The organism is Pseudomonas tremae (assembly GCF_001401155.1).
Lineage (GTDB): Bacteria > Pseudomonadota > Gammaproteobacteria > Pseudomonadales > Pseudomonadaceae > Aquipseudomonas > Aquipseudomonas tremae.
Genome location: NZ_LJRO01000058.1, coordinates 1 through 56,707, shown reverse-complemented (window position 1 = coordinate 56,707; position 56,707 = coordinate 1). Strand labels below are relative to the sequence as shown.

General features: G+C 57.7%; 52 protein-coding genes, 2 tRNA genes and 2 pseudogenes (1 of these 56 cut by a window edge). 27 read left to right on the top strand and 29 right to left on the bottom strand.

From position 1 onward, the window contains the following. Positions 1–587, top strand: the 3' portion of a protein-coding gene (locus ALO43_RS04135; RefSeq protein WP_024670576.1) for a xanthine dehydrogenase family protein molybdopterin-binding subunit. 1,630 nt of this gene lie to the left of the window's left edge; 587 of the gene's 2,217 nt are visible here — the last part of the coding sequence; its start codon lies off the left edge, out of view; it ends in the stop codon at positions 585–587. Positions 588–589: 2 nt separating this feature from the next. Beyond that, a complete protein-coding gene (locus ALO43_RS04130) occupies positions 590–1,558 on the top strand; it encodes an XdhC family protein (protein ID WP_024670577.1) in 969 nt (322 codons plus the stop codon). Here the strand turns inward: ALO43_RS04130 and ALO43_RS04125 are convergent. Next, entirely contained in the window at positions 1,539–2,162 is a 624-nt protein-coding gene (locus ALO43_RS04125) for a nucleotidyltransferase family protein (protein WP_024670578.1), read from the bottom strand. The genes ALO43_RS04130 and ALO43_RS04125 overlap by 20 nt on opposite strands. Before the next feature lie 120 nt (positions 2,163–2,282). On the opposite strand from ALO43_RS04125, the gene ALO43_RS04120 reads away from it, so the two are divergent. Further along, entirely contained in the window at positions 2,283–2,867 is a 585-nt protein-coding gene (locus tag ALO43_RS04120) for a flavin reductase family protein (RefSeq protein WP_024670579.1), read from the top strand. Positions 2,868–3,007: 140 nt separating this feature from the next. Here ALO43_RS04120 and ALO43_RS04115 read toward each other — a convergent pair whose 3' ends face one another. After that, positions 3,008–4,399 (bottom strand): aldehyde dehydrogenase family protein, encoded by a 1,392-nt coding sequence (locus ALO43_RS04115; RefSeq protein WP_024670580.1) that lies wholly within the window; start codon positions 4,397–4,399, stop codon positions 3,008–3,010. A 103-nt stretch (positions 4,400–4,502) separates the two neighbouring features. Between ALO43_RS04115 and ptrR the strand changes: the two genes are divergently transcribed. Continuing rightward, the gene (gene ptrR / locus ALO43_RS04110) at positions 4,503–5,390 is read left to right on the top strand and encodes a putrescine utilization regulator PtrR (RefSeq protein WP_054997150.1); all 888 of its coding nucleotides are present in this window, start codon (positions 4,503–4,505) and stop codon (positions 5,388–5,390) included. Here the strand turns inward: ptrR and ALO43_RS04105 are convergent. Continuing rightward, complete coding sequence (locus ALO43_RS04105) at positions 5,387–6,481, bottom strand: tartrate dehydrogenase (RefSeq protein ID WP_024670582.1); 1,095 nt, start codon at positions 6,479–6,481, stop codon at positions 5,387–5,389. The two genes, ptrR and ALO43_RS04105, sit on opposite strands and share 4 nt — an antisense overlap. 118 nt (positions 6,482–6,599) lie before the next feature. On the opposite strand from ALO43_RS04105, the gene ALO43_RS04100 reads away from it, so the two are divergent. Continuing rightward, the gene (locus tag ALO43_RS04100; protein ID WP_054997149.1) at positions 6,600–7,511 is read left to right on the top strand and encodes a LysR substrate-binding domain-containing protein; all 912 of its coding nucleotides are present in this window, start codon (positions 6,600–6,602) and stop codon (positions 7,509–7,511) included. A gap of 68 nt (positions 7,512–7,579) precedes the next feature. Here the strand turns inward: ALO43_RS04100 and ALO43_RS04095 are convergent, their stop codons facing one another. Both ALO43_RS04095 and ALO43_RS31295 read right to left on the bottom strand, forming a co-directional pair. Further along, a complete protein-coding gene (locus ALO43_RS04095) occupies positions 7,580–8,065 on the bottom strand; it encodes a flavin reductase family protein (RefSeq protein WP_053479991.1) in 486 nt (161 codons plus the stop codon). A 13-nt stretch (positions 8,066–8,078) separates the two neighbouring features. Further along, positions 8,079–8,374 (bottom strand): annotated as a pseudogene (locus ALO43_RS31295) (aldehyde dehydrogenase family protein); the annotation flags it as partial. A 223-nt stretch (positions 8,375–8,597) separates the two neighbouring features. Here ALO43_RS31295 and ALO43_RS04090 point away from each other — a divergent pair. The 3 genes from ALO43_RS04090 to ALO43_RS04080 all read left to right on the top strand — a co-directional run bounded on the left by ALO43_RS04090 (position 8,598) and on the right by ALO43_RS04080 (position 12,300). Then, the gene (locus ALO43_RS04090) at positions 8,598–9,737 is read left to right on the top strand and encodes a glutathione-independent formaldehyde dehydrogenase (RefSeq protein WP_054997148.1); all 1,140 of its coding nucleotides are present in this window, start codon (positions 8,598–8,600) and stop codon (positions 9,735–9,737) included. A gap of 83 nt (positions 9,738–9,820) precedes the next feature. Then, positions 9,821–10,681, top strand: coding sequence for an SDR family oxidoreductase (locus ALO43_RS04085; RefSeq protein ID WP_024670586.1), 861 nt, complete (start codon positions 9,821–9,823; stop codon positions 10,679–10,681). Between the two features lie 188 nt (positions 10,682–10,869). Further along, entirely contained in the window at positions 10,870–12,300 is a 1,431-nt protein-coding gene (locus tag ALO43_RS04080; RefSeq protein ID WP_054997147.1) for an NAD-dependent succinate-semialdehyde dehydrogenase, read from the top strand. 79 nt (positions 12,301–12,379) lie between these two features. Here the strand turns inward: ALO43_RS04080 and pbpG are convergent, their stop codons facing one another. After that, positions 12,380–13,315, bottom strand: a complete 936-nt coding sequence (pbpG, locus tag ALO43_RS04075; protein WP_162010092.1) for a D-alanyl-D-alanine endopeptidase — start codon at positions 13,313–13,315, stop codon at positions 12,380–12,382. Positions 13,316–13,583: 268 nt separating this feature from the next. Between pbpG and ALO43_RS04070 the strand changes: the two genes are divergently transcribed. After that, positions 13,584–14,144, top strand: coding sequence for a hypothetical protein (locus ALO43_RS04070; RefSeq protein WP_053932546.1), 561 nt, complete (start codon positions 13,584–13,586; stop codon positions 14,142–14,144). Between the two features lie 103 nt (positions 14,145–14,247). Here ALO43_RS04070 and ALO43_RS04065 read toward each other — a convergent pair whose 3' ends face one another. Together ALO43_RS04065 and ALO43_RS04060 are read right to left on the bottom strand one after the other, a co-directional pair. Continuing rightward, entirely contained in the window at positions 14,248–14,430 is a 183-nt protein-coding gene (locus ALO43_RS04065) for a hypothetical protein (RefSeq protein ID WP_005893008.1), read from the bottom strand. Positions 14,431–14,602: 172 nt separating this feature from the next. Next, entirely contained in the window at positions 14,603–14,968 is a 366-nt protein-coding gene (locus ALO43_RS04060) for a hypothetical protein (protein WP_005893007.1), read from the bottom strand. Between the two features lie 200 nt (positions 14,969–15,168). Here ALO43_RS04060 and ALO43_RS04055 point away from each other — a divergent pair, with 200 nt between their 5' ends. Beyond that, on the top strand, positions 15,169–15,984 hold the full coding sequence (locus ALO43_RS04055; protein WP_005893006.1) for a shikimate 5-dehydrogenase: 816 nt from the start codon (positions 15,169–15,171) through the stop codon (positions 15,982–15,984). A gap of 33 nt (positions 15,985–16,017) precedes the next feature. On the opposite strand, the gene ALO43_RS04050 is transcribed toward ALO43_RS04055, so the two are convergent. Further along, positions 16,018–16,680, bottom strand: a complete 663-nt coding sequence (locus tag ALO43_RS04050) for a YceH family protein (RefSeq protein ID WP_024690007.1) — start codon at positions 16,678–16,680, stop codon at positions 16,018–16,020. 153 nt (positions 16,681–16,833) lie between these two features. On the opposite strand from ALO43_RS04050, the gene ALO43_RS04045 reads away from it, so the two are divergent. Together ALO43_RS04045 and ALO43_RS04040 are read left to right on the top strand one after the other, a co-directional pair. After that, positions 16,834–17,343, top strand: a complete 510-nt coding sequence (locus ALO43_RS04045; RefSeq protein ID WP_054997146.1) for a DUF1993 domain-containing protein — start codon at positions 16,834–16,836, stop codon at positions 17,341–17,343. A 259-nt stretch (positions 17,344–17,602) separates the two neighbouring features. Continuing rightward, entirely contained in the window at positions 17,603–18,757 is a 1,155-nt protein-coding gene (locus ALO43_RS04040) for an MFS transporter (RefSeq protein ID WP_024670591.1), read from the top strand. Here ALO43_RS04040 and nhaR read toward each other — a convergent pair. Next, positions 18,754–19,656 (bottom strand): transcriptional activator NhaR, encoded by a 903-nt coding sequence (gene nhaR, locus ALO43_RS04035; protein ID WP_054997145.1) that lies wholly within the window; start codon positions 19,654–19,656, stop codon positions 18,754–18,756. The two genes, ALO43_RS04040 and nhaR, sit on opposite strands and share 4 nt — an antisense overlap. Positions 19,657–19,788: 132 nt before the next feature. Here nhaR and ALO43_RS04030 point away from each other — a divergent pair, with 132 nt between their 5' ends. Together ALO43_RS04030 and ALO43_RS04025 are read left to right on the top strand one after the other, a co-directional pair. After that, complete coding sequence (locus ALO43_RS04030; RefSeq protein WP_024670593.1) at positions 19,789–20,031, top strand: hypothetical protein; 243 nt, start codon at positions 19,789–19,791, stop codon at positions 20,029–20,031. 34 nt (positions 20,032–20,065) lie between these two features. Continuing rightward, positions 20,066–20,821 carry a TerC family protein gene (locus tag ALO43_RS04025; protein ID WP_005893000.1) on the top strand — a complete coding sequence of 252 codons (756 nt, stop codon included), beginning with the start codon at positions 20,066–20,068 and terminating at the stop codon, positions 20,819–20,821. A gap of 100 nt (positions 20,822–20,921) precedes the next feature. Here the strand turns inward: ALO43_RS04025 and ALO43_RS04020 are convergent, their stop codons facing one another. Then, complete coding sequence (locus tag ALO43_RS04020) at positions 20,922–21,101, bottom strand: hypothetical protein (protein ID WP_005892999.1); 180 nt, start codon at positions 21,099–21,101, stop codon at positions 20,922–20,924. A 219-nt stretch (positions 21,102–21,320) separates the two neighbouring features. Between ALO43_RS04020 and ALO43_RS04015 the strand changes: the two genes are divergently transcribed. Next, a complete protein-coding gene (locus ALO43_RS04015; protein WP_054997144.1) occupies positions 21,321–22,016 on the top strand; it encodes a hypothetical protein in 696 nt (231 codons plus the stop codon). 50 nt (positions 22,017–22,066) lie between these two features. Here ALO43_RS04015 and ALO43_RS04010 read toward each other — a convergent pair whose 3' ends face one another. Beyond that, on the bottom strand, positions 22,067–23,350 hold the full coding sequence (locus tag ALO43_RS04010) for an NAD(P)/FAD-dependent oxidoreductase (RefSeq protein WP_005892997.1): 1,284 nt from the start codon (positions 23,348–23,350) through the stop codon (positions 22,067–22,069). A gap of 182 nt (positions 23,351–23,532) precedes the next feature. On the opposite strand from ALO43_RS04010, the gene ALO43_RS04005 reads away from it, so the two are divergent. Together ALO43_RS04005 and ALO43_RS04000 are read left to right on the top strand one after the other, a co-directional pair. Further along, positions 23,533–23,609, top strand: a tRNA-Val gene (locus tag ALO43_RS04005). Between the two features lie 167 nt (positions 23,610–23,776). After that, positions 23,777–23,853, top strand: a tRNA-Val gene (locus tag ALO43_RS04000). Positions 23,854–23,996: 143 nt separating this feature from the next. Here the strand turns inward: ALO43_RS04000 and ALO43_RS03995 are convergent. From ALO43_RS03995 to ALO43_RS03985, 3 genes are all read right to left on the bottom strand, one after another. Then, a complete protein-coding gene (locus ALO43_RS03995; RefSeq protein WP_005892996.1) occupies positions 23,997–25,058 on the bottom strand; it encodes an SDR family oxidoreductase in 1,062 nt (353 codons plus the stop codon). Between the two features lie 124 nt (positions 25,059–25,182). Next, positions 25,183–25,545, bottom strand: coding sequence for an NUDIX hydrolase (locus tag ALO43_RS03990; RefSeq protein ID WP_005892995.1), 363 nt, complete (start codon positions 25,543–25,545; stop codon positions 25,183–25,185). Positions 25,546–25,859: 314 nt separating this feature from the next. Beyond that, the gene (locus tag ALO43_RS03985) at positions 25,860–26,924 is read right to left on the bottom strand and encodes an NAD(P)-dependent alcohol dehydrogenase (protein ID WP_005892993.1); all 1,065 of its coding nucleotides are present in this window, start codon (positions 26,922–26,924) and stop codon (positions 25,860–25,862) included. A 269-nt stretch (positions 26,925–27,193) separates the two neighbouring features. Between ALO43_RS03985 and ALO43_RS03980 the strand changes: the two genes are divergently transcribed. Beyond that, on the top strand, positions 27,194–30,073 hold the full coding sequence (locus ALO43_RS03980; RefSeq protein ID WP_054997143.1) for a bifunctional diguanylate cyclase/phosphodiesterase: 2,880 nt from the start codon (positions 27,194–27,196) through the stop codon (positions 30,071–30,073). A gap of 179 nt (positions 30,074–30,252) precedes the next feature. Beyond that, entirely contained in the window at positions 30,253–30,807 is a 555-nt protein-coding gene (locus tag ALO43_RS03975) for a hypothetical protein (protein ID WP_005892989.1), read from the top strand. Between the two features lie 214 nt (positions 30,808–31,021). On the opposite strand, the gene ALO43_RS03970 is transcribed toward ALO43_RS03975, so the two are convergent. The 8 genes from ALO43_RS03970 to ALO43_RS03935 form a co-directional block, all read right to left on the bottom strand. Further along, positions 31,022–31,960 (bottom strand): carbohydrate kinase family protein, encoded by a 939-nt coding sequence (locus tag ALO43_RS03970; RefSeq protein WP_024690011.1) that lies wholly within the window; start codon positions 31,958–31,960, stop codon positions 31,022–31,024. Positions 31,961–31,986: 26 nt separating this feature from the next. Next, positions 31,987–33,468, bottom strand: a complete 1,482-nt coding sequence (gene xylB, locus ALO43_RS03965) for a xylulokinase (RefSeq protein WP_054997142.1) — start codon at positions 33,466–33,468, stop codon at positions 31,987–31,989. A gap of 10 nt (positions 33,469–33,478) precedes the next feature. After that, complete coding sequence (locus tag ALO43_RS03960) at positions 33,479–34,960, bottom strand: mannitol dehydrogenase family protein (protein WP_005892985.1); 1,482 nt, start codon at positions 34,958–34,960, stop codon at positions 33,479–33,481. A gap of 17 nt (positions 34,961–34,977) precedes the next feature. After that, positions 34,978–36,084 (bottom strand): ABC transporter ATP-binding protein, encoded by a 1,107-nt coding sequence (locus tag ALO43_RS03955; protein WP_054997141.1) that lies wholly within the window; start codon positions 36,082–36,084, stop codon positions 34,978–34,980. A 31-nt stretch (positions 36,085–36,115) separates the two neighbouring features. Next, on the bottom strand, positions 36,116–36,949 hold the full coding sequence (locus ALO43_RS03950) for a carbohydrate ABC transporter permease (protein ID WP_024671461.1): 834 nt from the start codon (positions 36,947–36,949) through the stop codon (positions 36,116–36,118). 10 nt (positions 36,950–36,959) lie between these two features. Then, complete coding sequence (locus tag ALO43_RS03945) at positions 36,960–37,892, bottom strand: carbohydrate ABC transporter permease (protein ID WP_024671462.1); 933 nt, start codon at positions 37,890–37,892, stop codon at positions 36,960–36,962. Positions 37,893–37,979: 87 nt separating this feature from the next. Continuing rightward, the gene (locus ALO43_RS03940; protein WP_412778911.1) at positions 37,980–39,188 is read right to left on the bottom strand and encodes an ABC transporter substrate-binding protein; all 1,209 of its coding nucleotides are present in this window, start codon (positions 39,186–39,188) and stop codon (positions 37,980–37,982) included. Between the two features lie 354 nt (positions 39,189–39,542). Beyond that, complete coding sequence (locus ALO43_RS03935) at positions 39,543–40,448, bottom strand: AraC family transcriptional regulator (RefSeq protein ID WP_024671464.1); 906 nt, start codon at positions 40,446–40,448, stop codon at positions 39,543–39,545. A 129-nt stretch (positions 40,449–40,577) separates the two neighbouring features. Between ALO43_RS03935 and cobF the strand changes: the two genes are divergently transcribed. Continuing rightward, a complete protein-coding gene (gene cobF, locus ALO43_RS03930) occupies positions 40,578–41,336 on the top strand; it encodes a precorrin-6A synthase (deacetylating) (RefSeq protein ID WP_054997139.1) in 759 nt (252 codons plus the stop codon). A gap of 102 nt (positions 41,337–41,438) precedes the next feature. Here the strand turns inward: cobF and ALO43_RS03925 are convergent, their stop codons facing one another. Continuing rightward, positions 41,439–42,800: a glycosyltransferase gene (locus ALO43_RS03925; protein ID WP_054997138.1), complete on the bottom strand. Its 1,362-nt coding sequence runs from the start codon at positions 42,798–42,800 to the stop codon at positions 41,439–41,441. Further along, complete coding sequence (locus tag ALO43_RS03920) at positions 42,793–43,152, bottom strand: response regulator (protein ID WP_024690016.1); 360 nt, start codon at positions 43,150–43,152, stop codon at positions 42,793–42,795. Before ALO43_RS03920 ends, ALO43_RS03925 begins: the two co-directional genes overlap by 8 nt. Positions 43,153–43,487: 335 nt before the next feature. Here ALO43_RS03920 and ALO43_RS03915 point away from each other — a divergent pair, with 335 nt between their 5' ends. From ALO43_RS03915 to ALO43_RS03895, 5 genes are all read left to right on the top strand, one after another. Continuing rightward, positions 43,488–46,994, top strand: a complete 3,507-nt coding sequence (locus tag ALO43_RS03915; RefSeq protein ID WP_024671467.1) for a response regulator — start codon at positions 43,488–43,490, stop codon at positions 46,992–46,994. A gap of 49 nt (positions 46,995–47,043) precedes the next feature. Continuing rightward, positions 47,044–47,865 carry a CheR family methyltransferase gene (locus ALO43_RS03910; protein WP_005892974.1) on the top strand — a complete coding sequence of 274 codons (822 nt, stop codon included), beginning with the start codon at positions 47,044–47,046 and terminating at the stop codon, positions 47,863–47,865. Next, complete coding sequence (locus tag ALO43_RS03905; RefSeq protein ID WP_024671468.1) at positions 47,862–48,476, top strand: chemotaxis protein CheB; 615 nt, start codon at positions 47,862–47,864, stop codon at positions 48,474–48,476. The genes ALO43_RS03910 and ALO43_RS03905 overlap by 4 nt, the downstream gene beginning before the upstream one ends. Then, positions 48,470–49,651, top strand: a complete 1,182-nt coding sequence (locus ALO43_RS03900) for a hybrid sensor histidine kinase/response regulator (RefSeq protein WP_024671469.1) — start codon at positions 48,470–48,472, stop codon at positions 49,649–49,651. Before ALO43_RS03905 ends, ALO43_RS03900 begins: the two co-directional genes overlap by 7 nt. Before the next feature lie 113 nt (positions 49,652–49,764). Continuing rightward, positions 49,765–50,142 carry a response regulator gene (locus ALO43_RS03895; protein ID WP_054997156.1) on the top strand — a complete coding sequence of 126 codons (378 nt, stop codon included), beginning with the start codon at positions 49,765–49,767 and terminating at the stop codon, positions 50,140–50,142. Positions 50,143–50,173: 31 nt separating this feature from the next. On the opposite strand, the gene ALO43_RS03890 is transcribed toward ALO43_RS03895, so the two are convergent. Beyond that, on the bottom strand, positions 50,174–52,222 hold the full coding sequence (locus ALO43_RS03890; RefSeq protein WP_054997137.1) for a hybrid sensor histidine kinase/response regulator: 2,049 nt from the start codon (positions 52,220–52,222) through the stop codon (positions 50,174–50,176). Next, on the bottom strand, positions 52,219–53,703 hold the full coding sequence (locus ALO43_RS03885; RefSeq protein ID WP_005892963.1) for an ATPase domain-containing protein: 1,485 nt from the start codon (positions 53,701–53,703) through the stop codon (positions 52,219–52,221). The genes ALO43_RS03890 and ALO43_RS03885 overlap by 4 nt, the downstream gene beginning before the upstream one ends. Before the next feature lie 211 nt (positions 53,704–53,914). On the opposite strand from ALO43_RS03885, the gene ALO43_RS03880 reads away from it, so the two are divergent. Both ALO43_RS03880 and nudC read left to right on the top strand, forming a co-directional pair. Then, positions 53,915–54,727 (top strand): crotonase/enoyl-CoA hydratase family protein, encoded by an 813-nt coding sequence (locus tag ALO43_RS03880; protein WP_005892962.1) that lies wholly within the window; start codon positions 53,915–53,917, stop codon positions 54,725–54,727. A gap of 38 nt (positions 54,728–54,765) precedes the next feature. Beyond that, entirely contained in the window at positions 54,766–55,602 is an 837-nt protein-coding gene (gene nudC / locus ALO43_RS03875; RefSeq protein WP_054989217.1) for an NAD(+) diphosphatase, read from the top strand. On the opposite strand, the gene ALO43_RS03870 is transcribed toward nudC, so the two are convergent. Together ALO43_RS03870 and ALO43_RS03865 are read right to left on the bottom strand one after the other, a co-directional pair. Further along, positions 55,570–56,349, bottom strand: a complete 780-nt coding sequence (locus ALO43_RS03870; RefSeq protein WP_054997136.1) for a sulfite exporter TauE/SafE family protein — start codon at positions 56,347–56,349, stop codon at positions 55,570–55,572. The two genes, nudC and ALO43_RS03870, sit on opposite strands and share 33 nt — an antisense overlap. Positions 56,350–56,441: 92 nt before the next feature. Further along, positions 56,442–56,707: pseudogene (locus tag ALO43_RS03865) on the bottom strand (gfo/Idh/MocA family oxidoreductase); the annotation flags it as partial.

Here is a 56,707-nt window from a genome sequence, read left to right as displayed (position 1 = left end):
AGGACGCTGAGTCGATCAAGGTCGAAAACGCTCAGTTGGTGCTGGGCGAACAGCGCACGAGCTTTGTCGACGTGCTGAAAGGGCAGCGTCTGTCACGCGCCGAAGGCAACTTTCACAGCGGTATGCCCGAGGCGGGCAAGCATTCTTTTCGGTCATTCGGTGTGCATTTTGTCGAAGTGCGCTGGGACCCGGGCATTTCCAGCCTGCGGGTGTCTAGGGTGGTCAGCGCAATCGACGTTGGCAAGGTAGTCAACCCGCTGGCAGCACGCAATCAGGTCGAGGGCGCGATTGTCATGGGCATCGGTATGGCGCTGTTCGAGGCTGCTGAGTACGACCCGCGCAGTGGCATGCCGGTCAACAACAACTACGCCGAATACGTGGTGCCGGTGCATGCGGATCAGCCAGACATTGATGTGCTTTTGCTCGACTACCCGGATTACAACCTGGGCGAATTTGGCGCACGCGGCATTGGCGAGATCGGTGTAACCGGTCTGGCCGCCGCAGTGGCCAATGCGGTCTATCACGCTACTGGTAAACGGGTGCGCAGTCTGCCCATCACCAAGGAAAAACTGATGGCAGGGTTGTAACGATGAAGCAGCTCGATTTGCAGGTTGTGCAACAAGCACGTGACTGGCTGGCAGGCGGCAAACCTGTCTGGTTGTGCACGGTGCTCTCGACCTTTGGCTCGGCGCCGCGCGGCCCGGGGGCAATGCTGGTGGCGCTGAATAGTGGCGAGCACCGCGGCTCGTTGTCCGGCGGCTGTGTGGAAGAGGATTTTCTCGAACGCGTCGCCGCCGGGCAGTTTCAGCCAGTCAATCAGGTGGTTCGTTATGGCGACGGTGGGTACGCACCCACGCGCGCCTTGCCGTGTGGCGGTGTGCTGGATGTATTGATTGAATGCATTACGCCAAGTCCCGAAGCCGACGCGCATCTGGCGGCCCTCGAACAAGCCTTGGCCGGACGTGAGCTGGTGAGCAGAGAGGTGCAACTGGGCGGCGCGCAGAGAAACGTCGGGCCCGCCGTTCTGGGCGAGGCGCGGGTGCAGGTAGACGGTGAGCGCATCAGCATCCGGATGGGGGCGGTTTATCGCGTGCTGCTTGCCGGGTTGTCACCGGTGGCCGAGTTCTGCGCCAGTTTTGCTGTCGCGATGGGCTACGAAGTGATCGTCTGTGACCCGCGTACCGAAGTCACTGCCGGATTCTCGATGCCAGGCGTCGAGGTGCGCGGCGTGTTACCCGCCGTTTTCATTGCCGAAGGTGGCTGTCACAGCTCGACTGCGGTGCTGGCATTGACTCATGACCCGAAGCTGGACGACCTGAGCATGCTGGAGGCAGTGCGCACCGAAGCGTTTTACATCGGTGCGATGGGCTCGATGCGTACCAGCAGCAAGCGCATCGAGCGTCTGGCGCGAATCGGTGGGCTGGAGGCCGATGCGCTGGAGCGCATCCATGCTCCCATCGGCCTTAATCTGGGCAGCAAGACACCTGCGGAAATTGCGATCGCGGTAATGGCCGATATTCTGCGGGTTGCCAACGGTGTCAGTCGCGGTGATCTGTAAGGGCTTGCCGGCAGGCCATTGCCAGGGCTGATGGGGTGTCTGCATCACGCAGTACGCCGGAGTCGTTACAATCCATTACATCGCACAACTCGGGGTTGCTGATGATCAGGGCCTTGGCGCCCTGATCGCCCTCAAGTGTCGCCAGCGTCGTCCAGAACTGTCGCCCGATGATCACCGGATGGCCTCGCTTGCCTTCATGCATCGGCAGGGCAATGCGTGAAGGGTCTGCCAGCCTGACCAGATCGCGCAGTGTCTGCGGCTTTATCCAGGGCATGTCCGCGAGCAGTACCGCTACGGCATCGGCTTGCGAGTTCGATACCGCTGCAACTGCGCTGGCCAGGCTGTGGCCCATACCCATATCAGCGTGTTCGCTGCGAATGATCGTTACGCCTGCCGGAACACCCATTGCCCGGGCGTCATCGTCTGCGCGAAGCACCACCACCACATTGCTGAATACTTCGCAGGCGTTTTCGACACTCGCCGTGAACAGCGTTCGTCCGCAAGGCAGCAGCGCCTGCCGCTTGTCGCTGCCAAAGCGTCTGCTGCGGCCTGCTGCGAGAATCAGGGCGAACACTTCAGGGTTCTGGCTGTCTATGCTGCTCAATCCGATGCCTTATGAGTAGGTGTGAAAGAAGGGGATCGCGGTGCGTTTCAATCGCACGCAGGATGCCTTATTTCGCTGCTCTGCCGGTAGCGGTACGAATCATGTTTGCGAGGGTTTCAAGTGGACAATCACATTCGTCCTGTCGAGCTGGAAAAAGCCTACCGCCTGCTCAATCACGGGCCGACCGTGCTGGTCTCGTCCAGCCACGAAGGCGTTCATAACGTCATGGCTGCGGCCTGGGCCTGTGCGCTGGATTTTTCGCCGCCCAAGGTGACGCTGGTGATCGACAAGATGACCAAGACACGCGGTCTGGTTGAGAAAAGCGGATATTTTGCCTTGCAGGTGCCCAATCTGGATCAGTTGCAGATGACCTTCGATGTTGGCACCCAGAGCAAAGTCTTCATCCCGGACAAACTGGACAAGGCTAACGTGGACCTGTTTCGTATCGAGGATCACAACACCCCGCTGGTGGCCGGATGCTCTGCCTGGCTGATTTGCAAGGTCATTCCGGAGCCCCATAACCAGCAGACCTACGACTTGTTCATTGGCGAAGTAACAGGTGCCTGGGCCGACACCCGTGTGTTCAACGACGGGCACTGGGAATTTGAGAAAGCCGACCCGAAATGGCGCAGCCTGCACTACGTCGCAGGCGGACACTTCTACACGATTGGCGAGCCTGCGATTGTGGCAGTGGGCGACAAATAATCGCCCCTGACTTGCGCAACAACGGGCGCAGAGCGTCGCACGACAGTCGGTCCTCACGCTCTAGCGCGGGAATGCCTGTCGTAACGCTCTGCGTCAAATATCTGCGCCGAGCCGCATGGCCACGAGGGTTCTTGCGACCCTCAGTTGCGGTCCCTCCACACGGTCTGAGCGTTGCAGAACTCGCGCACGCCGAAGTGTGAAAGCTCGCGGCCAAAGCCGCTTTTCTTGACGCCGCCAAAGCTGACGCGTGGGTCTGAAGCACTGTAACCGTTGATGAATACACCGCCAGTTTGCAGCTCTGCGGTCATTTGTTCTGCCAGTTCCAGGTCCTGGGTGTACACCGTTGCGGTCAAACCGAACTCGCTGTCATTGGCCAGCTCCAGCGCGTGTTGCGCGTCGCGGGCGGTGATGATCGACGCCACTGGGCCAAACAGTTCCTGTCTGAATGAAGTCATCTGATCGGTGACGTCACCCAGCACCGTAGGCTCATAATAGTTGCCTTGACCATCCGCCTTCTTGCCGCCCAGTAGCAGCGTCGCGCCTTCAGTGAGCGTCGCCTGGACCTGCGCGTGCAGCTCGTCGCGCAGATCAACGCGCGCCATCGGGCCTATGTAGGTGTCGCCGGAGAGAGGGTCACCCACCACCAGTTGGCGCGTCTGTTCAACGAACCTGCGGGTGAATTCCTCAACCACGCCTTGTTCGATGATCAAACGTTTGGCCGCCGCGCACACTTGTCCGGTGTTCTGGAAGCGACCGATGACTGCCGCTTTCACTGCCTGATCGAGGTCCGCATCGTTGAGTACGATAAACGGATCAGAGCCGCCCAGTTCCAGTACGCACTTCTTCAACGCCGCACCGGCCTGAGCACCAATCGCCTGACCGGCACGTACGCTACCCGTCAGCGTCACCGCAGCAATGCGCGGATCGGCAATGGCCTTTGAAACGCCTTCTGGCAACACATTGAGCACTTCAAACACGCCTTGCGGAAAACCCGCTTGCTGGAATGCGTCACGCATCAGATAAGCACAGCCCATCACGTTGGGCGCATGCTTGAGCACGTATGTATTACCCGCCAGCAGGGTTGGAATCGCACCACGCAGCGCCTGCCAGATAGGGAAGTTCCACGGCATGACCGCCAGAATCGGACCCAGCGGGCGATATTCGATACGTGCCTTGTCATGTTCGACCTGGGTCGGTTCAGCAACCAGCATTGCCGGCCCATGCGCTGCGTACCAGTCACACAACTGGGCGCATTTTTCGACTTCGGCTCTGGCCTGCGTTACCGGCTTGCCCATCTCACGGCTGATCATGCCAGCGATGTTTTCTGCGTCATCGCGCAGCGCCTTGCCCATTGCGACAATTAACTGCGCACGCTCTTGCACAGGCTTGCGCCTCCAGCCATCAAAGCCGGTAGTTGCGCGAGCAAGCGTGCTGTCCTGCGACGCCTCGGATTCAAAAGGGTAATGGCCGATCTGTTCGCTGGTAGCCGGGTTGATCGAGATCGCGTGGGTGTTGCTGGAGACTGTAGTCATTGCGCCATCCTGTTGAGGTGGGAAGTGCGACCAGAATATAGGCGTGACATGCTTTCTAAAACTGAATAATAATGATCGCATCGTTCACAAATAGAGAATGAAGATGGATCTGGTTCAGCTCGAGATGTTCAAGGCTGTCGCCGAGCACGGCAGTATCAGCGCCGCCGCGCAGCATATTCATCGCGTGCCATCGAACCTGACCACGCGAATCAAGCAGCTGGAACAGGACCTGGGCGTTGACCTGTTCATTCGTGAGAAGCATCGCCTGCGTCTGTCGCCTGCAGGCTGGAATTTTCTCGATTACACGCGGCGCATTCTGGATCTGGTTCAGGAGGCGCGACTGGCGGTGTCGGGCGAGGAGCCACACGGCCCTTTCTCACTGGGGTCGCTGGAAAGCACGGCCGCTGTGCGCATCCCGGCACTGCTGGCTGCCTATAATCAGCAAAATGCCAAGGTAGAGCTGGACCTTTCCACCGGGCCTTCCGGCACCATGATCGACGGCGTTTTAGCCGGGCGGTTGGTTGCCGCATTTGTCGACGGGCCGGTGCTGCATCCCTCTCTTGAAGGCGTGCCGGTGTTTGAAGAGGAGATGGTCATTATTGCGCCGCTCAACCATGCGCCGGTCAAGCGTGGGCGAGATGTCAGCGGCGAAAGCATCTATGCGTTTCGTGCCAATTGCTCGTACCGGCATCACTTCGAACGCTGGTTTACCGACGACGCCGCAGTGCCGGGCAAGATCCACGAGATGGAGTCTTACCACGGCATGCTGGCCTGCGTCAGCGCCGGTGCCGGGCTGGCGCTGATGCCGCGCAGCATGCTCGAAAGCATGCCCGGCTGCGCGACGGTCAGCATATGGCCTTTGTCCGAGAAGTTTCGTTACCTGCACACCTGGTTGATCTGGCGACGGGGCACGGTGTCGCGCAGCCTGACGCGTTTCGTCGAATTGCTGGAGCAGCGCAGCGAGCAGGCAAACGTCGGACAAAACGCTTAAGCGTCTGCAGCAACACGCTTGGCGACTGCCGCACCTGCCTGCTGGGTCGACAGTGTGCCACCCAGGTCTGGCGTCACTTCGCCATTGGCGATTGCCTGCTCGATAGCGGTAATAATCTCGTCGTGAGCTGTAGTGAAACGCTCATCGCCTTGCCCCAGGAATTCCAGCATCAGCGCGCCTGACCAGATCATCGCGATCGGGTTGGCGATATTCTTGCCGAAGATGTCCGGGGCCGAGCCGTGGACCGGTTCGAACAACGACGGAAAGTTGCGTTCCGGGTTGAGGTTGGCGGAGGGCGCAATGCCGATAGTGCCCGCACACGCAGGGCCCAGGTCGCTGAGGATGTCGCCGAACAGGTTGGACGCCACCACGACGTCGAAGCGATCGGGTTGCAGTACGAAACGCGCGCAGAGAATATCGATGTGCTGTTTGTCCCAAGTGATGTCAGGGTACTTGCTGGCCATCGCTTCGGTGCGCTTGTCCCAGTAGGGCATGCTGATGGCCATGCCGTTGGATTTGGTCGCCGAGGTGACGTGCTTGCGCTCGCGCTTGCTGGCCATTTCGAAGGCGAATTTGAGAATGCGGTCGACACCGCGACGGGAGAATACAGACTCCTGCAACACGAACTCGTTTTCGGTGTTTTCGAACATGATCCCGCCCAGCGACGAGTATTCACCTTCGGTGTTTTCCCGAACCACGACGAAGTCGATATCACCCGGTTTGCGATTGGCAAGCGGGCAGGGGACGCCGGGGAACAACCGCACGGGGCGGATGTTGGCGTATTGATCGAACTCGCGACGAAACTTGAGCAACGAACCCCACAGGGAGATGTGATCGGGCACTTTGTCCGGCCAGCCCACTGCACCGAAGAAAATCGAATCGAAGCCCTTCAATTGCTCGAACCAGTCGTCCGGCATCATTTTGCCGTGCTCGAGATAGTAATCGCAGCTGGCCCACTCGAAGTACTCGAACTCCAGCTCCAGCCCGTGTTTCTCGGCGGCAGCCTGGATAACCTTTACACCTTCCGGCAGGACTTCAAGGCCGATGCCGTCCCCGGCGATGGCAGCAATGCGCAGTTTCTTGTTGTTCATGACAGGGCACTCTCTCTTTGGACAGCATGCAGTGACTGGTTCAGCACAGTTCAATGCATGCTATAAGCACACGATACAAAGATAATCAGCCAGTTTATGGATTGAGAAAACACGAATCGTGAACTATCCAAACCTTGATGACCTCAACGTATTCATTCACGTCGCTCGACGTTCCAGCTTTGTCGGGGCTGCCAATGAGCTGGGCATGTCTCCCGCGTACGTCAGCAAGCGCGTCAAGCTGCTGGAACAGAGCATGGGGGTGGTACTGCTGCATCGTTCCACCCGGCAGGTATCGATTACCGAAGACGGTGAGCGGGTCTACGAATGGGCCAGAGGCATTCTTGAGTCCGTGCAGCAAATGGGCGATGAGGTCGCGGCGTTGCACGGCGAGCCTAGCGGGTTGTTGCGAGTGGTCAGCAGTCAGGGTTTTGGCCGCCGCTTTGTTGCGCCTGCCTTGTCAGAACTGGCAGCGCGCTATCCGAAGCTCGACATCCGGCTGGATATTCAGGACCGGCTGGTGGACCTGATCGAGGAGGGGGTGGACCTCGATATCCGTGTCGGCAACGAAATAGCGCCGCATCTGCGCGCCCGGCACCTGGCCACTAATTGGCGAGTGCTGTGTGCGAGCCCGGCGTATCTGCAGCAGCGCGGTGTGCCACTCAGTCTGGGGGAACTGGCCAATCACGACTGTCTGGTGATCAAGGAGCGCGACCGACCGTTCGGTATCTGGCATCTGAACGGTTCGCAGGGTGCCGAAACCGTCAAGGTGACCGGCAGCCTTTCCACCAACCATGGCGAAATTGCCCGTCAATGGTGTCTGGACGGGCGTGGGGTGCTGCTGCGTTCGTTGTGGGATGTTCGTACAGATCTGGCTGAAGGTCGATTGATTCAGGTGCTGCCGGAGTATCGGCAGGACGCAGACATCTGGGCAGTTCACACCTCACCGTTGATGAGTTCGGCCAAGGTCCGTGTGACGGTTGAGTTTCTGCGTGAGTATTTTGCCCTGCATCCGTCACCCGGGATTCGCTGACAGGCGCGCAATACCCATTTAAATACCGTTACCGATGCGCGCCACCACCAAAACGGCCGGACGTAGCCTCAGACGATCGGCGCGAGCGCGCCCATCTTGCCGCGGTGATAGATCATCGGGGTAACGGGTACGGCAGGCAGAATCAGATTTTTTACAGCCCCGACGATGATCGCGTGGTCTCCGCCATCGTATTCGCGCCACAGCTCGCATTCGATGATGGCTGTGGCTTTGTCCAGCAGCGGGTTGCCCAGCTCGCTCAACTTCCACTCGATACCTTTGGTCTTGTCTTTGCCCTTGCTGGCGAACGCATAAGCCTCGACTTGTTGATCGGCGGAGAGCAAGTGAATCGCGAATTTTTTACTCTCGCGCAGCACCGGGTAGGTGTCCGACGCATAGTTGGGGCAAAACAGTACCAGTGCAGGGTCAATGGACAGCGCGCTGAAGGCGCTGGCAGTAATGCCGACCAAGTTACCCTCAGGGTCCAGTGTGGTGACAATGGTGACGCCCGACGGGAATGACGCCATGACTTCTTTGTAGATACTCGGTTCGATCATCGCAGCGGCCTCGTTAACGCATGACAAATGGATCAGGCTGGGGCGCCTGCGAAAGGTTGATCCACACCGTTTCGGTTCGGTGCAGGCCATAGACGGAGTCTATCCCGCCGTTGCGACCGTGGCCGCTGTTTTTGAGCCGCCGATAGGCGTCATCGCCGACACGGCGCGAAAGGTGTTGAACCAGATGATACCCGAGCGGGTATCTCGTGCCAGCCTGCGAGCACTGCTCAGGTCTCCCGTCCAGACACCGGCAGCAAGATCAGACCGTGAGTCGTTGGCACTCGCCAGAGCCCCGGTTCCGTCCTTGTACTCATCAGACCCTCGTGCAAATGCTTTATTTACAGGCCGCCAAGGCGCTTTCAACCTGAGTTTGATCGCGGCCAACTTGCTTGTGCGTAAACAAGCGTCCTGTCCCTGATGACCATTCGTCAGCTCTGCAGGCAATCGTTTTGAACGCGATTGTGTGTCTCGTGACAGATACACCGTGAGCTACAGAAAGCTCGTTGTATTTTTCACGTCAGGAGAGCCACTAATGAAAGCCATCGTCTATAACGGTCCGCGCGATGTCAGCGTCAAAAACGTGCCGGATGCGAAGATAGAGAAGCCGACAGATGCTCTTGTCAGAGTGACGACTACCAATATCTGCGGTTCGGATCTGCACATGTACGAAGGCCGTACATCGTTCGAGACCGGCCGTATTTTCGGCCATGAAAACATGGGCGAAGTCATCGAAGTCGGCGCGGGCGTCGACCGTATCAAGGTCGGCGACCGGGTCTGCTTGCCGTTCAATATCGGCTGCGGATTCTGCGAAAACTGCGAAAAAGGTCTGACCGGCTATTGCCTGACCGCCAACCCCGGCAGTGCAGGCGCTGCCTACGGTTTTGCCGACATGGGTACCCACGAAGGCGGCCAGGCTGAACTGTTGCGTGTGCCTTACGCGGACTTCAACTGCTTGCTGTTGCCTGAAGACGCTGTCGAGCGCGAAGACGATTACGTCATGCTGTCGGACATCTTTCCCACCGGCTGGCATGCCACCGAACTGGCAGGTCTGCTGCCGGGCGAAAGTGTGGCGATCTATGGCGCAGGCCCAGTGGGACTGATGGCCGCACACTCCGCGATGATCAAGGGCGCTTCACAGGTGTTTGTGGTGGACAACCATCCGGATCGCTTGGCACTCGCTGCAAAGATGGGCGCGACGCCGATCAATTCGCTGGAGCAGGGCGCGGTAGACCAGATCCTTAACCTGACCGATGGCAAAGGCACCGATCGTGGTTGCGAGTGCGTTGGTTATCAGTGCTGCGACCGCCACGGTCACGAGGCCAATCACGTCACCATGAACAACCTTGTGGCTTCGACCAAGGCTACCGGCGGGATCGGCGTCGTGGGCGTCTTCGTACCTCAGGATCCGGGTGCTCATAACGACCTGGCGAAAGAAGGCAAGATGGCTTTCGATTTCGGTTCGTTCTGGTTCAAGGGCCAGCAGATTCGTACCGGACAGGCCAACGTCAAGGTCTACAACCGTCGCCTGGCAGAGCTGATCCACCATGGCCGCGCCAAGCCGTCGCAGATCATTTCCCATCGCTTGACGCTGGAAGAGGGCCCGTCGGCTTACCAGCATTTCGATGCGCGCGATAATGGCTGGACCAAGGTCGTGCTCAAGCCAGGTGCCTAAGGCCCAAGTCGTAATAGTCCCCCTTGTCGTGTAAGGCCTGTGCTACCGACAAGGGTTATTACCATTCAAGGAGGCATATCCAGATGAATGAAGAATACCCAAAACCACCTTTTGCCAGCCAACCGCAAAAAGTCCCCGGTCTGCAGGGCAAGATGGACCCCTATCCTGATTGTGGTGAAAAGAGCTACACCGGCTCGGGTCGCCTCAAGGACAAGATCGCGTTGATCACCGGTGCTGACAGCGGCATCGGTCGCGCTGTCGCGATCGCCTTTGCTCGCGAAGGTGCGCAGGTTGCGATCTCGTACCTTGATGAGCATGAGGACGCTGAAGAAACCAGGCGCTGGGTTGAAGAGGCAGGTAGAAAGTGCCTGCTGTTGCCTGGCGATCTGGCGCAGAAGCAGCAATGCGAGGACATCGTCAGCAAGACTGTTGCCGAGTTTGGCCGTATCGATGTGCTGGTCAACAATGCAGCGTTCCAGATGAATCACGAAACACTGGAAGAAATCTCTGACGAAGAGTGGGTCAAAACCTTTGATATCAACATCACGGCGATGTTTCGTATCTGCAAGGCGGCAGTTCCGCACATGCCCAGAGGCGGCTCGATCATCAACACCAGTTCGGTCAATTCGGACATGCCCAAGCCGACATTGCTGGCCTACGCGACCACCAAAGGCGCGATTGCCAACTTTACCGGCGGGCTCGCGCAATTGCTGGGTGACAAGGGCATCCGCGTCAACAGCGTGGCACCTGGTCCGATCTGGACGCCGCTGATTCCTGCGACCATGACCGACGAAGACGTCAAAAGCTTCGGCAGTGAAACGCCGCTGGGACGCCCTGGTCAGCCGGTGGAGGTTTCGCCGATCTATGTACTGCTGGCCTCTGACGAAGCCAGCTACATTTCCGGTTCGCGTTATGCGGTAACCGGCGGCAAGCCGATTCTGTAAAGCGCGACACATCATCCAGTCAGATGCTCATCAATATGGGTACCTGACTGGGGCGGCGTGACTCCCACGCCGTTTTCGATGTTACTTGACCCGCAGCGTATTACCTCTCTAAATGCCACTCGGCTTTCTCGAGCGCAGAGCATCCTGCGCCCTCTGCAATTCCCTCCACATCATCATGGAGAATTCTCATGTATCCAGACGTACAGCTTTATATCGATGGTCAATGGCGTGCCAGTCGCGATAACCGCACTCTGCCGGTCTTCAACCCGGCGACCGGTGAGTCCCTGGGCAATGTGGCGCATGCGGGTGTTGCCGATCTTGACGAAGCACTGGCGGCAGCCGAGCGCGGCTTTGCCACGTGGCGCAACACCTCGGCATACGACCGTTACAAGATCATGCAGAAGGCCGCGAACCTGGTTCGCGAGCGTGCAGACAGCATTGCGCGGATCATGACTCAGGAACAGGGCAAGCCGCTGGCCGAGGCGCGCATGGAAACCTTGTCCGCTGCCGACGTCATCGACTGGCTGGCTGAAGAGGGGCGTCGCAGCTACGGCCGGATCGTGCCATCGCGCGGCGCGTCCATCGAACAGAAGGTCATCAAGGAGCCAGTAGGTCCGGTGGCGGCGTTCACGCCCTGGAATTTTCCCATTAACCAGGTGGTGCGCAAGCTTTCATCTGCGCTGGCGGCTGGCTGTTCGATCATCGTCAAGGCCCCGGAAGAAACGCCGGCATCGCCTGCCGAGCTGATTCGGGCGTTTGCCGATGCTGGCGTGCCTGCGGGCGTCATCGGGCTGGTGTACGGTGATCCGGCAGAGATATCCGGCTACCTGATCCCGCATCCGGTCATTCGTAAAGTGACCTTCACCGGCTCGACACCGGTCGGCAAGCAGCTCGCTGCACTGGCCGGGAAACACATGAAGCGCGCGACCATGGAGCTGGGCGGGCATGCACCGGCCTTGGTTTTCGATGACGCTGATATTGACCTTGCTGCCCGTGTGCTGGCCACCGCCAAGTTCCGCAACGCCGGGCAGGTGTGTGTGTCGCCAACGCGAATTCTGGTGCAGCGCAAGGTGCTGGACGCGTTCACCGAGAAGTTCGTCGGTCTGACTCGCGAGATCAAGGTGGGCAACGGCCTGGAGGCAGGCACGACCATGGGGCCGGTGGCCAATGATCGACGCATCCCTGCGCTGATCGATCTGATCAAGGATGCAGTGGGCGGCGGTGCAACGCTTTCAGTCGGTGGCAAGGCTATTGAAGGGGCGGGTTACTTCTTCGAACCGACCGTTCTTAGTGGTCTGACACCTGTCATGCGCATCATGAACGAGGAGCCGTTCGGCCCTGTCGCGCTGTTGGTGCCGTTCGATACGCTGGAAGAGGCGATTGCCGAATCCAACCGAGTGCCTTTCGGGCTGGCGTCCTACGCATTTACCACATCGATGAAGACCGCGCAGGCACTGAGCACCTACATCGAAGCGGGCATGCTGTCGATCAATCATCAGGGTATGGGCTTGCCCGAAGTGCCGTTCGGCGGCATCAAGGACTCTGGCTATGGTTCCGAAGGCGGCATCGAAGCTATCGAGGCGTACCTGAACACCAAGCTGGTCACTCAATACAACTGAGTGCGGGCGGGGGTTGATAAATGAAGCGGTCGCGATGTGCAAGCATCGCGACCGTTTTTCATTCCACTTACCGAGCCGGTCAGTCCTTGGCCTGAATACCGGTCTGCTTCATGACCAGATTCTTCTCTTTCTTGTACTGCAGCGCGACTTCCGGTGCCGGACCGCTTTGGCCGGTTTCCAGCCACTTGCGGATACGACTGGCGTCGGCGAAGTGGGTGTACTTGCCGAACGCATCGAGGATGACCACGGATACAGGACGATTAGCCATGGAAGTCAGCAGCACCAGGCAGTGACCTGCCTGGTTGGTGAAGCCGGTCTTGGTCAGCTTGATGTCCCAGTTGTCCTTGCGCACCAGATGGTCGGTGTTGCTGAAGCCTAGCGTGTAGGTCGGTTTGCGAAACGTAACCGTTTTCTGCTCGGTGGTGCTCAGTTCACTGATCATCGGGTATTTGCGCGCCGCCATCACCAGCTTGGTGAGGTCGCGGGCAGTCGACACGTTGAACACCGACAGGCCGGTGGGTTCGACATAGGCGGTGTGCTTCATGCCCAGCGCCCTGGCCTTGGCATTCATGGCCAGAATGAACGCCGGGTAACCACCGGGGTAGCTATGCGCGAGGCTGGCGGCAGCACGGTTTTCCGAGGACATCAGGGTGATCAGCAGCATGTCTCGGCGGTTCATTTCGCTGCCGAGTTTGACGCGTGAAAAGACGCCTTTCATTTCCGGTGTCTGGGAGATATTGACCGGAATCACTTCATCCATCGATTGTTTGGCGTCGAGCACGACCATGGCGGTCATTAGCTTGGTCACCGAAGCTATCGGTACGATGACGTCCGGGTTACTGGAGTACAGCACTTTGTCAGTCTGCAAATCGACGACCAGTGCGCTGCCGGAGGCAAGGTGCAGGTTGGAGGGGTCACGGTTCAGCGCGGCGGTTTCATTGGCAAATGCGGGTGTAGTAAATACCGGACCTGTAAGTACACATAATAGGCCCAGAACAGACAGACGAATTTTCAAGAGCAAGGCTCACTCGATAAAGTGTGTTAATGGAAGGGATCGCGTCAAAAGGCTGCATTTTATGAGCAGGCTTTGTCGTGTGTCGATGGCTGGGCAGGGTAATTCACTTATAAATACGGGAATCGGGCTTCCGTTAAGCAGTCGTTAAGTGGCTTTTTGCTCACAAAGCAGTCTAAAAACACTCAGGAGTTTTAATATTCGTGGTGCGCGCGGCCTGCACCGATTAGCATTCCATGCCATTCAGGTCAGCGATTCAAGGAGTCATGCAATGCTCAAGGGGTTTATCGGCAGGGATTATCTGGTACTGGTAATCGTTGCCTCGCTGGTTGTTGTGCTGTTGCTGGGTGCAGGGTTTACCTCACGGCCGTCCGACTGGGCTGGCTGGATGCAGGCCATCGGCCTCATAGTCGGGTTGATAGTTGCCATCGCGGTCCCGGCCATCCAGCGCAAGCAGGACGCAGAGTTGGCCCACAAGCAGTTGCGTGATCGCGAAGTGGGCTATGCGCGCCGCATGCAATATCTGTGTGGCGAGTTGAGCGAACTGCAGGGCCGTATCAGCCTTAACCTGGCTCACTTGCGTGCCAGCGACCGGCACAGTCTGAAATTTACCTTGCAGGACTACTTGCACCGCCTGTTCGAGTCTCACAAGCAAGACCTCAGTGACGACCGTGTGGTGCTGGCATATGAATTGCGGCAGGTGGCCAATGACCTGATCGACGAACTAGACAGCGGGCGCAACGACCGCGTGGTGTTCCTGGCACTGGAGAAGCGCCTGCAAAAGCTGACCCATCGCTGTCAGGTCAACGCGGCCATGGCCGAGCGCGTCTGAGAGGTTAATTGCAGGCGGGACGGCAAGACTGACAGCCATAAAAAAACCCGCCTAGAGAGGCGGGCAAGGGGATGTACAGGGCTACACACGAGTTTCTGAAAAATCAGCTGTTGAGGGGGCGGCACTGCATTTGCCTGGACAGCGCTTCTGCGACAGGCAGGGATGCGAGCGGGCCGCTGACCGGTTCGCCATCCTGAATCAGATACCAGCAGGCCAGCAGACCTCGTGCTCTGAGCGATTCAGGCACTGCGCTGCCGACGACGGACATGATGTTTACCTTGTTCATAACTGCCTCCTCAATCCATGTCGCTACTGTAGGGGGCGAGCAGGTCAGGTAGAAATCGACGCTCTCAATAGTGGTCATTGATGTCAACAACGGTTGGCTGCATTGCAACGGTAGGCAATGTTGTGCGCACATCAACGAAAAACCCGCCTGAAAAGGCGGGTTTTTTGTTCTGTTACCAGCGACCGCGTGGCGGGCCGTAGTAATAGCCCGGGCCTGGAGGTGGCGGTGGGCCATAGCGATGGTAGTAATAGCCTGGAGGCGGCGGTGGCGGGTAGCGCTCGACAACCTGATACACAGGCGCCGGCTGGTAGTAAACCGGCGGCGGTGCGTAGTAGACCGGCCGCTGCTGTACATAGACAGGCTCACGCTCTACGTAAACCGTCCTGTCATGGCTTGAAGATACCGCCGCCCCGACAACGGCAGCGCCTACGATAGCACCCACCACGGCAGGGCCACCCCAGCCACGGTCAGCATTCGCCTGGCCAGCAATGGCCAATGCACCTACAAACAAGGCAATTTTGGGGATTTGACGAATCATGACTGTTCCTCGCTCTCAACCCGTTGTCGCGCGCCTGCATCATTCTCAAGCACTGCCACGGGATAACACTATGACACCGAAATTGTAAGAATCTGCGAAAGCGCTGAGTAAATTTTATGTAAGGTGCGTTTCACTATTCATGGCTGCATAGCTTACGCTTTTGTCGAAGATTCAAGCCATTACCGTCTGGAGGAAACAGCATGCTTGTAACGGCTGACAGGGACACGCAGTTGTGTATGTCCATGGCCGCACGCCCGGGGAACTTCGGCGTTCGTTTTCACAATCACCTTTTCCAGCAGTTGGGTCTCAACTTCTATTACAAGACATTTTCGCCCAATGATCTGGCCGCAGCCGTGGCGGGTATACGTTCGCTGGGGATTCGCGGCAGTGCAGTGTCGATGCCGTTCAAGGAAGCCTGTATAGCGTTGGTCGATGAACTGGATGCCTCTGCCGCGGCCATCCAGTCGATCAATACCATTGTCAACACTGATGGGCACTTGAAGGCGTTCAATACCGATTACATCGCTGTTGCGCAGTTGATGGACAGCCATGCCGTACCGCGTAGCGAATTCGCTCTGCGTGGCAGTGGCGGCATGGCCAAGGCGGTCGCATTCGCGCTACGTGACGCCGGTTTCATCGACGGTCTGATTGTTGCGCGCAATGAGAGTGCAGGCAGAAGGCTGGCAGAAGCCTGTGGTTTCCGCTGGCAGGCACAATTGGGTGCAGCGCGTCCGCCTTTGCTGGTCAACGTCACCCCATTGGGGATGCAGGGGGCACAGTCTGCCGAATTGGCGTTTGAACAACAGGCCATTGATGCTGCAGAAACGATCTTCGATGTTGTGGCGACGCCGGCCGATACCCCGCTGATACGTGCCGCCCTTCAATCGGGCAAACGCGTCATCAGCGGTGACGAAGTGGCAGCGATCCAGGCGCTCGAGCAGTTTGTGCTTTACACCGGTGTTCGCCCTACAGATGAGCAGTATCAGCGAGCAGCGGCTTTTGCCAGAGCCGGCTGATGACACTCTGTCCGCAAGGGCAGGGCGTGCTGTCTACTCCAGCCTGGCCAAGCGTTCTTCAAGTGCGGCGACACGTGCTTCCAGCTCATCGATGCGCTGGTTTGCGGCAGGGCTGATCGTGCTGCGCTCTGGCGCTTGTTGCCGGGATGCAAGGAGCTCCTGCAGGTCGGAGGGGGCACCCATCAGGTGCATGTAGCGGTCCTCGCGCTGGCCTGACTGGCGAGGCACCAGAGTCGCCAGGCCTCTGGCGATCAAGCGTTCCAGTTGATGGACGACTTGCTCGCTGTCCTCGAAATCATGCATGCGGTTACTGCGAGTGAGCAGCTCGTTGACGGTTTGCGGACCGCGCAGCAGTAACAGACCGCTGAGGATAACCTGCGCGGGTACCAGTTCCAGGCCTTTGTCGACCCGGTGCTCCCAGCGATCAGCGCGGCTGCCCATCACCAACCGGGTCAGGCCACGGCCTTCCAGCGCACGCAGGCTTTGGCCAACCTGGCCCGGCGTCAGGTTCATCACCGGATCGCGGCTGGTTTTCTGGTTGCAGGCAATGACCAGAGCATTGAGGGTCAGCGGGTACGTTTCCGGATGGGTCGCCTGCTTCTCGATCAGGCAGCCAAGAATACGCACCTCTGTACTGTTCAGCTGCAACGCCTCGGCATCGGTGGAGGATTCGGTGGTGGAGGGTTCAATGGACATGACGCTTCCCTGAGTGATGGCGGGGGATCAGCGTAGGGTGTGGCAGGAATTATTGCCAGCACCTGCTGCAGGCATCTGCACGCACAGTGAAAGTGTCACGCTGTTTTGCGTCAGGACGGTCTATAATTGCGCCTTTCTCATTCAGGATACGTCATGTCTATTTCCCTGTACGCCGCTTCCATTCCTGTCTTTCAGCAAATGCTCAATGCGCTGAGCGACGTTATTACCAAGGCTGAAGCCCACGCGACCGAGAAGAAGATCCAGTCACCCGCGTTGTTGCAGGCCCGACTGTTCCCGGACATGCTGCCGTTTACCCGCCAGGTGCAGATTGCCGTCGATTTCGCCAAGGGGGCCTCGGCTCGTCTGGCCGGTGTCGAGATCCCGCAATACGAAGACACCGAAACCACCTTCGAAGAGTTGAAGGCATTGCTGGCCAAGACCCTCGCCTTCATCGGCAGCATCACGCCCGAGCAGGTTGATGGAAAGGAAGGTATCGAGATCGTGCTGCGCCCAGGCACCGAAAAGGAAAAACGTCTTAACGGTCAGGCTTACTTGCTCAGCTATGCCTTGCCGCAGTTCTTTTTCCACGTCACCACCGCTTACAACCTGCTGCGCCACAATGGCGTCGAAATCGGCAAGCGTGATTTCATGGGCAAGTTTTAATCGTTCTTGTGTGAGTTGACCGGGCCCAAGTGCTGAAAGCCCGGAAGACTGGCCTGAGGTTATGCAGATTCCCACACGCTGCGCGCGTGGGCCTTTGACGCTTGCTTCAGGCCGAACGAGATGCAGTGCCATTAAAGCCAGCGCTTCTGTAAAGTCCGCTGTCGTGCCGGACGTACTGAGCGACATACGTTACATCCTGTTCTGAGTCCCCCCGCAGGCCCTGCTGTCCGGCAGCCTGTGTCGTTGTTCTGGAGTGTTCATGCTGTTGCCCATACTGCTGTTGTCAGCCGCCGGTTTTACCGTGCTGACCACAGAGTTCATTATTGTCGGTCTTTTACCTGCGGTCGCCCGTGACCTGGATGTCACGGTTTCTCAGGCCGGACTGCTGGTGACGCTGTTTGCGTTTACCGTTGCCGCCTTCGGGCCGTTTCTGACCGCGTATTTCTCGCGCTTCGAGCGCAAGCGTCTGTTTATCAGCATTCTGATCCTGTTCGGATTTTCCAATGCCCTGGCAGCGCTGGCGCCCGACATTGCCGTCATGGGTGTTGCGCGCCTGGTTCCCGCGCTGGGGTTGCCCGTATTCTGGGCGTTGGCCAGTGAGACCGCAGTGGACATCGTCGGCCCGGAATTCGCTGGACGAGCCATTGCGAAAATCGGTTTCGGGATCGTCTGTGCCACCGTATTCGGCATTCCCGTGGGCACCCTGATCTCTGATGCGTTCGGCTGGCGCAGCGCATTTTTCATGCTGGCGGGCCTGGCGTTTGCCAAGGCGCTGCTGCTGGCAGTTTATCTGCCACGAACCGCTGCGAAGAAAAACCCGGTTTCAATCCTCAAACAATTAGGCATTTTGCGCAGCCCGATGATGCAAGGTCACGTGTTGCTGTCGGTACTCGTATTCAGCGGCATGTTCACTGCTTATACCTATCTCGCGGACATGCTTGAACGTCTGGCCGGTTTTGATGGCAATCTGGTCGGCTGGTGCCTGATGGGGTTTGGCGCAGTCGGTCTGCTCGGCAACTCTCTGGGCGGGCGTATGGTCGACCGTCATCCGCTGATCGCCAGCCTGGTGTTTTGCGCCTTTATGGTGGTCAGCATGATCGCAGTGGTGCCCAGCATCCAGTCGGTGGTAGCGCTTGCCCTTGCGTTGGCGGTGTGGGGCATCACTCAGGCCGCGCTGTTTCTGGTCAGTCATGTACGTCTGATCAAGGCAGCGCCGGAGGCACCCGCGTTCGCGGCGTCGTTGAACATTGCAGGTGCCAACCTGGGCATCGGCATCGGTGCGGTAATCGGCGGCAGGGTCATTGATCACTTGGGGCTGGGCAGCGTCGGTTTCGCTGCCGCCGGCATCATCGTTCTGGCCATCGTGCTTGCACTGTTACTGATCAAGCATGATCGCGGTCCGCTCGCTGTTTAACCTGCGTCGGTAAACAGCTGGTTTCGAGCACTTTCGGCGATGGCGACAACGCCGGGGTGCTTGACCTTGCGCTCAACGGTGATGGCATAGAAGGACTCGCTCACGGCGTCGGTCTGGCCTATCACCTGTACCGCATACTGGCTCTGTACTTCGGCGGCGATCACACTCGGCGCGACGAAGATGCCGCTGCCGGACTTGCCGAAAGCTTTCATCAGCGCACTGTCATCGAACTCGCCGACAATACGCGGCTGAATCTTCTGCTCGGCAAACCAGCGCATCAGCCTGCCGCGCACCACCGTTTCCTGACCCGGAATCAACAACGGCGCGCCGTGCAGGCACTGCGGAAAGTCGTCGCCAACGCGTTCGGCCACTTCACGAGTCGCAAAGAAGCTGACCCCACACTCGCCCAGTTTGTGGCTGTAGCCCTTTATGTCCAGATGCGGCGGCATGGGGCTGTCCGAGATCACCAGGTCAAGGCGCTGAATCGCCAGGTCCGCCAGCAGCCGGTCCAGCTTGTCTTCCCGGCAGGTGATGCGGATGGATTCCTGCAGGTTCATGGTCGGTGAAATCAATCGATACACAATTGATTTGGGTACCACATCCGCGACGCCGATACGAAACAGCAGCTGTTGTTCATCCGGTTGCGAGCGCAGCAGGTTTTCCAGCTCATTGCCCAGTTGAAACATTTGTTCTGCATAGGGTAGGGCGAGTCGGCCAGCTTCGGTCATTTCCAGTTGTCGACCTACGCGCTGGAACAGGTCGACGCCCAGTGAAGCCTCCAGCAGGCTGATCTGTCCGCTGACGGTCTGAGCGGTCAGGTTCAACTGCTCGCAAGCGCGCACGATGCTTCCGGTTTTGGCCACCACCCAGAAATAATGCAACTGACGGTAGTTGAGCATAAGAATCGCCGATTCGGTAAAACCGAAGTATACGCGTTATAAAATCGAATTTTACTGATGTTTCAAGATGTCTAGAATGCGCCTCTAACGCCGGACCAGAAATATCGTCCGGCCTTGTCTGGTGAGGAATCCATGAATAAATCCATTTGTGCTGCATTTTTGAGCTGTTCGCTGGTGGTCATAGCGGGATGCGATCAGATAGAGTCGTCGACAAAGCAGGTGCTTGATACCGCTGCAAATACGGCGAAACAAGCAGTAGACGATACTCACAAAGCCGCCACCCAGTTGCTTGACGAGGCCGAACAGGAACTTTCAGTACTCGAGCCGCTACCAGGCTCGGCTGAAAACGATAAAAAGTCCGATAAAGAAATCTAACGTGAAACTATTGGCTCAGGCAGGGCAGTGATCTATGGAATACCTATTGGAACTCGTGACAAGTCCGGCAGCCTGGATCGCCCTTGCGACACTGGTTGTGATGGAAGTCGTGCTGGGCATCGATAACCTGATCTTCATTTCGATCATCACCAACAAGCTCCCGGAACATCAGCGAGAAAAGGCCCGCAAGCTTGGCATCGGCATGGCGCTGGTCATGCGTCTGGGCCTGCTCAGCACTGTCGCCTATATCGTGCAACTGACAGAACCTGTGTTCGAGGTGTTCGGTAAGGCGTTCTCCTGGAAAGACATGATTCTGGTTGCCGGTGGCCTGTTCCTGGTCTGGAAGGCGACCACTGAGATTCACCACAGCATGGACGTCAAGACGGACGAAGAGAAAGCCCTGGGTTCGGTGGTGGCGTTGAGTATGGGCGCGGCGATCGTGCAGATCCTTATGCTGGACCTGGTGTTCTCTATCGACAGCATCATCACCGCTGTGGGCATGACCGAGCATTTGCCTATCATGATCATTGCGGTAGTGAGCGCCGTGGTGGTGATGCTGGTAGCTGCAAACCCGCTGGCCAAGTTCATCAATGACAACCCTACGGTAGTCATGCTGGCGCTGGGCTTCCTGATCATGATCGGTATGACGTTGATTGCCGAAGGGTTTGGTGCCCACGTACCGAAAGGTTATATCTACGCTGCCATGACGTTCTCGGCCGCCATTGAAGGGCTGAACATGCTGGTGCGCAGAGCAAGACGCCGAAAGGCTGCTCGTTTATCACATGGCTGATAGACGAACTGGCTGAAAAAAAACGGTCGACCCAGGCAACTGAGTCGACCGTTTTGCGTTCGAGGCATCGTCTGCGTACGCCCTGGCATGGCGAGCGTGTTCAGCCAGCCACGGCAGATTGCCTTTTTACATGTTTTGTCAGATCGGGTTTCTGCACCAAGAGCGGCCTGCTGCTGCGTGGATGATGGCGACGCGAGATGCGCATTACCCCCCACAGCATGGCGCTCGACACAGCAAGCCACGAAGCGATCAGCATCACGATTGTCAGTTCCAGGCTCATAAGTGCCTCCACATCCTGCTTTTGCTACGGTCTTGATAACTGACATTCTAGTACGAAGCATGTTTCGGTTAGTTGACCAATGGCATCGGGCTATGACCGATTTAGTTGCGGACCGCTCAACGGGCCTCTGCACAACGCTATACCCGAGCCCCGGACGGCTCTATTATCCGAGCCTAGGTCGGGTCGCAGGTTGCCCGACATCAGTTGAAGTGAGTAAGCATGTTGTCGGATTCTTTAATTGACGGCGCCGCTGGCGCCAGACGTTCATGGCTGGTGCTGGCCTTGATCATCAGCCTTGCTGGTTGTTCATCCATGGTTACGACGCAGATGAAACGCCTGCCTGACCGTGTCGAACTGACGTCGGTGCCGTTCTTCCGGGGTAACGCGTACCAGAGCGGGCCAATGGTGCTGGCAAGCATGCTGGCCAATCAGCAGGTACAGACCACTCCCGGTCTGCTCGACAAACCACTGCAACTGCCCGGTGCCGAAGACCGGCTGGAGCAGAACATGCAGAAGGTCGCGAGGGAATATGGCTTCATGGTCTACCCGCTCGACAGCCAGTTGCAGGAGCTGCTGGCTCAGGTTTCGGCAGGCTACCCGGTCATGCTGCGTTTTGCGCAGGGTTCCGCGTTCTGGAAAGGGCCGCGTTATGCGGTGCTGATCGGCTACAACCGGATCAAGCAAACCGTCTTGCTGAACGCGGGAATGGACCGTCGTTACTCGATGAGCTTCAGCAGCTTTGCCTCAGCCTGGCAAGACGCAGGCGGTTGGGCGGTGCTGGTGCAAGCACCTCGCCAGCTGCCTGCGAATGTCGATCATCAACGATGGCTGCAGGCGGCCGACGCGCTGGCAAAGGCGGGTCAGGAGCAGGCGGCAGGCGAGGCCAGAAGAACGCTGGAGCGTGGCGTTAAATGAAATCAACAAAAACGGCATCTTGAAGGTGCCGTTGATCTGCCGGTTGCTGGTCAGAATCCCAGTCGATCACGCAGGCTGTAATACCACGCGCCCAATGCAGTGAGCGGCGTGCGCAGCATCTGGCCACCGGGGAAGGGGTAGTGGGGCAGGTCGGCGAATGCATCGAAACGCTCGGCCTGACCGCGCAGCGCCTCGGCCAGCACCTTGCCCGCCAGGTGGGTGTATGTCACGCCATGCCCGCTGCAACCCTGTGAGTAGTAGATATTTTCGCCGAGCCTTCCAACCTGCGGCAGGCGCGACAGGGTTAGCAGAAAGTTACCGGTCCAGGCGTAGTCGATCTTGACGTTCTTGAGTTGCGGGAACGCCTTGAGCATTTTCGGCCGGATAATCGCCTCGATATTGGCCGGATCTCTCGCGCCATAGACCACGCCACCGCCAAAAATCAAGCGCTTGTCGGCACTGAGTCGGTAGTAATCCAGCAGGTAATTGCAGTCCTCGACGCAGTAATCCTGCGGCAACAGGGTTTTAGCCAGCTCATCGCTCAACGGCTCGGTGGCAATGACCTGGGTGCCGCACGGCATCGATTTCGCAGCCAGCTCCGGGACCAGATTGCCCAGATAGGCATTGCCGGCGACGATAATGAACTTCGCCCGGACTTTGCCCTGCTCGGTATGGACCACCGGGCTGGCACCGCGCTCGATGCGGATTGCTGCAGATTGCTCGTAGATCGTACCGCCCAGCGTTTCAACGGCAGCAGCTTCACCCAACGCCAGATTAAGGGGGTGAATATGACCGCCGGTCATGTCCAGCAAACCACCAATGTACTGGTCGCAGGCCACCACCTCGTTGATCCGTCGCTTATCCATCAACTCGAGTTTGTTGTGGCCGTAGCGCTCCCACAATCGCTGCTGAGCTTCCAGATGCGCCAGTTGCTTGCTGGTGATGGCTGCAAACACGCCGCCATCCTTGAGGTCGCACTGAATGCCATAGCGCGAAACCCGGTCACGAATGATGGACGCGCCTTCAAAAGCCATTTGCCCCAACAGCTGCGCCTGGCGTGGGCCTACCGTACGTTCGATCACATCTATATCACGGCTGTAACTGTTGACGATCTGACCACCGTTACGCCCGGATGCGCCAAACCCGACCTTTGCTGCTTCGAGCACCGTCACCCGGAACCCGTTCTCCAGCAGGAACAGGGCGCTGGACAGGCCGGTGTAGCCGGCACCTATGACGCACACGTCGGTTTCGACCTCGCCTTGCAGGGCTGGGCGTTGCGGCGCAGCGTTGGCTGAAGCGGCGTAATAGGACTGGGGATAGGGCGTATTTGCCATCCTGATGCTCCGTTTAATATTCTTGACGATGGCGCTGATCGTACCCGAGATGCCAAGGCTCTGCCAGCGTCCGGCGAAAACAGTCGAGGCGCAGAATTTTGCAAAAAACGCTTTAATTCATAGGGTTAGGCAAAAAACAGGTTGACATATATGTCCATATCCGTAAAATTCCGCCCCACAGCAGGCACGTAGCTCAGTTGGTTAGAGCACCACCTTGACATGGTGGGGGTCGTTGGTTCGAGTCCAATCGCGCCTACCAAACAAAATCCGCTCTGCTGGGCGGTGAAAAAAGGGTCAACCGAAAGGTTGGCCCTTTTTTATGTTTTACGTTTGTTGACCAGGCTAAAAATTTTCAATTATTCAGAGAGTTACTGCAAAAAAGAATTTGACAGGTATTCGAATATCCGTAGAATGCCGACCCACAGTAGGCACGTAGCTCAGTTGGTTAGAGCACCACCTTGACATGGTGGGGGTCGTTGGTTCGAGTCCAATCGCGCCTACCAAACAAAATCCGCTCTGCTGGGCGGTAAAAAAAAGGGTCAACCGAGAGGTTGACCCTTTTTTTTGTGCGCTTTTTACGCTAAGCGATGGTGACTCCCATGCCAGCTGCTGGCAAGGGAGTCGTCAGACCAGCAGTCACCCTGTCTCAGGGAATAAGCCGGTCACTACGCAGTTTCTCGAAGACATTGAAAAACGCATCATCGCTTGCCTGGAACGCAGTGAAGCCCAGTTTGCGGCTTTTCGACATGTCTGTGACCACTTCGATCGGACGACCCAGGTCGGCGTCGGTGTGCCACGGTGAGATCAGTCGGTTGATATCCGCTTCCTTGAGCTGATGCTCACGGACGATGTCCGTCCATGCTGCCTGGTCATTGGCCATCTGGGTTTCCAGCGGGGCAGGCTGATTCGGGAAGGCTGCAGGCTCGATACCAAAGTATTCAGCGATCTGGCCCCACATCCAGCTCCAGCGAAATACATCCCCGTTGGTGATGTTGAAAGCCTGATTAGCTGCCGCCGGTGTCGTGGCAGCCCACAACTGCTGATGGGCCAGCTGACGCGCATCGGTCATGTCGGTCAGGCTGTCCCACTGCACGCGCGAGCCGGGGAACACAAATGGCCGGCCAGTGGCCTTGCAGATGGAAGCGTAGACAGCCAGTGTGGTCGCCATGTTCATGGCGTTGCCGACGGCGACGCCTGTCACGGTGTGTGGGCGATGCACGCTCCAGGTAAAGCCATCCTTCTCGGCAGCGGCAAAGACTTCGTCTTCCTGCGCGTAGTAGAAGTTTTCGATGTCCAGACGCGCCTGAGTTTCCCGGAACGGAGTTTGCGGCAGCGTGCCTTTACCGTAAGCCTCAAACGGGCCGAGGTAGTGCTTGAGCCCGGTGACCAGTGCCACGTGCTGCACACTGCCTGCAGGCCGGAGAGCATCCAGCACATTGCGCACCATGGCGGCGTTGACGCGGATATTTTCAGCTTCGGTGGCCTGACGCGACCAGGTGGTAATAAAGACGTGAGTGGGCTTCAGATCTGCCAGCGCCGCGTTGACGGACTCGGGGTTTTGAAGGTCGGCGGAAACCGGAATCACGCCGGGTCGGGCCGATGGATTGCGGGAGAGCGTGGCTACCTGCCAATCATGTTCGAGCAACAATTGGGTGATTGCACTGCCGACAATGCCACTTGCGCCAACAACCAGGGCGGTCTGAGTCATGGGGATCTCCTGAGACGGGGGTGAAGTAAATGGACCGTCTGCTGCTTCAGAACAGCATCAGGCCCAGCGGTTCAACCCGATCAGTGCAGTTCCCTTTAATGCCGCCTGTCTTGCCTGGCAAGGCTCAGGCTTGCAGGGCGTATGATTTGACGATGGTCTTGGTAGCGCTGCTGGCTTTGAGGTCGCCAAGGTTTTTCGGCGCAAACCATTTGCAGGCGGAAATTTCGTTTTGCGGCGAGGGCTCGATGGAGCTGGGAACCTGCGTGACGAAGACATAGTGAGTGACTTTGTCTTTTTCATAGGCCGCAAGGTACAGCAGGTCGAGATTCTCAAGGCCGGTTTCCTCGCTCAATTCGCGTACCGCGGCTTGAACGGGTGTTTCTCCGGATTCGATCTTGCCACCAGGCAACGCCCATCTGGATTTCGGTTTGCGTACGTAAAGCACTTGGCCGTCACGTTTGCAGATGACTGTCGCGCGCTGTTTCATAATCCATTCACCTGTTAAACGTCCATTCACATCAATATCTGCAAGGACTCTGTGAACTTGAGACCCCATTGGGGCTAAGTTGTAGTCACTGAATTGTAATAAAAAGTTCATTGTTATCAGCTGTCCATCGCCGGGGAAGTTTCAGGACAGGCATAGGCGCCATCAAAACGGCGTGTGATCGCTGATATGTTTTCAGAGTATGGGACGTAAGTGTGAAGATGCGGTGGAGCAGTTCCTGTTGTGCGACGTACGGCGAAGTTTTTTTGCAGAAGTTGCCGTCCCTGGCACCTATTCTCCGTTCAAAAGGGCGACATTCAGGCAGCAGACGCTTCCTGTTTGAGGCTGGCCATATCAATGACGAATCGATACTTGACGTCACCTTTGAGCATCCGCTCATAAGCTTCGTTGATGTCCTGCATGGCAATCACTTCAATGTCCGAAACGATGCCATGTTCGGCGCAGAAATCCAGCATCTCCTGGGTTTCCTGAATGCCGCCGATCAACGAGCCCGCCAGGCTGCGGCGCTTGAATATCAGATTGAAAACGGTGGGCGAGGGGTGCGGCTCAGCCGGTGCGCCCACCAGTGTCATGGTGCCGTCACGCTTGAGCAGTGACAGGAAGGCATCCAGATCGTGAGGCGCAGCGACTGTATTAAGAATGAAGTCCAGACGGTTGACCTGAGTTGCCATCTGCTCGGGATCCTTGGACACGATTACCTCATCTGCACCCAGGCGCAGGCCATCTTCGCGCTTGTCGGGGGATGTGGTGAAAAGTACGACATGGGCGCCCATCGCGTGTGCAATCTTCACACCCATATGGCCAAGGCCGCCCAGGCCAACGATACCCACTTTCATGCCCGGACCGACTTTCCAGTGGCGCAGCGGCGAATAGGTTGTAATGCCTGCGCACAATAAAGGCGCGACCGCTGCCAGATTGGCATCGTGCGACACGCGCAGAGCGAATTTTTCCTTGACCACGATCGTGTCGGAGTAACCACCAAAGGTGTTTTCGCCGCCAAATACCGGGCCGTTATAGGTACCGGTAAAACCGCTTTCGCAGTACTGCTCGTCACCTTCGGAACAGGATGCGCATTGCTGGCAGCTGTCGACCATACAGCCGACGCCGGCAATATCGCCGACTTTGAATTGCGTGACGCTGGCGCCGACCGCTGTCACCCGGCCGACGATTTCGTGACCGGGAACCGATGGATACAGCGTGTTGTGCCATTCATTACGGGCCGTATGCAGGTCCGAGTGACACACGCCGCAGTAGAGAATGTCGATCTGCACATCATCGGCGTCAGGAGCACGGCGTTCGAACTGGTAGGGCTTGAGCGCTTCTTTTGCGGATTGCGCTGCATAGCTGTAGGTCTTGATCATCACTGTCACCTGTTCAGTAAGGGAATCGAGCGTGAGGCCGCGCGGGGCAGCGCAGCATCGTGTGCTTCAAGGCTGTTACGGGCTTCACATCACACTTGAATCTGACCGGTCCTGTTGCCGGATAGTGCCCGGCGTCACATACCCGCATGAGCGAATGAATGAGCTCTGCCAAAAAGGAATGAACTTTGCAACAATGTGGCAACACGCTTGTCACCTCTGGTCATGGTTTTCAAAAATGACTGCCGTCGGTTTATGCATCTGGTGCTTCAATGACTGTCTCAAATCTGGCCATAGAGTTGTGCCCGAGCGTTGTCTCCAATTGCGAAGAGGCGTCGAATGACAGCTCCGACGGCTCGGATGATGGCTCCATCGATGCGGTTCTGAACGCAGCGCGAGCGCACATGCCGGATATCGCCTGGGCGGCCTACGCAGCAGGTGAGCTCAAATGCTTGCTGGGTCAGGGGGATGACCGCGTTGTATGGCCGGGGCATATCGCGCTAGAGGACTTCGATGCATTCTGTGATCAGTTGCAGCTTTACCGCCGCATCGCCGGTCATGGGGAAGGCGCGCTGGGCTGGGTGCTGGCACCGATGGCCGAGAAAGATCATCCGCAACTTGTGGAACTGGCCAGCAGGCTGGGTGCGTTGTTGCAGACGGCGGCATTGATCAGGGCACAGAATACCCAGAAGACGCTTTATGAAATCAGCCTTCTGGCAAGCTCGCCGCTTGATCGTCGTGCCTTTCTGCAAGGTATCCATCAGCAACTGGGCACGCTGGTCGATGCCGAAAACTTTTACGTGGCGTTATACGACGCACAGTGCGGCAAGATCACCTACCCCTATTACATCGACCGTTTCGATGACGAAGCGATGGCCCCCGAGACGTTCGAGTTCATCGATCCTCAGCGGATCTCCCTGACCGGGTATGTCCTGAGTACAGGCCAGCCCTTGTTTCTTCATGCTTCGTGCATCGAACTGGCTGCAAATGAGGGCCGTTTTTTCTGCTACGGACGTCTCCCCGAGTTCTGGATGGGCGTTCCGTTGAAAAACGCCTCGGATGAAGTGTTCGGCATGGTGGCGATGCAGGTGTATGACGTGGCTCGTGTGTATAGCGCCCAGGACCGGGCACTGTTCGCGGTTGTCTCGCGCTATGTCGCCATGGCCCTGGAGCGTCTGCTGCGACGCAACGATCTGGAGCAGATGGTGGCACTGCGCACGCAGCAGCTCTGCGCAGCCAACGATGCGCTCAGGCAGGAAGTGAAAGACCGGGAGCGCGCCGAGCATTTGCAGAATGCGCTGTTCCAGATTGCCGAGCTTTCCAGTCAGCCTGGCGACATGAACGAGCTGTTCCACAGCCTGCACATGATCGTCGGTGAATTGCTGGTTGCACTGAATTTCTATATCGCGCTTTACGACAGCACCACAGGCGAGGTGACGTTTCCGTATTACATCGACGAATACCGACCTGTACCGCCTCGCTCCCGGCGCGGGCAGCGAGGCTTCACGGAGTATGTGATCGGTCAGCGGCGACCTTGCCTTATCGATTACCAGGATGCCCGCAGGCTCGAAAGCCTCGGAGAGATCGAAGTACAGAAGGACCCGACGCCCTCTTTTTCCTGGCTGGGCATCCCCTTGTTCGATGGCGATCAGGTGCGTGGTGTACTGGTGGTCCAGAGCTACTCGAAGGACGTCAGCTATACCCAGCGCGATCAGGAGCTTCTGACATTTGTATCCCGCCATATCGATACCGCATTGTCTCGCCGCAATGCGGCAGAAGCCATTCATACGGCCAATCTGCGCCTCGAAGCACGGGTGCGCGACAGGACCCGCGAGCTCGATCAGGCCAATGCCAGGCTGCAATATGAAAACGCCCACGACTCGTTGACCGGGCTGCCCAATCGCAGTCATCTGCAGTATCGCCTCAAGCAGGCCTGGCAGGAATTCTGCCTGAGCGGCCAGCAGTTGAGTGTCATGTTCATTGATCTGGATCGTTTCAAGATGATCAATGACAGTCTTGGTCATCACTGCGGTGACATTCTGCTGATTCAGGCGGCCGAGCGGTTGCGCAGTTGCATGCGCGAGGGTGATTTGCTCGCGCGGCTGGGCGGTGACGAGTTTGCGGTACTGAGTATCGATGCGCCGCTGCAGACCGGCATTGACATCGCGCAACGCATTCTGAGCGCGTTCGAACAGCCGTTCGTGATTGACGACCACACGGTTTTTTCTTCCTGCAGCATTGGCGTCGTGGGCGCCGACAGCCAGTTCCATCAAGAGCCGGCGGACCTTCTGCGCGATGCCGATACGGCCATGTACCGGGTCAAGAATGGCGGACGTGACAGCTTCGCGGTGTTCAATCAGGCACTGCGCCGAGAGGTTCTTGACCAGGTCGAGCAGGAAGGTGCACTGCGCACCGCGCTGAAATGCACGGATCAGTTGATCCCTTATTTTCAGCCAATTGTCTGCGTCAAAACCGGGCAATTGCGAGCGCTCGAGGCTTTGATTCGCTGGCGCACACCCGATGGCCAGATCATCGCGCCGGAGAGTTTTCTGCCTGCACTGGAGGGCCTGCGCCTGATCGGACGTCTCGACCTCTACATGCTCAAGCAGGTCATCACCATTCTGGCGCAGCCGGAAAACAGCCATTGGCCGCCTGTGCACGTGAACTGTTCCAGCTACAGCATCACCCGGCCGACCTTCTCGGCCGAAGTTCTGGCGATGCTTGCCGAGCACGGGGTAGCCCCTCGGCGTTTGTGTCTGGAGCTGACCGAGGGCGCTCTGGTAGCTGATCCGGATCAAGCACGGCTGTCGATGAAGCTGCTGGCAGAGCAGGGCATGTCGGTCATGCTGGATGATTTCGGTGCTGGTTTCTCGTCCCTCAGCTACGTGCATCAGTACCATTTCAGCGGTTTGAAAATCGACAAGTCATTTATTTTCGGACTGGTTTCTAGCGTGCGCAGCCGGGCCATCGTCCGCGCTATCGTGCGCATGGCTGAATCCCTTGACCTGGCAGTGGTTGCCGAAGGCGTCGAAGACCTTGAAACCCTGGAGTTGCTACGCGAAATCGGCGCCGCGCAAGCCCAGGGCTACTACTTCTCTGCACCAATGCCCATCGGGCAACTGAAATTCGACGCGGTCGGCGAATCGGACTGACAACGTTGTTTTCCCGGCGAAGGCTTGCCGCAGTCGGCAAGTTACACCCGGTTTTTGACGGTCGGCGTGCTGTGTCTTCAAATCAAGATCAATGAAATCAAGCGGTTGATGGTTTATTGCACACTTGGCACTGGACTTGCTGTTGAACTTGCGCAGCATGTTCATCAAGAGGTGAAGAAATGATTATTGGCACTAGTGCGCTTGAGCAACTTGTTTCCCGAGCGGTCGTCGGGCGCAAGACCGTGGATGAGGTGTCTCAGGATGCTTTCAGCGCGGTTGCCTCCGCTGGCCTGAGTTCAGGTCCGGCACCGGTCGTTGCGCAAGCCAGCGATACAGCATCGCAGGACAGCAAGCAGGACAACAATGGTTACAACGAATCCTTTGCCCGGATGATGATCAACCTGAAGTCTGCCGGTGATACGTCACTGTCGGAGAAGACGGGAGACCGCGATAACGGGTTCATCGGTTCAGTGGCCAACGCCGCCAGCGCCTCTGACACGGCATCGACGGATTCGGTACAACAGAAATTCATGGATTCTCTGAAGCAGACAGCCGAAGAGAAAGTGCGCGAGAAGCTGACGGGCGTCACCCAGAAAAACTACGACGCCATGACGCCACAGGACCAACTGGCCATCGACCAGAAAGTCCAGGACGCGCTCAAGGATAAGCAGAATGATGTTGCTGATGATATCAATACGCGCATCAGAGGTATCAAGGCCGGCATGGTGGCCTGACAGTCACTGAACTCAGTGGCTTGTCCGGCAGCTGTGATGGCCGTTTCGTAAGTAAGCTCACTCCCATAATCCGAGTGTCCATTCTGTAAGGAGAGGGTTCTGGCCTTCTCGACTGGAATGCTCTGTCAATGTGGCAGTGAGCGTGCTCACCAAGACTATCGTCCATGCACCGCAGCTGGAGCGGATGTATGGCGGTAGCATTTAATAAGCCATTTCAACCCAACTGATGCCGATACGGCAGGTCCGGGCCTACTTTCGTGCAGGTCAGCGCGGCTGCACCGACGGCAAACTCCAGCATCTCGCCCAGCATTTCTCTAGACAGAGTCGCCAGACCCTCTGGCGTGTCCAGCTGTCTTTCGCTCAAAAATGTCAGCAGGGCGGCCTGGAACGTGTCTCCGGCACCGACGGTATCGGCCGTCACCACGGTTTTGGCCGGTACCGACCAGGTGCCGTGCTGGCGGGTAAAGACGCTGGCGCCTTGAGTGCCGCGTGTGACGATCACCAGTTGCGTGCGCTTGCCAAGCCAGCCCTCGGCGATCTGCTGTGGGTCGCTTTCCGGATACAGCAGGTGTAAATCTTCGTCGCTTACCTTGATCAAGTGAGCGTGCTCGGCAAACAGGGCAATCTGGCTGCGCCAGCGCTGGATATCCGGCGCAGGGTTAAGACGTACGTTGGGGTCCAGGGAAATAAGGCGCGTAGAGCTTTCGCGAGCCACCAGTGCCAGCAATGTGTCGGCAATCGGCTGCACCACCAACGAGAACGAACCCACATGAATTGCGCGTATGTGTTCGTTCATTTCAGGCAAGTGTTCCATGCGCAACTGCCGGTCCGCACAACCGTCACCGCGGAAGCTGTAAGTGGGCGAGCCATCATTGCCCACTGCAACCATCGCCAGCGTAGTGGGCGAGTCGAAATCGACCAAATTGGCGGTGTCGACCGTTTCCTCCTCAAGCACCGCGCGCAGACGGCGGCCCAGGTAGTCGGTGGAGATCCCGGCAAAAAACGTTGCTTCCACGCCCAGACGGCGCAAGCCGATGGCAACGTTGAACGGTGAGCCACCGGCTATCGCGTCAAACCCCAGCCTGTTGAGCGAGCTGCCGTCGTCAGCGCGGGTGAAAATATCGAACAGTGCTTCGCCGCAAACCAGAAACATAAGTGCTCCATGAAAAAGTACAGGGGTCAGATGTTACGTACTTGTGCCTGATAAGACTGGTAGACCTGCTGGTACGCGGCCACATTGCGCGCAACGGGGTGGGTCTCGCTGGCCTGATCAAGACTCACACAGCGCTCACATATCTGTTGCAGTTCCAGGGTCTTGCCGCTGGCCTTCGACCAGCACCAGGCGGCCTGGATCGCAGCACCCAGCGCCGCCGCTTCCGAGTGGTCGGTGCAGATCACCGGTGTGTCCATGATGTCTGCCACTATCTGACGCCATACGCCACTTTTCGAACCGCCGCCAATCAGGCGGATCTTTTCGCTGCGTATGCCGCTGTCGCGGAGCAGGTCCAGCCCGTAGCGAAGACCGAAGGTGGTGCCTTCGACCACCGCTCTGCACAGGTTGGCCTGGGTCAGGTTGGTACTGTCCAGCCCGACGATACTGCCAGTGGCGTCGGGCAGGGCAGGTACGCGTTCGCCGTTGAGGAAGGGCAATACCAGCACGCCTTCAGCGCCGATCGGGGCACTGGCGATTTTCTGGTTGAACTCAGTGATGCTCAGCGCGAACAGCTCGCGGAAGGCAGTTGTTGCGTTGGTGAGGTTCATGGTGCAGATCAATGGCAGCCAGCCGCCGGATGACGAACAGAACGTCGCGACAGATTGATGCTCACTGACCTGCGCCTGATCGGCATAGGCATACAGGGTGCCTGACGATCCGAGGCTCATGGTGATCAGCCCCGGCTGAATATTGCCGGTGCCGATTGCGCCCATCATGTTGTCGCCACCGCCACTGGAAACCAGCGCGTCCGGATTGAGCCCCAGCAATCGGGCTATCTCGGGGCGCAGGGTGCCAACCGGCTGATCAGCTTCGATCAGTGGCGGCAGAGCCTTGCCCAGACGCCCGCTCGGGTCGATATGGGCCAACAGTGGCAAGTCCCATTCACGCGTACGTACGTTGAAATAGCCTGTGCCCGACGCATCGCCATATTCGGTACAGCTGCGCCCGGTCAACCAGTAGTTGAGGTAGTCGTGGGGCAGTAACACCTTGTCGATGCGCTCGAACACGTGCGGATGCTGCTCTTTGCTCCAGAGCAGCTTGGATACGGTGTAGCCCGGAGCAATCACCAGACCCAGACGGTCCAGCGAGCCTTGTGCTCCGCCCAGATAATCCAGCAGGCGCTGGTTTTCGGGAGCGGTTTCGGTGTCACACCATAATTTGGCCGGACGCAACACCTGCCCTCGATCATCAAGCAGCACCAGACCATGTTGTTGGCCGGACACACCGATGGCCTGAATCTGCTGCCCGGAAACATCGGCAAGGGCCAGTGCCTCGCGGACGGCCTGTTGCAGCGCATCCAGCCATTGCTGCACGTCCTGCTCGCGGCGGCCATTATGGTCGCTTATCAGGCTGTGTGGCGCCGAGCCTTCGCCCAGTACCTTGCCGCTTTCGGCATCAAGCACCAGCGCCTTGGTGCCTTGGGTGCCGCAGTCGATTCCAAGAAACATGGTGTGTCCCTCAGTGCCCTTTGGCGAGAAGTTTTTCCAGAGTGCCGCTGACACCCAGTTCGCGCAGATTATTGACGTTTTGCTCGAACGCCGCCACGAATTCGGCCGATTGAGGAATGGCCAGACCGAATATTTCTTCAACGCTCAACAAGCGCTGGGTGATCAGGGCGTCGTCAGCGACCAGCGCCTGACAGAACTCGGCGCGCGGATCGGGAATCCGGTAAACCGCCCCATTTTCGTCAACACCCTTCAGATACAGCGCCCACGCAGCTACCACCAGCGAAGCACGTTCAAGGTTGCCTTGGTCGACGATCAGGCGATTGATCGTGGGGATGGTGAATTTGGGGAATTTCGACGAGCCGTCCGAGCAGACCCGCTCCAGTTGGTCGGCAATGGCCTGATTGGAAAAACGCTCGATCAGCGTGTCTTTGTAGCCTTCCAGATCGATGCCGGGCACCGAGGCCAGCTGTGGCGTGACGTCCAGGTCCATATAGGCGCGAATGTAGCGGACGAACAGCGGGTCGTTCATGGTTTCGTGGACGAAACGATAGCCTTTCAGAAAGCCCAGATAGGTCAGGGCGAGATGGCTGCCATTGAGCAGCTTGATCTTCATTTCCTCATAAGGCGTCACGTCATCGGTGAACTGCACGCCGACTTTTTCCCAGGCCGGGCGACCGTTGACGAACTTGTCTTCCAGTACCCACTGCACGAACGGTTCACAGACCACGGGCCAGGCATCGTCGATGTGCTTCTCGTCGGCCAGCTGCAGCCGGTGTGCCGCACTGGTCATGGGCGTGATGCGATCAACCATCGCGTTGGGGAAACTTACGTTTGCAGCGATCCAGTCATGCAGATCGGCATCGCGCAACGCGGCAAAGGCCAGCAGTGCCTTGCGGGCCACCGCGCCGTTATGCGGCAGGTTATCGCAGGACATCAGGGTGAAGGCCGGCGTGCCTTCGGCGCGGCGGCGTGCCAGCGCGGCACAGAGAAAACCGAAAACAGTCGCCGGTTGCTCCGGGTTCGCCAGATCATGCTGAATCTGCGGCAGGTGGGCCATGAACTGACCGTTGCTGTCGTCGATGCAATAACCGCCTTCGGTGATTGTCAGCGAGACGATGCGGATGTCCGGGCTGGTCAGCTTGTCGATCAGCGCCTGCGGGCTGTCTTCGGCCAGCAGCATGCCGCTGATCGAGGCAATGATGCGGGTTTTGGTGTCCGGCGTGTCGCCCAGCTCATAGAGCGTGTACAGGTAGTCCTGCTCCGCCAGTGCGTCCCGAACGGCTTTGTCTTCGGGGCGCAGGCCCACGCCACAGATACCCCAGTCCAAACCTTCGCCGCTGTTCATCAGGGCATCGGTATAAAACGCCTGATGCGCCCGATGAAAACCGCCGACGCCGATGTGGGCGATCCCTTGACGGGTGTTCTCCACGGCATAGTCAGGCAGGGCGATGTCTGCATCGAGTCGCGACAGATTGTTCTTGTTCAGTTTCATGAAAGGCTCTCCGGAACTCAGGCGGCGGCAGTCTGCAGGGCCTTGGCAATGACCAGGCCCTGAGCGTCGAACAGGTGGCAATGGGCGCTGTCCAGGTGCAGGTTCAGCGTCTCGCCGTACTGGCTTGCCAGATCACCGCGAATACGCAGGGTCAACGGCTCGCCGGAATGGGTGCGCACGTGGCAATAAGTATCGCTGCCGAGACGCTCGCTGACATCGGCGATGACCTGCAGCTGGCAATCGCCGTTCTGGGCCAGGTTCAGGTGTTCAGGACGAATACCCAGGGTAACTGGCGCGCCGACGCTCTGGCCTGTGGCATTGACCGGCAGGTTGATACGGGTGCCGGCGTCGAGTTCTACCTCGCAGCTGGCGCTGTCGACACGGCTGATCTTGCCTTTGAGGAAGCCCATCTTCGGCGTGCCGAGAAAACCGGCGACGAACTGGTTCGCCGGGTGGTGATACAGCTCCAGAGGCGAGCCGACCTGCTCGACCTTGCCGCCATTGAGCACCACCACTTTGTCTGCCAGTGTCATGGCTTCGACCTGATCGTGCGTGACGTAGATCATCGTGGCCTGCAATTCCTTGTGCAGGCGCGACAATTCGAGGCGGGTCTGTACACGCAGCGCGGCGTCGAGGTTGGACAGTGGCTCGTCGAACAGGAAGATCTTCGGGTTGCGCACGATGGCCCGCCCGATGGCGACGCGCTGACGTTGTCCGCCTGACAGTTGCTTGGGTTTGCGCTCCAGTAATGGGCCAAGCTCGAGAATGCGTGCGGCCTCATCGACCTTCTTCTTGATCTCGGCCTTGTCGCCGCCGGCAAGGTCCAGCGCGAACGACAGGTTCTTGCCGACGGTCATGTGCGGGTACAGCGCGTAGGTCTGGAACACCATCGCCAGGTCGCGCTTGGCCGGGGTGACCTGGGTGATATCGCGGCCATCGAGTTCGATGGTGCCGGAGGTGACCTCTTCAAGCCCGGCGATGAGCCGCAGCAGGGTGGATTTGCCACAGCCCGACGGCCCGACGAAGACGACGAATTCGCGGTCCTTCACGTCCAGATCGATACCCTTGATGATCTGGTGACCGTCAAAGCCTTTTTGCAGGTTTCGGATGCTCAGGTTAGCCATTTTGGACTCCTTTTTATTCTTTGGGTCGGGGCTATTTGACAGCGCCGAACGACAGGCCGCGAACCAGTTGTTTTTGACTGATCCAGCCGAAAATCAGGATGGGAGCACACGCCAGGGTCGACACCGCCGAAAGCTTGGCCCAGAACAGCCCTTCAGGACTGGAGTAGGAGGCGATCAGTGCGGTAAGCGGCGCAGCGGCAGACGAGGTGAGGTTCAGCGACCAGAACGCCTCGTTCCAGCACAGGATCAGTGAAAGCAGCGCGGTGGATGCCAGACCGCCCTTGCAGATCGGCATCAGCACGCGAAAGATTTCCTGGCGGGTGCTGGCGCCGTCCAGCCTTGAGGCTTCGAGAATTTCGCCGGGTATGTCCTTGAAATAGGTGTAGATCATCCAGACCACAATCGGCAGGTTGATCAGCGTGTAGATAATGATCAGCGCCAGGCGGGAGTCCAGCAGGCCGAAGGTCTTGGCCAGCAGGTAGATCGGCATCAGCACGCCCACAGGCGGCAGCATCTTGGTCGAGAGCATCCACAGCAGGGTGCTTTTGGTGCGTTTGGTCTCGAAAAAAGCCATCGAGTAGGCTGCCGGGATGGCGATCAGCATCGCCAGGGCAGTGGCACTGAACGAGATCAGTACCGAGTTCCAGGCGAAGTGGAAATAATCGCTGCGCTCCTGAATGTGCAGGTAGTTTTCCAGGGTCGGGGTAAAAAACAGCTGCGGCGGCGTCGCGAAGGCGTCGATCTCGGTCTTGAAACTGGTCAGAACCATCCAGAAGATCGGAAAGAACACCAGCGCGGCGATGAGCCAGGACAGGATTCCAAGCAACAGGCTTTGCAGGCGGCGGGACTGTTTGAGAGTCATCATGGCAAGGTCCTCATGACTTGTCGGTGAGGTTTTTGCCGATCATCCGGATCAGGATGATCGCCGCTATGTTGGCAATGACGACGGCAATCAAACCGCCCGCCGAGGCCATGCCGACGTCGAATTGCAGCAGTGCCTGGATATAGATCAGGTACGCCAGGTTGGTCGAGGCAAAGCCCGGCCCGCCGTTGGTGGTAGTGAAGATTTCGGCGAACACCGAGAGCAGGAAAATCGTTTCGATCATCACCACCACCGCAATCGGACGAGCCAGATGCGGCAGGGTCAGGTGCCAGAAGATCGCAAGCGGGCCGGCACCGTCCAGACGCGCTGCTTCTTTTTGCTCCTGGTCCAGCGACTGCATGGCAGTCATCAGGATGAGGATCGCGAACGGCAGCCACTGCCAGGACACAATGATGATGATCGACAGCATCGGGTAGTGGGCGAACCAGTCAATAGGTTGCGCGCCGAAGAACTTCCACACGGCCGCAAGTACCCCGGAAACCGGGTGGAAAATCAGGTTTTTCCAGATCAGCGCACTGACTGTCGGCATGATAAAGAAAGGCGAGATAAGCAGTACGCGGACGATACCTCTGCCAAAAAACTCGCTGGCTTCGAGCAGGGCCGAGATCAGCACGCCGAGGATCACACTGATCGCCAGCACGCTGCCGACCAGCAGCAGGGTATTGCCTGCACCCGGGAGGAAGCCGCTGTCAGTCACAAAATATTGAAAGTTTTCCAGCCCGACGAATTCATTTTCGCCGGGTGATAAAAGGTTGTAACGGATCAGCGAGAAGTAGATGGTCATGCCCAGCGGCACAATCATCCATACCAGCAGTAGCGCTACCGAAGGGCTGACCAGAAACCAGCCCGGTTTGAATCGACGGTTTTTGATCGGGGGCTGAGCGCCGGACACGTCCGTGCGTTCAGGGGAGGCTGAGGTAGTCATTGGGAGCTCCGAACCGGATTGCACCAGAGGGGTTGCGCAGTTGAGCATCAGGGTGAACGCGTTGGCGTTCACCCTGAGGCAAGGCGATTACTTCTTCGGGTAACCGGCTCGTTTCATGTCCCGCTCGGTGGCGGTCTGCGCATTTTTCAACGCCTGGTCCACTGTCGACTGACCGATCAGCGCGGCAGAGAATTGCTGGCCGACACTGGTGCCGATTGCCTGGAACTCAGGAATGGTCACCAACTGGATGCCGACGTAAGGCACAGGTTTGAGCGTCGGTGACTTGGGGTCAGCTGCTTTCAACGATTCCAGGGTGATGTTGGCAAACGGCGCGGCTTTTTTGTATTCGTCAGTGTAGGTCGAGGCTCGGGTGCCTGGCGGTACATTGGACACGCCGTCGGTGTCGGCAACCAGCTTGGCGTACTCTTTCGACGTTGCCCACTGAGTGAATGTCTTCGCGTCATCGGTATTTTTGGCGCTGGTCGGGATCGCCAGCGACCACGAGTACAGCCATGCCGAGCCCTTGTCGGTGACTTCGTGAGGTGCATAGGTGAAGCCAACGTCGTCGGCTACCTTGCTTTGCTTCTTGTCGGTCACGAACGAACCGGCAACGCTGGCATCGACCCAGATTGCGCATTTGCCGCTGTTGAACAGCGCGAGGTTTTCGTTGAAGCCGTTGCTCGAGGCGCCCGGCGGGCCAGATTGTTTCATGATGTTGACGTAGAAGTTCAGAGCGTCCTTCCATTCCGGTTGGTCGAACTGCGGTTTCCACTGCTCATCAAACCAGCGCGCGCCGTAAGCGTTGCCCAGAGTAGTGATCAGCGCCATGTTCTCGCCCCAGCCAGCCTTGCCACGCAGGCAGAGGCCATACTGCTCCTTGGATTTGTCGGTCAGCTTGCCGGCAAACTCGGCAATCTGGGTCCAGGTCGGGCGCTCAGGCATGGTCAGGCCTGCGGCTTTGAACAGGTCCTTGCGGTAGTAGGTGATCGACGCTTCGGCGTAGAACGGCAGTGCGAACAGTTTGCCGTCCACTGACAGGCCGTCGCGCACTGACGGGAAGACATCGTCCAGCGCATAGCTGGCAGGCAGGTCTTTCATTTCCTGCAGCCAGCCTTTCTGCCCCCAGAGTGAGGCTTCGTACATACCGATGGTCAATACATCGAACTGGCCGCCTTTGGTGGCGATGTCTGTGGTCAGACGCTGACGCAGCACGTTTTCTTCAAGTACCACCCACTTGAGCTTGATATCCGGATGGGCTTTTTCGAATTCGCCGGACAGGCGTTGCATGCGGATCATGTCGCTGTTGTTGACGGTAGCGATGGTCACGTCACCGGCCGTGGCGCCGCCGCTGAACACAAAGCAGGTGCTGAGGACGGAACTGGCGAGCAGAAGTTTTGCTGGGGTCTTCATTGATCACTCCTCTTCCACGCTCGGTGAGCGGCAGAAGGACGGTTATTGTTTTTTTCTCTTCCGGAGGTGAGGAAGATGTCGACTGATTACAACGGCGTTCAGGTTTAAAGACAAATCCTGCGCAGCACTCTGACTGATACTTTTTTGCACTGAGCTGATCAACGGCTTCAATCCTCAACCGCCCTCCGGCAAGCGTTGGCGCAATCGGAGCCTAGACGACGTGAGCGAAAGCAGGGCGAATCAGTACAGGTTTTGTTCGGTGAGGCGCTGAACGGCGAGACGGCGATAGTGCGACGGCGTCATTCCTTTGAGCTGTTGAAAGCGTCTGTTGAAGTTGGAAATGTTATTGAAGCCTGACTCGAAGCACACATCAGTGACCGGTTTTTCGCCATCGGCGAGCAACTCGCAGGACTTGCTGATACGCAGGCGATTGACGAACTCTACAAAACTGCGCCCTGTGGCCTGTTTGAATACTCTGGAAAAATAAGTGGGTTTCATCCCCAGGTATTCGGCGACCTCTTCCAGCGGCAGTTCTCGGCCATAATGCGCAAAGATATAATCCACTGCGCGGTTGGTGCGATCGACGCTGTGTTCGTCGGCGGTATGGGCGACGGCCGTTCCTGACAGCAGTTGGTAATCGTCACTGGCTGCAAGCAGCTCCAGCAGTATGAAAAAGTGCCCCAGGCGGGTAACACCGCGTGAGTCGGCGATTTTCTGCATCTGCTTCATGGCTTGGCGAATTGTGCGCTTGCAGCGAAATTCGATGCCGTAGCGTGCCCGATCCAGCAGCGGGTTGAGGGTCTTGAGCTCGGCAAATACCTGGTTGCCGCTTTCCAGGAGTTCGTCGGTGAAGTTGACCAGCATGTCGCGTTTGGGCACTACCTGCCCCTCGTCGATCTGGCTGATCCAGTTGTGCGGAAGGTTGGGGCCGGTCAGAAACAGGCTCGCGGGGTTGAAGTTGCCGATGTAATCGCCGACGAAGACTTTGCCGGAGCTGGCAACAATCAAGTGCAGCTCATACTCCTTGTGAAAGTGCCAGCGTACCAGCGGGCACGGGAAACCGTGTTCGCGATAAATGATCGACAGGCCGTTGTGGTCGTCCATCAATTCGTAGGAGGGGTCTGCGATTCTTGTTGTTTTACTCATGGCCGGGTCGTGTTCAGCAATTGCCAGAGCCGTAATGTGCCTGATTTTTTGCTTCCATGCCCGATCGTTGCCAAAAATCGCCTACGATCACACCTCTGACATGACTTGTCACACTGGAGCCGTCGTTCGATGAAACAGATCCTGCTAATCGGCATGGGTGCCGGAGATCCCGAGCAGATCACCCTGCAGGCGGTTACAGCGCTGAATCGTGCCGAGGTTATCTTCATTCTCGACAAGGGCTATGCCGACGATGAGCTGCTGCGGCTGCGAAAGGCGCTGTGCCAACGCTATATCACCCACCAGCGCTATCGGTTGGTTCAGGTTCAGGACCCTCGACGCGAGAACGATCCGCAGGTCTACGAGCGGGGAGTGGACCAGTGGCATGAGCAACGCGCTGCGCTGTTCGAGCGATTGCTGGGCGATGAACTGGGTGACGATCAGGTCGGCGCGTTTCTGGTCTGGGGCGATCCGTCCCTGTACGACAGCACCATGCGTATCCTTGACCGAGTCCTGACGCGGGGCCGCGTTGTGTTCGATTATCAGGTGATTCCCGGTATAACCAGTGTCCAGAGCCTGGTGGCAAGACACCGGATACCGCTCAATCGCATTGGCGAGCCGATTCACATCACCACGGGGCGCCGCCTGGCCACAGACCCGCTGACGCAACCTGCCAACGTCGTGGTGATGCTGGACGCGCATTGCACCTTCGAACGCTACATCGGGCAGGGCCTGGATATTTACTGGGGCGCGTACCTGGGCACGGATGACGAGATACTGGTGGCGGGCAGGCTCGATGAGGTCTGCGAGCAGATCCAGCGGCTACGCGCCGAAGCGCGCGGGCGCAAGGGGTGGATCATGGACACGTATCTGTTGCGCAAGCCGGCCTAGTGTGGTGTTTCAGAAATACCACACCAGGCTATATGTAAAGGGCGGCGTTCAGTAACGCCGCGCAAAACAGGCCAGGCCTCACTTCAGCTGTTAACGACCTTTTTAACCAGTCTGGCCTTCGCTGGCCGGCGTTTCGGGCAGCGCCTGAGTCGGGCTTTCGTCCTTGACCCGATTCTTGGCCTCGATCCACTGCGCCATGTATTTGGTGCTCTTGTGGTGGTGATGCCGAAGCATGCTGCCCGTGAAGTTTGCCAGGCGGTGGGCTGGCAGGCGGTCGAGCATGGCGAGGATGCGCGCTACCAGGCTGTCGCAATGTGGCCGGTGCTGAAACCGCGTCTGCAGCAGCGTTCGACCAGCGTCTTGTGCTTCAAGCCAGAGCTCCTGATCCTGATAAAGCCTGACGGCAGCCGCCGCAATGCTTTCGGGGCTGTCGGCAATCAGTCCCGGCCAGGGCAAGCCTCCGCTCATGGCTTCGGCGCCAATCGGGGTGGTGACTGATGGCGTTCCGCACAGCATGGCGTCCATCAGCTTGCCCTTTATCCCGGCACCAAAGCGCAACGGCGCCAGGCAGACGCGCGCATTGGACATGACGTCGAGCGCATCCTCCGCCCAGTGCTTCACATGAAAACCTTGCGCGGCCTTGTGCAGGGCAGCTGCCTTGGGTGGGGTATAGGCGCCGTAGATGTGCAATTGCGCGTCTGGCAATTGTTGTCGGATCAACGGCCAGATCGCCGTTTTCATCCAAAGTACGGCGTCCCAGTTAGGCGCATGCCGAAAGTTGCCGATACTGAGAAAGTGCGCGCGCTCGGCGAAGGGCCTGAAGCCGTCCGGTACGCCATCGATCATCAGTGGGCACCAGTGCAGCAGCGAAGCGGGCACTCCGAACTCGCTGGTCAGCAGCTCAATCTCGACATCTGATGTCATCAGGTTCAAGTCGCAGCGGAACAGCGAGGCGACCTCGCGCTGCGCCAGGTCAGTCGCAGCAATCAGCGGGAAAAGCCTGCTGTGCGAGTGTTCAAATACATCGCGCAGATTGTCGGGTGCATCCTTGATCATCTGATGCCTGGCGTGGCGCAGGCTCTGAAAGTCCGAAGTTTCAAGAATGCGCAGGGCGTCCGGGCATTGCTGCTCGACGCGCCAGCCAAACTGTTCCTCGATCATGAACTGGTCAAACAGCACAATGTTTGGCTGTAATTCGCCGACAAAGACATCAAAGCTGCTGCTGTTGAGTTCTATGTGAACTTCACGAATGCCCAGGCTGACCAGATCGGCGCGGTGTTCGCCTTCAGTGGCCGGGCTGGCAAAGGTGATCTGCCAGCCCTGTTCGAGAAAACACTGGATCAATTGCATCATGTGCCCGCTGGCTGCCGACGAGCGGGGCTCTGGCCAGACGTAGCCGATGATCAATAAGCGGGTTACGCCGTTTGCGTCGTCACGATGAGTAATAACGTTGATATCAGACAAGAATGCTTTTTACCTTGTCACGCAACTGATCGATGGAGAATGGCTTGCCAATCGAGTGCATGCCCGGCGGGACGTCGATATTCTCGGAATAGCCGCTGGCAAACAAAACGGGCAACGCGGGGCGCAGTTCGACGATCTTTTTCGCCAGCACTGTGCCTTTCATGTCAGGCAGCCCTTGGTCTGTCATCAGCAGGTCGATGTGATTATTTTCCAAGGTGGCAATGGCCAGGGCGGATTCGGCATTTTCTGCCTCCAGCACCTTGTAATTCAGCTCTTCGAGCACATCGACAATCAGCATGCGCACAATGGCGTCGTCCTCGACAACGAGAATGGTGCTGCCTGTGTCCGGCATGGTTGACTCCTTAATAAAGAAAGCTGAAAAAATGGCAGAACAGACGTTGCAGGAGTGACCTGTATCCTGCTTTGGGGCTCAGCATACCTGAGCACGGTCTGTCCGCTGGCAATACAGTCTATGCATCAGTAAATAAACAATGAGTGAAGTTCAATTCATACGCAAACTCGAGCTCAAGGCATTGATCCACGGTGCAATTGTCAGACGTGCAAGGCGTGCGCAAGCTTATCGCCGATTTATGAGAGAAATTTCAATCCTGTGTGTCAGAAATAAGAGTGTTTTTTGCCGCTTTACGGCAAACTCTATGGTTTTGATCCATTTGCCAGGGATATTTCATGAATAGGACGTCAGCCGTTGATGAGCAGCGCTTTCGTAAATTGCTGGGACGTAACGTTGGTTTGCCATTGGGTGTTGGCGTACTGAGCGCTGTCTTCTTCATTTTGCTGATCAGTTATCTGCTCTCGGCCATACAGTGGGTCGAACACACGGACCGTGTGATCAACAACACCAATCGCTCCATGAAACTGTCGATAGACATGGAAACCGGCATGCGCGGCTTCCTGCTGACCGGGGATCAGCATTTTCTCGATCCTTATGAGGTGGCCAAGCCATTGTTGCAGGCCGAGCTGGACAGCCTGATGACGCTGGTAGAGGACAACCCCACGCAACTCGACCGGTTCCGGCGTCTGTCTACCCTGCAGCAGGAATGGAACGCTTTTGCGCAGGACATGATCGATCTGCGGCGCACCAACGGCGATTACCAGACGCCGGTGCTGGCCGGACGTGGCAAGCGAATTACTGACCAGATCCGTACCGAGTACGACCAGGCAGTGGAGATGGAACAGCAGCTTCGCCTGACCCGCAATGCCGAGGTCACGCGCAGTACCATTCTTTCAGTGGTTCTGTACCTGATCTTCGTGGTCATTGTCAGTGCGATTCTCGCCTATATAGGCCGCCGTGACTTGCTGTCGCTTTCGACCACCTACAGCGAAAACCTCAGGCTGCAGGAACTCAATTCCGAGCGCTTGCAGAAAGTTGCCTGGTTGCGCAACGGCCAAAGCGAGCTGGCCGAGCAAGTGCTGGGGCAACTGACGCTGAACATGCTGGGCCGGAATATTCTGCAGTTTCTGACCCATTTTCTGGGCGCTTCGGTTGCTGCGGTATACATCAGGCAGGATCACGGAGGCCTGACCCGGGTGGCTGCGTATGGTTTTTCGCGTGAGCAGGAAGAGCGCAACCAGACCATCCACAGCGACGAAGGGATCGTTGGGCAAGCCGCCCGACAGGGCCGGATCATCACGCTGAATGAATTACCGGACGATTATTTCAAGGTCGCCTCTGGCTTGGGCGAAGGTTCGCCGCGTGCCGTAGCGGTTATACCGACCAGCAATGACGATCAGGTCAATGGCGTTATAGAACTGGGTTTCCTGCGCCCTCTTACCGAACGGGATGTCGAATTTCTCGAATTGGTGTCGGACAACATCGGCACTTCGATCGAAGCCGCTCGCTACCGTCAGCGCCTGCAGGAAGTACTGGCTGAAACCCAGCAGCTCAATGAAGAGCTGCAAGTGCAGCAAGAAGAACTGCGCACCGCCAACGAAGAGCTTGAAGAGCAATCACGCATTCTCAAAGAGTCCCAGGCTCACCTGGAAACCCAGCAGGCCGAACTGGAGCAGACCAACGAACAACTGGCCGAGCAGAGCCAGGCGCTGTCCGATCAGCGTGACGCCCTAGACCGCAATAATGAAGAGCTGAATATCGCCCAGGCCGAGTTGCAGGCCAGGGCTGACGAGTTGCAGCGTTCCAGCAAGTACAAGTCCGAGTTCCTTGCCAACATGTCCCACGAGCTGCGCACGCCGCTCAACAGTTCGCTGATTCTTGCCAAATTGCTGGCCGAGAACCCGAGCGAGAATCTGACTGCAGAACAGGTCAAGTTTGCCGAATCGATCTATTCGGCGGGTAACGATCTGCTGAACCTGATCAACGATATTCTGGACATATCCAAGGTTGAAGCCGGCAAGCTTGAAGTGCGTCCGGAAAACAGCAGTGTGTCGCGCCTGGTGGAAGGGCTGCGCAACATGTTTCAGCCGTTGGCGACGGAGAAGAAACTGGCGTTTACCGTCGACATCCAGGCGGGTGCGCCGACCATGTTGTTTACTGATCGCCAGCGCCTCGAGCAGATCCTCAAGAACCTGCTGTCCAATGCCATCAAATTCACCGAGGCCGGCGCCGTCAGCATGGTCGTTTCGCGCCAGCCGGGCGCAGGGATCGTGTTCTCTGTGCGAGATTCCGGTATCGGGATCGCCGAGGAGCATCAGCAGGGGATTTTCGAAGCATTCCGCCAGGCCGACGGCACCACCAACCGCCGCTACGGCGGCACCGGGCTGGGCTTGTCGATTTCCCGCGATCTGGCAGCGCTCTTGGGTGGGTCGATCAGCGTGACCAGCGCGCCTGGGCAGGGCAGCATCTTTACGCTGGTGCTGCCGGAGCAATACCTCGAACAAGGCCCTCAGCCGTCGGGAAGCGATCCTGTCATTGCTGCCTCGACTTCCGTGCCGCCTCTGCCGGTGATTGCTGCGCCTGTCGTTGCGCAGCCTGTGCCGGTGGAGATACCCGTGGCTGTGTTTGACGATGACCGTGACAAAGCGCCATTCGAGCGTCGCTGCATACTGGTTATCGAAGATGAAGTACGTTTCGCGCAGATCCTCTTCGATCTGGCCCACGAGCTCGGTTACGACTGCCTGGTTGCGCATGCTGCGGACGACGGTTTCAACCTGGCCGCACGGTATACGCCCGATGCGATCCTGCTGGACATGCGCCTGCCAGACCATTCCGGGTTGACGGTGCTGCAACGCCTCAAGGAACTGGCGCCGACGCGTCATATTCCGGTGCATGTGATATCCGTCGAGGACCGCCAAGAGGCCGCTTTGCACATGGGCGCGATAGGCTATGCCGTCAAACCGACGACCCGTGAAGAGCTCAAGGACGTCTTTGCCAAGCTTGAGGCCAAGCTGACCCAGAAGGTCAAACGCATCCTGCTGGTCGAGGACGACGCGTTGCAGCGCGACAGCATTGCGCGTCTGATCGGTGACGATGACATTGAAATCACTGCTGTAGGGTTCGCTCAGGAGGCCCTGGATCTGCTGCGTGAGCATGTTTATGACTGCATGATCATCGACTTGAAATTGCCTGACATGCTTGGCAATGAATTGCTCAAGCGCATGTCCACCGAAGACATTCGTTCCTTCCCCCCGGTGATCGTCTACACCGGGCGCAACATGACGCGTGATGAAGAAGCCGAGCTGATGAAGTACTCGCGCTCGATCATCATCAAGGGCGCACGCTCACCGGAGCGGCTGCTCGACGAGGTCACGCTGTTCCTGCACAAGGTCGAGTCGCAACTGTCCAGTGAACGTCAGAAAATGCTCAAGACAGCACGCAGTCGTGACAAGGTATTCGAGGCGCGCAAGATCCTGGTGGTCGATGACGACGTGCGAAACATCTTTGCCCTGACCAGTGCCCTGGAGCACAAGGGTGCTGTGGTGGAAATCGCTCGTAATGGCCTGGAAGCGATTGCTCGCCTTAATGAAGTCGAGGACATTGATCTGGTGCTGATGGACGTGATGATGCCGGAAATGGACGGTTACGAAGCAACCATCGAGATTCGCAAGGACCCGCGCTGGCGCAAACTGCCGATCATCGCTGTTACGGCAAAAGCCATGAAAGATGACCAGGAACGTTGCCTGCAGGCGGGTTCCAATGACTACCTGGCCAAACCTATTGATCTGGATCGGCTATTCTCGCTGATTCGCGTCTGGTTGCCGAAGATGGAGCGCATCTGAGTGAGTGCACGCCAAATGCTCAGCCTTGACGACCGCTGTGGGCGGCATCATGCAACTTGACCGAAACGCGGAGATCGAGGTGCGCCTGCTGATCGAGGCGATCTACCTTAAATACAGCTATGATTTTCGCGATTATTCAGGCGCGTCGGTCAAGCGTCGCGTGATTCATGCGTTGCGCCACTTTGATTGCGCAACTATTTCCGCCCTGCAGGAACGTGTGCTGCACGAACCCGCCGCGTTCATGCAGTTGTTGCAGATACTCACTATTCCTGTGAGCGAGATGTTTCGTGATCCGTTGCACTTTCTGGCCATTCGCAAAGAAGTTGTACCTGTCTTGCGCACTTATCCGTCGATCAAAGTATGGATAGCCGGTTGCAGCACCGGCGAAGAAGTCTATTCGACGGCTATTCTGTTGCGCGAGGAAGGGTTGCTGGACCGGACTATTATCTATGCGACCGACATCAACCCGACTTCTCTGGAAAAGGCCAAGCAGGGTATTTTCTCCATGGACAACCTGCGCGATTACACCGAGAACTATCGCCGCTCAGGTGGGCAACGTCAGTTCGCCGATTACTACACGTCGGCTTACGATCATGTGATATTTGATAAAACCCTGTGCGAGAACGTGACGTTTGCCGATCACAGTCTGGCGACAGATAGTGTATTCTCCGAAACCCAGTTCATATCCTGCCGTAACGTGCTGATTTACTTCAATAAAAAGTTGCAGGATCGAGCGCTTGGGTTATTTCATGAATCGTTGTGTCATCGCGGCTTTCTGGCGCTTGGCAGTAAGGAAACCGTGGATTTCTCCGCCTATGGAGACGCATTCGAGACGTTGGTAAAACCGGAGCGCATTTACCGAAAATTATGAAAGCCACGTTTGCTGAAGTTTCGTCTCCTGGCGATCTGCCGATTGTCGATGCCATTGTTGTGGGTGCGTCTGCAGGTGGTGTGGAAGCGCTGCTGAAAATATTCAGTGGGCTGCGGCCGGGTTTCAGCCTGCCGATTCTGACGGTACTGCATGTGCCTGATGACCGTCGCAGCCAGTTGGCCGAAGTCTTTCAGAATCGTCTGTCGATCCCGGTCAAGGAAGCTGATGACAAAGAGAATATCGTACCGGGCACGCTGTATTTCGCGCCTTCGGGGTATCACCTCTCAGTAGAGTCCGATCGCTCTCTGTCATTGAGCCAGGAGGATCGGGTGTTTTATTCAAGGCCCAGTATCGACATTCTGTTCAGTTCGGCAGCTGATGCCTATGACTCGAAGCTGGCGGGTATCTTGCTGACAGGCGCCAACAGCGACGGTGCGCGAGGTTTGATGCAGATCAAGAACTATGGTGGTTTCACGGTGATTCAGGATCCTTTGCAGGCTCAGGCATCTACCATGCCCGAAGCAGCCTTGGCGTTGCATCAGCCGGATTATCTTCTCTCCCTGACCGATATCGGTCGCTTGCTGGTCGAGCTGGAAAAAACCGCATGTTAAGTGAAATTCAGGCAAAACTGCTCATCGTCGACGATTTGCCGGAAAACCTGCTTGCCCTTGAAGCGCTGATAAAGCGTGGGGACAGAGAGGTGTACAAGGCGTTGTCGGCAGATGAAGCGTTGTCACTGCTGCTGCAACACGAGTTTGCTCTGGCGATCCTGGATGTTCAGATGCCTGGCATGAACGGATTCGAGCTGGCCGAAATGATGCGCAGCACCGAAAAGACTAAAAACATTCCAATCGTGTTTGTCAGTGCGGCCGGTCGTGAGCTGAATTATGCCTTCAAGGGGTATGAGAGCGGTGCCGTGGACTTTCTGCACAAGCCACTGGATATTCATGCGGTCAAGAGCAAGGTCAACGTATTCGTTGATTTGTACCGGCAGCGCAAAGCCGTAAAGCTGCAGGTCGAAGAACTCGAGCGCAGCCGACAGGAGCAGGAAGCGCTGCTCAAGCGTCTGCAAGCGACACAGGGCGAACTGGAACATGCCATCCGTATGCGTGACGACTTCATGTCGATCGTCTCCCACGAGGTACGTACGCCGCTCAACGGGCTGATTCTCGAAACCCAGCTGCGCAAGCTGCATCTGGCCAAGGATAACGAAGCGGCCTTCACCATGGAAAAACTGCGCGGGATGGTGGATCGCGACGAACGACAGATTCAAAGTCTTATCCGCCTGATAGAAGACATGCTCGACGTCTCGCGCATCCGTACCGGGAAACTTTCCATAAGGCCCAGCGCATTTGACCTGAGCGAGCTGCTGAATCAGTTGCTGGAAAGCTTCGCCGCTCAGATTGCCTCTGTCGGCTCGTCCATCACGCTGTTTGCCGATGAGCCGGTTATTGGGGTCTGGGACGAGTTTCGCATCGAGCAGGTGGTTGCCAATCTATTGACCAATGCCCTGCGTTACGGCGCGCGCAAGCCCATCGAAGTTCATGTCGGCAGCCGTGGCAGTGAGGCATTCATAGAGGTCAGGGACCAGGGGATCGGCATCACGGCTGAAAACCAGAAGCGTATCTTCCAGCAATTCGAGAGGGTTTCGAGTGGTCATGCGGTTGCCGGGCTAGGTCTTGGGCTGTTTATTTCCGAACAGATCGTGATAGCTCATGGCGGTCGTATCGAAGTGGAAAGCGAGGAGGGCAAGGGCTCGACCTTCCGTATCTGTCTCCCTTTATGAGACGCTGCCGAGGATGATAGCCACTGGCAATCAAGTTTAATCGCAGGTCGGCGCAACCTCCTATGCATGCCGTGGTCGTAATGGCAGCTATCTATAAGATCGAAGGCAGTTCAATGAGCGCTGATGCAGAAAACGTCGTACTAATCGTCGAAGACGAACCTCTTATCCTGATGTTGCTGGCCGATTATCTGGCGGGTGAGGGGTATCGTGTCCTGCAGGCCGAGAATGGTGAGCAGGCCTTCGAGATTTTGGCTACCAAGCCACATCTCGACCTGATGATTACGGATTATCGCTTGCCGGGTGGCGTTTCGGGAGTGCAGATAGCCGAGCCTGCCGTGATGCTGCGGCCTGAGCTGAAGGTCATTTTCATCAGTGGCTACCCGGCAGAAATTCTGGATTCCGGAAGCGCCATTGCGCTGAAAGCGCCGATCCTGGCCAAACCGTTCACCATGGAAACCCTGCAATCGCAGATTCAGGCCCTGCTGGCCTGACCATGCAGCGTTCAGTCGGATGGATGAACGCCTAAAGCCTTACCACCTCTCTGGCCTCGATCATTTCACGGACTTTCGAGGTCAGGTGGTCGAAGGCGAAGGGTTTGGTAATCAGTTGCATGCCAGTCTCCAGGAAGCCTCCGCGCACCGCAGCATGTTCCGCATACCCGGTAATGAACAAGACTTTGAGCTCTGGTCGCAGTTGCCTGGCAATATCCGCCAATTGCCGACCGTTCATGCCAGGCAGGCCTACGTCACTGATCAGCAGATCGATTCGTTGGCTTGATTCGAGTATCGGCACTGCGCTCATTGCCTCGCCGGCCTCTATGTAGAGGTAACCCAGTTCACTGAGCACTTCGCTGACCAGCGCCCGTACGGCGGGGTCGTCCTCGACGATAAGCACCGTTTCGCCATCTTCGGCGCAGATTGCATTGCTCTGAAAGCTCTGTTCTGTTTCATCGGCGGCGCCCTGGAAGCGAGGCAGAAACAGCTGCACGGTCGTGCCGTGACCAACTTCGCTGCTGATCGAGACGTGCCCATGTGACTGTTTGCTGAAGCCGTAGATCATCGACAGACCGAGGCCCGTGCCTTGGCCAATGGGTTTGGTGGTGAAGAACGGATCGAACGCGCGGTTGATGACTGTCTCAGGCATGCCGCAGCCGTTGTCGCTGACACTCAGTACCACATAGTCGCCCGGCAGCAGGTTTTCGTGGGCGTTGGTGAAGGATTTGTCCAATTGCTGATTGAAGGTTTCGACCACCAGCGTGCCGCCGTCAGGCATGGCATCGCGGGCATTGAGCACCAGGTTGAGCAAGGCGTTTTCCAGCTGGTTTGGATCTGCTTCGGCGGTCCACAGATCATTGGCCAGACGTAACTGCAAATGGATGCTTTCATTGACGCTGCGCTGCAGCAGCTCGTCCATGGAATCCACCAGCTGGTTCATCTCGACCGGCTTGGAATCCAGCGACTGGCGGCGCGAAAACGCCAGCAAGCGGTGGGTGAGCGCTGCAGCACGGTTCGCCGAAGTCACGCCCAGATCAATCAGGCTGTCCAGGTCTTCGATGCGTCCACGTGCGACACGTCTTCTGATCAGCTCCAGGCTGCCGATGATACCGGTCAGCATGTTATTGAAATCGTGGGCAATCCCGCCAGTCAGCTGGCCGACAGCTTCCATTTTCTGCGACTGGCGCAGAATCTCTTCTTTGTGGCGCAACTGCGAAGTGCGCTCTTCGACCTGTTGTTCGAGCGTCTCGTTAAGGCGGCGCAGCTGCGAATCAGCCTGTTTGCGTTCGGTAATGTCCGATGTCACCCCAGCCATCGACGCCACCAGACCGTTCTTGCCGCGAATCGCGCGGGCTCGCACGTCCACCCAGCTCAGTGAGCCGTCAGGCCATACATTGCGGTATTCGATGATGAAATCGACGCCAGTGTCCAAGCTGCGCTGGAGCGCCGATTGCATTCTGGGTTGATCTTCGAAGTAGACAGCGGCGAGCCAGTCGTCGTAGCTGAAATCACTCTGTTCGTCACGGCCGTAGTGGGATTTGGTGATTGCCGAGCAGGTAAGCCTGAGACCTTGTGCTTCGAGCTGCCAGGACCCCAGTCTGCCGGCTTTTAGTGCGTTTTGCAGGCGACCCTCACTTTCATGAAGGTCTTCCATGCGAGCCCGGGCTTCGTATTGGCGCCTGCGGCCGCGCACGGCGGTCGTCACCAGGCTTACCAGCGTTGTCGGGTGGAAGGGGCGCTCCAGAAAGGTCACGTTGCCTAAAAGATTGCCCATGCGCGCGGGCGGAACATGATCCACCTGGGCATGATGGGTCAGTAGCACGATAGGCAGGTCAGACCAGGCGGGCTGAATGCTCAACAGCTCCAGAAACGGGTTGAGGTCACCCGCACGCAGGGCTTCGTCGGCAATGATCACAACACCGGCACCTGCAGCCAGTTCGCGGACCAGATGCTCAAGGTCATTGACGACGAAAGCGGGAAAGCCGGCTTCACCCAGAATTCGCAGCGCGATCTGACCGTCCCGGCCCCTCGGCGCCAGGATGATCGAACGCTCCGATACCTGCCCCGGGGTATTCACAGCCCTTTATCCGCCAACAAAGGTTCATGCCCGCCGTGATAAGTCGGAATACCGCGCAATACACCCTGGAAAGCTTCAAGCGGCTCGCCGATCGTCAAACCGGTGGAGCCGATACGGTATTCGCGAATGGTCGACTCGTGAGTACCAGTACGCTTTTTGATGACGGAAATGGCTCGTCGCACTTGGCCCATCGCTTCGAAGTAGCGCAGAAGGATGACGCTGTCGGCAAGGTAAGTGATGTCCACCGGCGAGCGCATATCGCCTACCAGCCCATGCTGCGCAACCGTCATGAAGGTCGATGCCCCCAAGCGGTTGAGATACAGCAACAGCTCGTGCATATGCAGAACAAGGGCGCTTTCTTCCGGCATTGCCGCTTGATAACCGTTGATGCTGTCGATGATCACGGTCTTGATATGTTTACTGTCCACCGCACTTCGCACTCGATGCGCGAATTCGCCAGGAGACAGCTCTGCGGCGTCAACCTGTTCTATGACCAGATTACCGGTGTCCTGCAGCGCACGCAGGTCGATCCCGAGCTTGAGCATGCGCTCGAACAGCAAGCCCAGTTCTTCATCGAATATGAAAAGCCCGACTCGCTCACCGCGCGCCACGGCCTGAACTGCGAAGACCAGTGAAATAAGCGATTTACCGGTGCCTGAAGGGCCGAGAATCAACGTGCTCGAGCCGCTTTCTATGCCACCGCCGAGTAATTTATCCAGCTCTGCGATGCCACTGCTCACTTGAGTCCGCGCATAGGTAGAGCGGTGTTCGGCCGCGACCAGGCGTGGAAACACATGAATGCCGTCTTCGGCGATAGTGAAATCGTGGTAGCCGCCCCGGTATTTCTGACCGCGATATTTGACTATCTTCAGGCGTCTGCGCTCCGCGCCATACACGGGCGTCACGCACTCAAGACGGATGACACCGTGGGCAACGCTGTGGACGGTTTTGTCGAGCGCTTCGGTGGTCAGGTCGTCCAGCAACAGCACCGTGGCGTTGTAGCGCGTGAAGTAATGCTTGATTGACAGAATTTGCCTTCTGTAGCGCAGCGAACTTTGCGCCAGGAGGCGGATTTCCGACAGGCTGTCAATTACCACACGGGAAGGTTTGACTCGCTCTACCACTTCAAATATGTGGCGAGTGGCTTCACCCAGCTCCAGATCGGAAGAGTAGAGCAGGCTTTGCTGATGATCGGCATCGATCAGGCTTTCGGGCGGCGTCAGTTCAAAGATATTGATCTGCTCGTCAAGCTCCCAGCCGTGAGAGGCGGCTCCCGAGCGAAGCTCTTTTTCGGTCTCGGACAGGGTGATGTATAGCGAAATCTCGCCTGCCGCAGCGCCTGCCTGCAAAAACTGCAGCGCTATTGTTGTCTTGCCGGTTCCGGGTTCTCCTTCAAGAAGGAAAACATGACTGCGTGAAAGACCCCCCGCGAGGATGTCATCCAGACCTTCAATCCCGGTTGCCGCTTTTGACGTATTCAAGTATCGCCCTCTAGTAACCTGTATAGGTTTTGATAGTACTTAACTCTGGACCACTGCAAGTTCCCAGCGTTCAGCCTGATTGAAGCCAGCTGCCAGCATAGGACGCATTCAAACGAGGTGACCAGTCAGCCAATCCGATGCGGTTACAGTTCATCGGCTGCTGTTGCTATAGTCCTGAGCCTGAACAATAAAAATCTCCGAGGATCGAATCGTGTCCGATTACCATGCCTTCCGGGTCGAACTGACAGAGCGCATTGCCCATGTGCAAATCAATCGGGCCGAAAAGCTCAATGCCATGAACGAGCCGTTCTGGAGTGAAATAATTCAGATATTCGACTGGGTCGAGCGCACTGACGAAGTGCGTGTCGTGGTGCTGAGTGGCGCAGGCAAGCATTTTTCTTCGGGTATCGACCTGGCCTTGCTGGCCTCGGTGGCCAGTCAGTTGGGCAAGGATGCGGGCCGTAACGCTCGCTTGCTCAGGCGCACGATTCGCGACATGCAGGCATCGTTCACGGCGGTAGACAAATGCCGTAAACCCGTTCTTGCTGCCATTCAGGGCTATTGCCTTGGAGGAGCCATCGACCTGATCTCAGCCTGTGACATCCGCTATGCCGCTGCCGATGCGCAATTTGCAATTCGCGAAATCGACATGGGCATGGCCGCTGACGTAGGCACCCTGCAGCGTCTGCCGAGGATCATCGGTGACGGCATGTTGCGTGAGCTTGCTTACACCGGGCGTACTGTGGGGGCTGATGAAGCTCAGAGAATCGGCTTGGTAAATCGCACCTTCGATGATCTTGCCGGTCTGCTGGAGGGTGTTTTTGCGGTGGCACGGGAAATAGCAGAGAAGTCCCCGATTGCCGTCGAAGGCACCAAGGAAATGATCAGCTACATGCGTGATCACAGCGTAGAGGACGGGCTTGCGCACGTTGCCATCTGGAACGCAGCCATGCTGCAATCGCCTGACCTGAAGCTGGCAATGGTCGCGCAGATGAGCAAGCAGAAGCCGGTTTTCGATAATTGATGCACAACAGTGCCTGAGTTTGAACAGAGGAGTTTTTCATGACACGCCCGGAGCGTTGGACAACTGCAGTCCTGGATATCAAAGCCAGTGGCGGTCTGGCCGTGGTTCAGGGGGAGCAGGGTTTTTTGCTGGACGCCAATGGGGTCATGTTTCCTAGAGAATGGTTTAAAGCGCTGGGTTTGCCGGTGCAGAGCGAACACGGCATCGGTCATCTCGACGGCGAGCCTGTTTACCTGCTGGTACTGGAAGGCCCTGCTTCAGTGGAGGGATGCTCCTGGCAAGGCTTGCGTCAGTTCATGCTTGAGGGTGATTTCGCGGTTTTCCAGATGCTCGGATATGCCGCGCAGGTGAGCACCTGGGCCAGGGAGCACCGCTTTTGCGGGGCGTGCGGTCGCCCGACAGTGCAGATTCCCGGCGAGAGGGCAATGTTCTGCGAGCACGACAACCTGCGCCTGTATCCGCGTATCTCCCCGAGCATGATCGTGCTGGTCACCCGGGGCGACGAAGTGCTTCTGGCCCGCTCGCCGCGTTTTGTCACAGGTATGTACAGCGCCTTGGCGGGGTTTGTAGAGCCAGGCGAGTCGGCTGAAGACTGTGTGCACCGCGAAGTGATGGAAGAGGTCGGGGTGCGTATCCGGAACCTGAAATACATGGGCAGCCAGTGCTGGCCATTCCCGCACTCGATGATGCTCGGTTTTCATGCTGAATATGAAAGCGGAGAGATCGTTCCCCAGGTTGAGGAAATCGAAGACGCACGCTGGTTTCACGTCAATGACCTGCCACCGCTTCCGGCCAGCCGGTCAATTGCCCGTTATCTGATCGAAGCGTATCTGGCCCAGTGCTCAGGCGCCCCCGAACCAGTGTTGCCAGGCTAAGCGTACGGTCAGGCCCAGCACTACGGTGATGAACACCGGGCGGATGAACTTGGCACCGCCCTTGATCGCCGTCCCGGCGCCAAAGTAGGCGCCCGCCATCACGGCAAGGCCCATGCTCAGACCGATGATGTAATCCACCTGACCGGAAAACATGAACACCGAAAGCGCCACGGCGTTGCTGACGAAGTTCATGCTGCGAGCAACACCGCTGGCCTTGACCAGGTCTACCGGATAAAGCAGCAAGGTGCTGACCGTCCAGAAAGCGCCAGTGCCAGGGCCTGCGACACCGTCGTAAAAGCCCAGCCCCAGCCCTTGTGGCAACTGCCATTTCTTTTTCATCGGCGCATCGATGTCCAGCGGCGCCTTGGGCGTACCACCAAACAGCAGATAGAGCCCGCAGCCAAACACAATCACCGGGAGCATCTGATTCAGCCATTCGGCAGGCAGGTAATGAGCGATGACTGCCCCTATGGCAGCGCCTGCCGCCGTGCCGGCGATCGCGTGCAACCACTGTCGCGGGTGGAATAGCTTGCGGCGGTAAAAGGTGTAGCTGGCAGTCGCCGAACCGAAGGTCGAGCTGAGCTTGTTGGTGCCGAGCACCAGATGCGGTGGCAGGCCTGCAGTCATCAGGGCAGGGGTGGTAAGCAGCCCGCCGCCCCCGGCAATGGCGTCGATAAAGCCCGCGATGAATGCAACGACAGCAAGGATTGCAAGGGTGGTCAGGTCAACGCTGAGTTCGAAAGGCATGGCACGGGGGCTTTTAGAGAGAGCGCGGGAAGGGGCTGGAACGCCAGCCGGAACGGCAAGCATTCTACCCGTTCGCACGTGCTCTCAGGAAGTCAGATATCGGCAAGCGCGACCCAGCGCTGTTCTGTCGCTGCACGACGAATCGCGCTGGCCAGGCGCTCGATTTGCCAGGCTTCTTCAAAGTCCGGGCCGCGGCTGCCCTGGCCACACACCGCCAGGATCAATGCCTGCACCTCCAGTGCCTTGAGCTCGTTATACCCCAACTGGTGACCGGGTGCGGGGCAGAACGCCGCGTAGCCGGGCAGTGCTGGCCCGGCTAGAAGGCGCTGGAAGCCGTCCCGCCCTGGCGCGCCAGGGC

Excerpts from the sequence above, each read along its gene's own strand:
- ALO43_RS03950 (WP_024671461.1), bottom strand. The coding sequence starts at position 36,949 with ATGATGACTCTCAAACAGTCCCGCCGCCTGCAAAGCCTGTTGCTTGGA.
- ALO43_RS03990 (WP_005892995.1), bottom strand. The coding sequence starts at position 25,545 with ATGAAACAGCGCGCGACAGTCATCTGCAAACGTGACGGCCAAGTGCTT.
- ALO43_RS03980 (WP_054997143.1), top strand. The coding sequence starts at position 27,194 with ATGACTGTCTCAAATCTGGCCATAGAGTTGTGCCCGAGCGTTGTCTCC.
- ALO43_RS03960 (WP_005892985.1), bottom strand. The coding sequence starts at position 34,960 with ATGAAACTGAACAAGAACAATCTGTCGCGACTCGATGCAGACATCGCC.
- ALO43_RS03970 (WP_024690011.1), bottom strand. The coding sequence starts at position 31,960 with ATGTTTCTGGTTTGCGGCGAAGCACTGTTCGATATTTTCACCCGCGCT.
- ALO43_RS04040 (WP_024670591.1), top strand. The coding sequence starts at position 17,603 with ATGCTGTTGCCCATACTGCTGTTGTCAGCCGCCGGTTTTACCGTGCTG.
- ALO43_RS04090 (WP_054997148.1), top strand. The coding sequence starts at position 8,598 with ATGAAAGCCATCGTCTATAACGGTCCGCGCGATGTCAGCGTCAAAAAC.
- ALO43_RS03905 (WP_024671468.1), top strand. The coding sequence starts at position 47,862 with ATGAAAGCCACGTTTGCTGAAGTTTCGTCTCCTGGCGATCTGCCGATT.
- ALO43_RS04015 (WP_054997144.1), top strand. The coding sequence starts at position 21,321 with ATGTTGTCGGATTCTTTAATTGACGGCGCCGCTGGCGCCAGACGTTCA.
- ALO43_RS04030 (WP_024670593.1), top strand. The coding sequence starts at position 19,789 with ATGAATAAATCCATTTGTGCTGCATTTTTGAGCTGTTCGCTGGTGGTC.
- ALO43_RS04060 (WP_005893007.1), bottom strand. The coding sequence starts at position 14,968 with ATGATTCGTCAAATCCCCAAAATTGCCTTGTTTGTAGGTGCATTGGCC.
- xylB (WP_054997142.1), bottom strand. The coding sequence starts at position 33,468 with ATGTTTCTTGGAATCGACTGCGGCACCCAAGGCACCAAGGCGCTGGTG.
- ALO43_RS03870 (WP_054997136.1), bottom strand. The coding sequence starts at position 56,349 with ATGCCTTTCGAACTCAGCGTTGACCTGACCACCCTTGCAATCCTTGCT.
- ALO43_RS04065 (WP_005893008.1), bottom strand. The coding sequence starts at position 14,430 with ATGAACAAGGTAAACATCATGTCCGTCGTCGGCAGCGCAGTGCCTGAA.
- ALO43_RS03915 (WP_024671467.1), top strand. The coding sequence starts at position 43,488 with ATGAATAGGACGTCAGCCGTTGATGAGCAGCGCTTTCGTAAATTGCTG.
- ALO43_RS04070 (WP_053932546.1), top strand. The coding sequence starts at position 13,584 with ATGCTCAAGGGGTTTATCGGCAGGGATTATCTGGTACTGGTAATCGTT.
- ALO43_RS03955 (WP_054997141.1), bottom strand. The coding sequence starts at position 36,084 with ATGGCTAACCTGAGCATCCGAAACCTGCAAAAAGGCTTTGACGGTCAC.
- cobF (WP_054997139.1), top strand. The coding sequence starts at position 40,578 with ATGAAACAGATCCTGCTAATCGGCATGGGTGCCGGAGATCCCGAGCAG.
- nudC (WP_054989217.1), top strand. The coding sequence starts at position 54,766 with ATGACACGCCCGGAGCGTTGGACAACTGCAGTCCTGGATATCAAAGCC.
- ALO43_RS03940 (WP_412778911.1), bottom strand. The coding sequence starts at position 39,188 with ATGATCCGCATGCAACGCCTGTCCGGCGAATTCGAAAAAGCCCATCCG.
- ALO43_RS04095 (WP_053479991.1), bottom strand. The coding sequence starts at position 8,065 with ATGATCGAACCGAGTATCTACAAAGAAGTCATGGCGTCATTCCCGTCG.
- ALO43_RS04115 (WP_024670580.1), bottom strand. The coding sequence starts at position 4,399 with ATGACTACAGTCTCCAGCAACACCCACGCGATCTCGATCAACCCGGCT.
- ALO43_RS03900 (WP_024671469.1), top strand. The coding sequence starts at position 48,470 with ATGTTAAGTGAAATTCAGGCAAAACTGCTCATCGTCGACGATTTGCCG.
- ALO43_RS04045 (WP_054997146.1), top strand. The coding sequence starts at position 16,834 with ATGTCTATTTCCCTGTACGCCGCTTCCATTCCTGTCTTTCAGCAAATG.
- ALO43_RS04020 (WP_005892999.1), bottom strand. The coding sequence starts at position 21,101 with ATGAGCCTGGAACTGACAATCGTGATGCTGATCGCTTCGTGGCTTGCT.
- ALO43_RS04055 (WP_005893006.1), top strand. The coding sequence starts at position 15,169 with ATGCTTGTAACGGCTGACAGGGACACGCAGTTGTGTATGTCCATGGCC.
- ALO43_RS04025 (WP_005893000.1), top strand. The coding sequence starts at position 20,066 with ATGGAATACCTATTGGAACTCGTGACAAGTCCGGCAGCCTGGATCGCC.
- ALO43_RS04105 (WP_024670582.1), bottom strand. The coding sequence starts at position 6,481 with ATGAACAACAAGAAACTGCGCATTGCTGCCATCGCCGGGGACGGCATC.
- ALO43_RS03975 (WP_005892989.1), top strand. The coding sequence starts at position 30,253 with ATGATTATTGGCACTAGTGCGCTTGAGCAACTTGTTTCCCGAGCGGTC.
- ALO43_RS03920 (WP_024690016.1), bottom strand. The coding sequence starts at position 43,152 with ATGCCGGACACAGGCAGCACCATTCTCGTTGTCGAGGACGACGCCATT.
- ALO43_RS04080 (WP_054997147.1), top strand. The coding sequence starts at position 10,870 with ATGTATCCAGACGTACAGCTTTATATCGATGGTCAATGGCGTGCCAGT.
- ALO43_RS03945 (WP_024671462.1), bottom strand. The coding sequence starts at position 37,892 with ATGACTACCTCAGCCTCCCCTGAACGCACGGACGTGTCCGGCGCTCAG.
- ALO43_RS03910 (WP_005892974.1), top strand. The coding sequence starts at position 47,044 with ATGCAACTTGACCGAAACGCGGAGATCGAGGTGCGCCTGCTGATCGAG.
- ALO43_RS03895 (WP_054997156.1), top strand. The coding sequence starts at position 49,765 with ATGAGCGCTGATGCAGAAAACGTCGTACTAATCGTCGAAGACGAACCT.
- ALO43_RS03985 (WP_005892993.1), bottom strand. The coding sequence starts at position 26,924 with ATGATCAAGACCTACAGCTATGCAGCGCAATCCGCAAAAGAAGCGCTC.
- ALO43_RS04130 (WP_024670577.1), top strand. The coding sequence starts at position 590 with ATGAAGCAGCTCGATTTGCAGGTTGTGCAACAAGCACGTGACTGGCTG.
- ALO43_RS03935 (WP_024671464.1), bottom strand. The coding sequence starts at position 40,448 with ATGAGTAAAACAACAAGAATCGCAGACCCCTCCTACGAATTGATGGAC.
- ALO43_RS04085 (WP_024670586.1), top strand. The coding sequence starts at position 9,821 with ATGAATGAAGAATACCCAAAACCACCTTTTGCCAGCCAACCGCAAAAA.
- ALO43_RS04010 (WP_005892997.1), bottom strand. The coding sequence starts at position 23,350 with ATGGCAAATACGCCCTATCCCCAGTCCTATTACGCCGCTTCAGCCAAC.
- ALO43_RS04050 (WP_024690007.1), bottom strand. The coding sequence starts at position 16,680 with ATGTCCATTGAACCCTCCACCACCGAATCCTCCACCGATGCCGAGGCG.
- nhaR (WP_054997145.1), bottom strand. The coding sequence starts at position 19,656 with ATGCTCAACTACCGTCAGTTGCATTATTTCTGGGTGGTGGCCAAAACC.
- ALO43_RS03995 (WP_005892996.1), bottom strand. The coding sequence starts at position 25,058 with ATGACTCAGACCGCCCTGGTTGTTGGCGCAAGTGGCATTGTCGGCAGT.
- ptrR (WP_054997150.1), top strand. The coding sequence starts at position 4,503 with ATGGATCTGGTTCAGCTCGAGATGTTCAAGGCTGTCGCCGAGCACGGC.